Genomic DNA, 57,341 nt, shown 5'->3' on the forward strand with positions numbered 1-57,341 from the left:
CAACGGCTGGGGGCTCCCGTACACGACGACGTTTACGGGCGCGAAAATCGTACTACCGGGCCAGCGGACCGATCCGGATGAACTCATCTCCTGTATAACCGAGGAAGCAGTCACCGTCGCGGCCGCGGTTCCCACCGTCTGGATGGAGGTCGACCGCATCATCGAGGATTCCAGCGACCTCGGGCCAGACGCGCTGGACTCGCTTCAGGACGTACTCATTGGCGGGAGTTCCCCGCCGGCGTCGCTCATCCGGAAGTTCGATGAGGTCTACGACGCGCCCATCGGTCAAGGATACGGGATGACGGAGGCTTCCCCCCATCTTGCGAACACCCTGATGACGACGGAGATGCAGAAACTGCCCGAGGAGGAACAGGACCGCCTCCGGATGAAAGCGGGCATACCGGCACCGGGTGTTCAGATTCGACTCCGCGACGAGGACGGGCAGCCGGTGCCCCAGGACGGCGAGACGCCCGGCGAAGTGCAGGCGCGGGCACCGTGGCTCGCTGGCGAGTACTACCAGCGTCCGAACGCGACGAGGGAGTCGTTCACACAGGACGGGTGGTTCCAGAGCGGTGACGTCGCCACCATCGACGAGTACGGCAACCTCGATGTGGTCGACCGCCTCGACGATGTCATCAAGAGCGGCGGCGAGTGGATCTCCAGCATCGAACTGGAGAACACGATTATCGGCCACGACGATATTGAGGAAGCCACGGTCATCGGCGTCCCCCACGAGAAGTGGCAAGAGCGTCCGGTCGCGTACGTCGTCGCAGCGGACGATGTGACTGCCGACGGCCTCCGCGACTACTTGCTCGAGGAATTCCCGAAGTGGTGGCTACCGGACCACTTCGAGTTCGTCGACGAGGTACCGAAGACGACCACTGGAAAGTACAACAAGAAACGCCTCGTCGAGCGCTTCGAGGAGGAGTACGGATCGCTGCCTATCGAGGAATAACGCGGCGGAGCGCCGCGTGACGACCCTAGAACCGATATTCGGTATCGCTGTCGAGGTAATCGAAGAGGCCGGGACTGGCGCCGAACTCAAGGATATTCGTCATCACGCTTGTGCGAACGTTTAGCACCGTCTTGCCGTGGTTCTTGTAGAACTCGTGGAGCCACCGCTCACCGTGTTCGCGTGTCGGGAACAGCATGACAGACTTCCACTGGTACTCGCCGTCCGACAGGAAATACATGAGTGTGTGGTCGTCGTCGCGGATGTGCTCCATCGTTTCGCGCCATGTGTCCGCGAAGTACTCGGGGTTGAACTTGAATTCGAATAGTTCGAATAGGAAATACTCCTCGTTGGGAACGATGGCTTCCCGAAACACACTTGCCTCACGCATGTTCCGGATAGATTCGTTGACTGTGACATAGGAGACGTCAATATCGTACTCGTCGTCGAGAATATCGGCGAGATCCCGGGAGGAGACGCTGGGGTTTTTCGCAAGCTCTCGGAGAATGTAGACGTCACGGTCCTTGAATTCGTACGACGGTGTGTCGTGTGCCATACACACGTCTATCCGGGTAACAATGTTAAGATTCAGGATTCGGAGAACGACGATTGGTAGGTCTTTGGGGTCGAGCGAACCGAATTTTTATCGGTCGATTTCTTCCAGCGCCTCCGTCGCGACATCGCCCAATTCCCCTGCCTCGATATGCGAGTACCGCTCTCGCACCATCTCCTCCGAGTTGTCGAGATAGCGGGCCGCGACTGTGTATCCAAAGGCTCGAACGAGCACTTCACCCATCCCTCGTCGACCGCCGTGCGGTGCGAGATAGTCGTGTTTCGGATGGTCGATATCAATCTCCCCGTCGTCTGAGAGTCGTTGGAGAATCGACCGTGCCCCATCGGTCGTGACCGACGGCGGTTGAATATCCTCAGCAAGCGCCAGCAAGAGGTCGCGGGCGAACTCGTCACGTCGCTCGTCGATTTCTTCGGTTTGTCGGCCTCGGTCGGCCAGTTCGTCCTGAACGAGCGTCGCGAGCATCCGCTGGTCGAACGTGGGAAACACCGGCCACCGATCCGATGGTGGATCCACGAGTTTTCGGTAGCTACGGAGCGGTGTAATCACTGGATCCGGGAGACTCGCGGCGTCCCACTGTTGTTTCTTCCTGTATACGTCCATACTCCCGTCTTCCAACGAAATCTCCTCCCACCGAACCCCACGCCTGCGCGGGTCGTTCGGGTCCCGGAGCAGTTCGCCGACGCGAACGGCTGTGTACGCGATAACGAACACGAGGGCCCGGTCTCGCGCCGCCTTCACCGCCTCGTAGCGCGCTCGCTGCCTGTCGATCTGGTCAGTATCCTCTGGGAGTGTCGTGTACGCCTCGATGGCCGCGCGGGCCCGTTCGTCGACGAAGCGGGTGAGCGCGTGGCGCTGTTCGGAGGTCCAGGCCTGCTGGTCGCCGGGTTTGCGCCCGTCGTCTTCAGGGAGTGGTGCCGTCGCACTCGCCCGCTGGGCGAAGTGGGCTTCCAGGTAGCCCTCGTTGACACACCAGCCACACCACGCAGAGATATAGCGGTAATAGGTTTGTACCGTGTTCTGCTTGAGGCCGCGGTCGCCGCCGAGGTGGCGGGCGTACTCTCGAAACACGCGTTCGTCGAGGTCCTCGAAGGCCGGTTCTCGGTCACTGTCGTCCGGGACAATCCCGGTCCAGTCGTCGCGACCACGGTCACCGGCGGCCCACTCGGCGAATCGCTCGAGTTCGCGCGCCGCGTTCCGTCGGTAGTTCCCGCCGTCGCCACCGCGGCCTTTCCCCTTGTCCTGGAGGTAGCGCTCGAACGACTCGGAGAGTGAGGCCAACGGCGTCCGTTCAGTCGGTGTATTCCGGTCCATAGTGCTCTTGATGTGTCCAATATAGTCAGTCACACAGACAGACGCCGCCTTCCCGGATCTGGCTTACGGCGAACTGATGGACGGCACTGGCGAGGTCGGTCATTGCTTCCGCCTGTTCTTGGGTTGGACGCCCGCCGCCGTAATAACTCTCTGTCCGGTTCTCGCTGTAGAGATCCTTCATCGCCTCTGCAGTCTCCCGCTCAAACAGCCCGATCTGGTGGGCACGCTCGTAGCTAAACTGGTGGTCCTGAAAGTCCTGAAGCGTATCGTTCGTCATCGCGAGCGCATACGCCTCAATCGACCGTTCGATAGCGCCGAAACAGACCTCGATAACGGCCGTATAGTACCCATCCTGTGACTGGAGAGTGTCAACGACTTCAAGGAGACGACACGCTTTCGTTAGTTGTGTCTTCCAATCTTCATCGGCACTAATTCCGTCCTCAAACGCTGTCCGACCGCGTCCGACCATCTCGAAGGCATCCTGTGCGCGGTCGAGTGCTGCGAGCACAGCGGTCGGGTCCGAGCCATTACTCATCGACGGCTCCTTCCTCCAAGAGGAGGTTTTCGACGGTTTCGAAGTCATTCGTCTTGTAGACCGGAATTCCTGAAACGACGATTTCCCGGATATCCTCGGTGTACGCCGGGATTGCCTGGACGGCCTCGACATCGATATCGTAGGCATATCGGTCTCCATCGAATTCCGTGTCTTCGAGGTCACGGGCAATCGCATTCGCTTCTCGTTGGCTTTCGGCCCGCCCGGAACGGGTTAGTACCCAGAGATCGATATCACTCCGTCGGTCAGCCTCGCCCCGAGCCACACTCCCGTACAGGATGATGCCGACGACTTCGTTGATGTTCTCACTGAGCTCTGTGACCGCAGCTTTGACCGGATGGTGATACTCTGATTGGGGAATTCGGAGGATCGGATCGTCTTGGATAGACAAGCGCTGTCTATTGATCTGGACGAGTCGCTGATTGCTTTCGGGAGATTCAACGACCAGATCGTTCGCGCTGAGAACGTTTACTGCCCGTCGGACGGACTGGTGTGAGTGACCGATCTGTGTTGCGAGTTCTCGCAGTGAGAAGTCACTGAACCGGTGATTTGTTAAAAAGAGAAGGACGTCGCTCGTCGCCTTATGTTTGAATAAAGTCGGATCTGAAGGGGGTATTGAAAGAGAAATAGCTGCCCCAGACGAATTCGTACTATCCGTCTCGCGGTTCATGTGCCGTATCACGGACCGCTACTATAAAAACATTATACGTGGATCGGATCCAACGTAAATATCTACCCTGTCAGAAACGGATGTACGGAGAACAAGATGCGTCAACTCTGGGCCTCATTATGTTCGGCTTCTGGGGCTAGAAAATCCCACTCCCGGATGGCAAAACCCACAATTTCGATTCGCCGCTGGAGCTGTTCCCACTCGCGGGCGATCTCTCGGCGGCGGTCCTCTTCGGTGATATCGAGCACCTGATCAGCGATCGTTCCGCGAAGCTGGTTCGGCGATTCGACATCGAACTTGTCCTTCCATCCTCGGATTTGGGCGTTCATCTCGGTGAGCCGTTCGGTGAGATCTTCGACGGTGTGGTCGCTGTCCCGAAGGCGTATGGCCTCCTTGATCGCTTGACGACGATAATCGGGGAAGTATGTCGTGTGGGCCCCGGTGTCGTCACGGTGGAGGACGCCGTTGTCGACGAGACGTTCGAGGACGCGCTTGGTCGGTCCGTGTGACCAGCCCGCGTTCGACGCGATCCAGTTCGCCGTCCGTTGCTCCGATAGTTGCCGGGCGAACATCCGCACGCGGTCTTCGCCCATGGTCTGGCGGTCCATGAGGCTCTCGGACTCCGATTCATCTTCAGTCATTCACTATGGTTCACCCACTGTCCGATATAAATGGAGGTCATTAGTACCATATCGAGCTTGTCCTTCGCAATAGCCACGACCTCGGTTGAGGAGAGCCAAAGCAGAGTTGAACCCCGTTCTTGGCGGCACTATCCTGGGGGAAGCGGCGTCGTGAGCCGGTTGCAGCATTCGTGCTTCACCGACGGCGGCGAGGTACTTCAAAGTGGTCGTGATTACGGGCATAATCATGACCACTTCCTCTATTCGCTCCATCAGGAGAATACCGGCATCTGGAGCCTCTTACCGCCGGAATTCCGTACTACGGGAAATTATATATCGTATGTCGCTATACCAAATCTTGGGCCTGTGGAACACCCACAGTGGAACTCCTCGGATGGGCGGACGTCTCTCGTTCGTGTACAGCGATTGTTGCATCACGATCGACAATGGCGAGTATCTCACGCTCCAGTTGCTCGAGGACCGTTCCTGCGACGAACGCGATCAAGACCCCTCTGACAGTTGCGTCCGCTGACGGATTAGTCTGCAGTAGCTCGCCGCGATATCACGGCTTGGGGTCACGAGCGGTCAACAACCCCTGGGCCATGAGCCGCCGGGCGATGACGACGAGACCGTTCCCGAATCCTTCGCCGAACACTGCTTGTTCCTTCTTGCTGTCGGGCATAATCGAACTCACGAGGATCGTCGAGCGGTCGGCCAGAAGGAGCCGGCCGATCGCCGTCTCGTCTTCGGTTGCGCTCTCGCCGTGTAGCCACTCCAGGCCAGAGATGAACGTCTTGGCGTCCGGCACGGCCGTCTGGATCTGGTCTTGAAGCGACTCCGTCAACGCGCCGACGAGAAGGTCGACCCCGTCACCGATGTCGTTGAGACGGGCAACGAGATCCTCGGTCAGCAGTGACTCGTCGCCCAGTACCAGCACGACCTCTTCGGACGCTTTCTCGATGAGCTGGTCCGTCCGGTTTTCGTTCGCGTCGCGCCCGGACATCGCCCACACCTGCTGGACGGGTGTCTCCTCGTCTTCGTCAACGATTTCGACCGTGTCCAGCGCATCGTGGAGACGCTCGACGCGGGCTTCGTACTGGTCGCGCAGGGTCTCGGTCGCCTCGTCGAGCGAAACCGCCCGGAACTGCTGCGGACTCGAATGATGTATCTCGACCAGGCCTTGCGCCTCTAGCACTCGAATCGCATCGTACACCCGCGTTCGGGGAACCTCCGTCATCTCACTCAATTGCTTTGCTGTTCCCGTGTGGAGACGGGACAGGCCGACGAAGCATCGGGCCTCGTATTCTTTCAAGCCGAGTTGCTGGAGGACTTCAATCGCGTCCTCCAGACTATCATTGGTAGTCATGTGTCCCAACCTCACGAAGAGTTCTCCAGTGAGTCTCTGAATGTTCGCTCCCGGCACGGATAGGGGTTGTCACTCATTTCATGACTGCGGACTCGGACGGTGCGCGCGATGGGTGGTAATGTCGTTCAAAACCGCTTCCAGTACGAATTTCCTAAATCCATTGTGAGTCTCTCAGTGACTACGGAACGATACGGATTTCACTTTGCAGAGGCGCCCACTAACGGAGTTATTGAGATTCACTCGTTTAATCACAAAAAAGACCTATAGCACGAGACCGACCACTCTACTAGAACGAGGTCCAGTTCTGTCTCCAACTACCACACTACTGCGTGCCAACCCGGTCACTCTCCGTGGCTGGGCTCACAGCGACCCACATTCGCCAGACCGATGAGCAACAATCCAAACGAGGACCCAGAGTCCGTCGCAATCGAGCAGCTCGAACGATTCGGGTTGAGTGCCTACGCTGCGCGGACCTTTGTCGCGCTCGCTAGTCTCGGCACGGGGACAGCCAGAGACGTCAGCCAGGTCTCAGAGGTGCCGCGCACTCGGGTGTACGACGCGATCGACGAGCTACACGACCGGGGGCTCGTCGATATCCTCCAATCGTCGCCCAAGCAGTTCTGGGCGATCTCCGCCGAAACCGCGAGTCGGACGTTCGAACACGAGCTACAGCACCGCACGGAACTCCTTCAGACGGCGCTGAGGAAACTCGAACCCATCGAACAACGAGCCGAGCAGCGCGGCGTCTGGACGGTAGACGGGCAGACGACAGTCACGGAACGAGTCTTGGAGTTCTTCGCGAGTGCGGAAGAGGAAATCGTCTACATGACCGTCGAGGACCTCCTCACCGAGGACCTGATCGCGGGGTTGAGCGAGGCCGCAGAGCGGGGCGTTTCCATCCAGCTCGCCGGGGTGTCGACGGACGTACAGGAGCGAATTCAGGACGAGATTCCCGGCGCGACGATGTTCGAGTCGCTGTGGGTCTGGTCGGACACATCGGCCGGACGGCTCATGATGATCGACGGTCGGAAGACACTCGTGAGTGCGCTCGTCAACGGTGCGGACGCGAGTCCGTCCGATCCGCGTTCGGAGACCGATATCTGGGGCGAGGGCGACGAGAACAGTCTGGTCGTGGTCCTGAAAGCGATTTTCACCTGGCGACTCGAGACGGAGGAACGATCTTGACGGAATCTAGTGGGAGACGTTGACGTCAGGGATTCGGCAGCGACACTTCTTCAGGGAGCGAGTCGAGCACCGTTTCGACCTGTTCGTCGGGACGGTACCGGACGGAACCGCTTCTGTGTTCGTATTCGACGACATCGTGGTCTGCTAACTTTGGCAGGTGGACGTGGTGTAGTTGGATGGCGAGTGATTCTCGGTCCTGCGGTGGCCCGTCTTTGAAGTCAGAACCACTACGGTGGAACTGTTCGACGAGTTCGTCAACCGTCGTGGTCCCGGTAGCCTCGTGGCGCAAGTGGTGGATGATCCGGCGTCGGTGAGGATCGGCGACGAGCTGGAGACATGCGTCGAGACTGTGGGTCGTCATACTGCGTTACTCTATCCCGAGGTGCATCAACTGTAGATATTTTCACGCCTGAGGAGGTTTTGATTATGTGGGTGACGTCCGAAGCCTGCAAATCCCTGCGTCACTGGTCAATCGGTTGCTGTACTCTCTCACTACGTCACCCGGTTAATCAGAACTCATCTGATTGGTAAAATGTCCTCACTTGACACAATCGAAGCGCGTTAGTCCCGGTGTCCGCTCACCGGCGGAGTGATCACACATGGTACGAAATCCGTTCCGATCACGTCGAGAAACGCGGCGCCGAGCACGAGAAGCGGCCGATTCCGAGAAGGCGAAAACCGTCCTTTCGGAAGCCGCTGATGAAGATGTCGAACCAGATGCTGCGGCTGCAGCGGCGCTACGAGGGGCAGCAGCCGAGGAAACAGCCGAAATCGCCGAATCGACGGCTCGTCGTGCCCGCCGTCGTGGTCGAAAAACCATCACGTCCGAGGACGTTGCGCAGGCGAACGAACGACATCAGGGCCGGGAAGAACGTGGACGGCACCGATAACACTCGACTACAGAGACGTCCCTGCCAGACCCTCCCAAGCGACTGAACGATGCCAGAATGCAACAAGTGCGGTGCGTTCGTAACGTCACGATTTGCCCGCGTCTTCGGGGACAACGAGGACGACAGCTACGGTTGCCGCAGCTGTCTGCCAGTCACAGCACTGGTCGACGGAGATGCGTCACGGGATACTTCGTGACGCCGACGCGTGCGTCCGCTCCCGAGCGATGACTGACGTGCGGTACGGCAACCACCAACAGATAATGACAACGATACCCAACTCCGGTTCAGAGGCAACACTTTACGTATGCCGTGATTGTGGAGACGGCATCGAAGATCCCACCGACACGAACACCTGTCCTCACTGCGGCGGAACGCTCGTAAATAGTACTGTCCCGCACGATTAGCGGTGCAATCCGACGGAACCCTCGACACTCTTAGTCGACACCGGGAGCAAACTCCGCTCGGTGGAGATTCGTCCTGACTGGACGAACCCGACTCCCTGCTCGTCTGTCTGTACAGGGGACAAGAGAGGAGTAGGTAGCGCCACTCGGAACCGAATCTCATCACATTCGAATCAGCGAATCCGACGCCGTCGCGGTGTGGCAAACGATCGACGTCGGCGGGTGAGATGGTACCGCGGCCACGGTCATGTGAGGACCGATGGCGGAACCGATACCCTATCGGCCGACGGTCGAGTCCGCTCGCTCCTGGGCAAACAGGTCAAGGACGATCTTCGAGCCGCCGAGTATGACAGGGCCGACGAACAGGCCGATGGCCCCGAACAGAACGATTCCCCCGAAGATACCCACGACGATAGTCGCGACGTTGATCGCCCCGCTCCGGTTGATGATCGCCGGTCGAAGATAGAGGTCCGAGGCGCTGACCACCGACCCGTAGACGAAAAACAGTACCGCTGTAGTGGGACGACCGATCGCGAACAGGTACCCCGAAACCGGAAGCCAGACACCGAATGCCCCAACGAGTGGGAGCAACGTGAGAACAAATGTCGCCACGGTCAAGAACACAACCCCGGGCATGCCAACGAGCGCCAATCCGATGCCAAGTAGTACCGCCTGGACCGCTGCGACGGCGACGTTCCCGATAACTGACGCCCACATTAGGGCGTCAAGTTCCCTGAGAAGTTCTCGTTCCACACGACCAGAGAGCGGGACGATCGACTGCAACCATGTGACGAACTGTTCACCGTCTCGCAACAACGCAAAGAGTACGAAGACCGTCACGGTGAGTCCGACGAGCACCCCAGGGAGACCGCCGATGACGGTTACCGCGCCGGTTGCGAGGCGCTGCAACCCGCTCGCGATCGGCTCTTGATAGGTCGCGTACAACAGGTCGAAATCGATCACGTAGCCAATGGTTTCGAGTCGAACCTGAACGATGTCGAGACTGAGTTCCCCTGCTTGGAGGGCGGTTAGCAGCCCCAGTCCCTGCTGAATTGCAACTGTGAGGATATAGGCGATCGGGATGAAGAGGACAACTACCGAAAGCGAGATGAGGATGAGGGCGGCTCTAACTGAGCTCGTGTGACGCTCGAGCGTCCGTTGTGCGGGTGCGAGGACGTATGCGAGGACGATCGCGAGTAAGATATACTGAAGCTGTGTGAAAACGAAAAGGAGGCCGATAACCCCACTCACGACCGCCAAGATCGACAGTACAACATGGTCCGAAAACCAATTCTGAGGGTCTCTCTGTTCAGTCATATTCAGTATAGAGATTCCCCTCATCCTTGACTTGTGTGTACAGAATTGGGCCATCTGTCAGTGGTCGCCACCAGCAGCGACGAGGGGATACAGCGGTTCGAGCGAACCGTGCATACTCGAGAATCGAACCAAATCGACTGACGCTCTGCTCTACTCTCGATATGTCGGTTGTGTCTTAGTTTTGTGTTTGCTGCCCGAGGGTTACGGATATTGGTGGTGACTGGTTAGTGAACTCAGGATACACCTACAGTAGCAAACTGAAGAGGAGATAGGAGCCGACGACCGAGAGCGAGGGTGCCAGGATCCAGAGGATGACGATTCGGCGTGTGGCGGCCGGGTCGAATAAGCTCTCTGCGCTGAGCTCGTCGATGTGTTCCTCCCCGATCGGGGGAACCGCTGTGTCGCTGTCCCGTCGCCCCGTCCGCTCGCCAGCCGTACTGCTCGCCAGCTCGCCGATGGTCGGGCTCGTCGGTTCGTCATCAGACCCCGTAGACGCCGCGAGCGCACCCGTGGTGAGGCCCGCAGCCAACTCACGCTCGGTACGTCGGGTGGCGATCTCCGCGAGCGTGGCGGCGCGACTCGCTCGTCCCCAACCGAGTCCGATGATACAACAGGTCGTGCTCACCGCGAGACTCGCCGGAATACCGAGATACGAGAGGACGGTGATGATGGTCGCCCCGATGCTCGAGACGACGAGTGCGGCCAGGATGGGCAGGTCGGTGATCCCATCACTGACCGTCGCGAGCGTCCGCCGGGCGATCGTGAACCCACCGAGGCCGATGGCGGCGACGGCGAGCACGATGCCTTGCTCTATCGAGATGGACCCGTTGCCGACGAGCGGCGCGACCGCATTCGCGGCGTTCGACGCCCCTGCACTGAACCCCATGTAACACGCGATTGCAATGACCAGAAACGAGCCGACGAGGTCCCGGGGGGCTGCGTTCGTATTGAGGCGGAGGCGCGGAACGTTGCCCGAGCGATCGAGCTGGACGAGGTGCCGCTCGAAGCGCGTGAACGACATATGGGCCTCTAACTGGGGGTACAGATATCGGCCGACGATGGCACCAGTCACGAATCCGAGGAGTGGCGCAACGATCCACGCGGAGACGATCGTGAACATCAACGCCTCGTTGAGCGAGTCCGTTGCCAGACCGAGCCCGACGATTGCACCCACGGCAGTCATCGACGTCGAGGCGGGAACCCCGTAGAGATTCGAGAGCAAGAGTGCCAGACCGGTGAAGAACAGAACACCGACAGTCGCTATTGGCGAGAACTGCACCGCCGGAACGATGCCGTCGCTCATGGTGGCGATGACGTTCCGACCGACCGTCCACGCACCCAGAAACGCGAAGAGCGTGAACAGGGTTGCGGCAGTGGCCTTTCTGACGAGGCGACTCCCGACGGCCGGTCCGAACGCGACACCGGTCGACGATCCACCAATGTTAAACCCGACGAAGGCAGCCACGAGCAACCCCACGACAACCAGTGTAGATACCATATTCAAGCGATCCTTATTCCAATAGTTCGGCCCGGAGACGTAATTCCGTGTCCCTCCTGGATGGTCGATGGACGTCGATGTATTCGACCCGGCTACTGATACCGATACGGACCGGTCTCTCACTCATTGGTGGGCCCCCATCGGGAGCGGTAATGTTCGAGAAGATGGTTTGACTTGGCCATCTACATCTCTCGTCATAGCCGTAAATGTGGGATGCAGAAGAGTGACATCCCCCCGTGGTAAACGATGGGGCTTCCCGTACCGCAGTTGGGATATTTGCTGGTCTACGAAACGACCTGTTCTTGCGGGGCGAAAACCCCACTTTCTGCATCGAACAGGTGTACCGATGGCTGTGCCAAACAGCCGTTACTGCGAAGACCGGTCCCAGTGGTTCGTAGACGGTCTCGACCGCCGCTCCCGGTGGACTGGGGTGCCCCTCGGGTTCCAGGTACGCGTTCGCGTGTTCCGCGTAGTGATCACAGCCCCACGCGCACTTTTCGACCTCTGCGAGAGCTTGCGAAATCGGTTTGCCCATCTCGCGAGTCATCGTTTCGGCGTACTTGCGCTTGTTCTCGCGCAGGATCTCACCGGCAGCCGCAAGCAGTTCTTCGCGTTCCCGAACCGGCCGGAGGCGCCAGTCTTCGAACGCTGCATTCGCCCGGTCGAGCGCTTCTTCGACCTCCGACTGGGTGTGGTCCGCGTACGATTCGATCCGCTCGCCAGTCGACGGATCGACTACGTCCATGTCCGTGTGAATTAGATATGCAAGAGATGAACTCACAGGGATCCCGTTGGCGACACGACGGAGATCGCACGCTGGCGACGGACTCGGTCGTGAACGCGACCGCCATCTGTTTCGCCGTGTCCAAGTCGCCGGGTCGAGGGTTGCGTGTATCACCGAGAGCAGCGGGGGTAAGCCTACAGGATGAACGTGACAATGGCAAGAACGACGAAGATGATGACCAGCCATTTGGCGATATCCATACTGAGTCCAGCGACACCCCGAGCACCGAGCACCGCTGCGACGATCGCGAGAATCAAAAAGAGGACTGCAAGCTCGAGAAAATTACCCCCTAACTGTAACGGTACCGCCTGGATCGAGACCGCGCTATCCAGAACTCCGTATGATGCTATCATAGCATATCTACGCCTCTCGAGTATGTTAACCCCCGACATATTCATTCCCATCCTGTTTTTGAATAACCGAGTGACTCTGTCCGGGTAGACTCAATTCACCCGATTAATCAGAATACATTCTCGTTCGGAAAATCAGGGCTACTATTCTGTCGTCAGCCGTATTGGGCTGTACTGTGTCCCGAGACGACTACGAAGAGGAACTGTCTGCCGGTCGGGAGGAGATCGCATCCATACTAAGCGGTGTGGCGGAGGGAATTCGCACAGGAGCCGTTCGGTTAGGCGATAGCCCGGATGCTGTGACTGTCGATACGCCAGACGAACTCACGCTGGAAATCGAACTCGAAACCGAAGACGACGCGATGAGTCTGGAACTGGAACTGGAGTGGACCGTATCGAGTGCAGCGTCTCCTGTTTCGTCCCTCGACGTTACTCCCGAGGGTGAGGACGAGGAGGTCGGGCTTATGGGAGCCACTGATGGAGCACAATCACTGGCTCGATTTGAAGTCTACCGGGCTCGAGATGAGGAATGGCGCTGGCGACTCCGTCATCGAAACGGGAACATCATTGCGAGCAGTGGCGAGGGGTACACCCGAAAACACAATGCCCTGAAGGGCCTTCGGAGTGTGATAGCGAATTCGGCAGACGCAGCAATAAGTGAAGAGACATGATAGAGATAGTTAATATCATCCTTGATCGACTGAATACGAGGTCCGCCGACGGGGTCGCTGACGCCTGGCCACTTGGTCGAACGTTGGTCAGCGAGGATGGCGGGACGGAGGACGGAACCACCACGGACGGTTCTGACACCGTCTCACCACCGCATCTGTATGAGTGCCGATCGTGTGATCGAGTCTATGTTGCCACCGACAAACGCACGTGTTCTACGTGCGACATTGCCGTCGATCACGTCGCATAGACTGACGACACTATCCCATCAGAAATTACCCATGGAATCAGACAACTCACATCCACCGCAGGATTCCACGGAGTGGGATACCCCGGACTCTGTCCGTTCTGTGGCACGGCCTTGCGAGATGGGGGAGCCGGATTCATGGAACACATCGAGACAGCGGATACGTGTCGGGAACGGTTCGAGGCGTGGTTGGAGAACATCAGCGGCGATATGGAGGGCACGTGGACGGGATGATCCTAGATCGATCACGATCTCGTCACTACCTTCGACTAGAGGTGTCGTACGAACGTTGATTGCCCCGGCCCTACACAGAGAACCATGGCCGAATTTCCAGACGAACGACACCTCGTCCTATTCGAGTGGTAGTTTTTCACCCGGTTAATTAACACACATATTCATTCGGAAATTCGGGGATACTATCTCTCCACCAGCCGTATTCGTACGAGAGGGATGATCGAGCCCATCTATAGTTCTGCGACGTCGGAACCGAAATCTGATGATGTAGACATCGACGCAATACTCGAGCGGATCGAGGCGTGCGTTAAGGACATCAGTCTCGGATTCAAGCGATGGGACGATCCCTACGCTCGTGGACCCGGGCTCTATTTCGTCGTCGAAGGTGATTCCATGGCCGAATTCGCGGCTCCGATGGGGTCGAACCGCTGGCCGGTCGAGGACTGTGGGACTGTCTTTGCTGAGACCGACACATTTCTTGAGGCGACACAAAGAGTCGCACTTTCCCATGATGGTGCAATCGTCGTTCACAGCGACGGCACGATCGAGGAGGGAATGGTCCGGATCGATCAGCGTTCTCCAACCGAATGCCGACGAACAGACGATCTTCCCTACGCCGAGTGGATGGGGACCCGCCACATGAGTGCGCTGGAAACCTCGACCCGCGAAGAAGTGGTCGCGGCGATCACACTCAGCGAAGAAGACGGACGTGTAACCGTTTTTACTGACGGCACATTCGATGATTCCCTAGCGACGTCCCTGGTGATTGATTGACCAACGGGGGGTAAAGACACGCATGGTTGTTGAGTCGGATTTGCTACTTCCGTTTCTTGCCGGGCTAACACTCGTTTTGTCCGTTGCACATACGCTTGGAATCGTCGCTGATCGACTCGGGTTTGCACCGGTCGTTGGTGAACTCCTCACCGGGTTGGTGCTTGGCCCCTCGGTTCTCGGGTTCGTTGCTCCTGCGGTCACGGCTATCGTCGTCCCTGTGCCCGATCGACTGGCAGCCATCTCGTCGCTCGGGCTCATTCTCCTCCTCGTACTGGCTGGAACGGAAGTTGACGTTCAGACGGTGCGCCGCAATGCCCGACCGACGATAGCGCTCGCTACCGGAGCCTCCGTCGTGCCGTTCCTTCTGGGGTTCGCGCTGGGATGGGCGCTCCCCCCGAGGTTTCTCGTCACTCCCGGCCAGCGACTGCCGTTCGCACTGTTCTTGGCGACGGCGCTGAGCATCTCGGCGGTCCCCGTCGCCGTCCGTGTGCTGATCGACCTCGACGCGATGGACCGAACAGTGGGCCAACTCACCCTCACCGTCGCTGTCGTTATCGATGCAGCGGGGTGGATTGCGCTCACGATAGTTTCTGACATCGCTCGTGAGGGACAAATAGAGCCGTTTGCGGTCGGTCGAACGCTCGTCGTCCTCGGTGTATTCGTCGGAGGTGCCGTTGTTCTCGGGCCGCGAATCGTCGATACACTCTTCGATGTCACCGAATACGTTCGATCGCCGGTGTTGACCGGATTTTCGATCGTCATCGTCGTCGGGTTTGCGATGGCCGGGGGGTCGCTCGCACTTGGATTGGAAGCCGTTCTCGGCGCGTTCCTCGCAGGCGTTCTCGTGAGAAATCGACTCAACGCGGAGACCAACCGAGTATTTCAGATGGTGGCGCTCGGACTGTTCGCACCCATCTTCTTTGCGACGGCAGGGTTACGGGTTGACTTGAGCGGACTGTTCACGCTGGATACGCTTCTGGTCGCAGGCGTCACACTCGCCGTTGCAGTGCTGGGAAAGGCACTTGGCGTGATACTCGGAGCGAGATTAACCGACCTCTCCCGAGCAGAAACCGTCTGCCTTGCCATCGGGCTCAACGCTCGCGGCGCAATGGAACTCGTCGTGGCGGCCCTGGGCTTGGCAATTGGAATCCTCACGCCCACCATCTATGCCGTCATCGTGCTCGTCGCCATCGTCACGTCCGTCATGACGCCGCCACTGCTCCGGCGTGCGCTCGTGCACCTTCCATACGACGAACCCGCAGGGGCGGCGTGATATTTCAACGACAGATATCTCAGCTATGTCCGGTCGTCCCGGATGCAAACATTGAGATGCGTTCACTCACTCCAGGACTGTATGCCAGTACGGGAGCACAAGTCCCAGCACGACCACGTGGATTCGCTCCCGTTGGTCTCGAAGTCCGCGACAGTCTCGGAGGTGTCGGCGATGGATCGGCGTCGACGAGACGAGGTTCGAGCGCGGCTTCTCGACCTCGGCGCTAGATACGGGTTCGACGAGTCGGTCCCCGAGCGGGGAGCGATCGACTGGGACACCGTCTTCGAGCGAGCGACCCACTCCAATCGGAAACTGGCGCCACGAATCGGCGCCCTGCGGGATCGATTCAAGCGGGACCATCCCGCACTGGTGCGGATCGTCCTCGAGACCGATGAACCGGTCGGACACGCCGCGGGCCAGTACGTCTCGATCCGGTATGGGAGCCGAACCCGGGCGTACTCCATCGCAAGTTCGCCCAATCGTGACGAGACCGAACTGTGCGTCCGTCGGGTGCCGGACGGCCGGCTCTCGCGGCGTCTCTGTGGCGACCTCTCGGTCGGGGACGAGGTAACCATCCGGGGGCCCAACGGCCACCTTCTCCTAGAGGACGTCTCGCGCCGTGACGCGGTGTTTCTCGCAACCGGCACGGGCGTCGCGCCGATGAAGAGCATGATCGACTACACGTTCGAGGAGGAGCGCGACGAGTACCGGGGCGACGATCGGGACGTGTGGCTGTTCCTCGGTGCGGCATGGGAGGACGACCTGCCGTATCACGAGGCGTTTCTGGACCGCGCTCAGACCCACGACAACTTCCATTACGTACCCTGCCTCTCCCGGGAACCGTGGCTGTCGGATTGGGACGGCGAGACGGAATACATCCAGGACGCGCTGCTGAAATACGTCGACGAACGGTCGCTCGAAGATGCCACGTTCGGGCGTCACATGGCCGAACTGCTCGACGACCGACCCGAAACCGACATCGGCGCGCGACTGGATCCACACGCGATGGAGGTGTACGCCTGCGGGATTAACGCGATGGTGTACAGTCTGGAGACGGCAGTCCGACGGCTCGGCGTCCCACCCCGGCACGTCCACTGCGAGGGCTACGGGTAACCTTCGCTGCACAGAGGGCCGGGAGAGAGCGCCTGGCTACTGCGTCGCCTCGACGTCCGTCTCGGGAAGCGACGACCCGTCGGTCGTCCTCGGTGTTCTCTCGTACCGGATTGCTCAGTGACCGGCGGCGACGCCGAGGACCACGACGTGGTAGACGACGACGGCGATGAACACCACGTAGAGAAGCCCGGCAACGAGGAACGGGGTTGGACGCATTCGATTCGTGGATATGAACTGGGTCCGAAGCAAGACCATCGCACCACCAATAAGCGCGAGAACCGCTGACAGCGTGTTCAGGAATCCAATCGTCCCCCACGAGACACCGAGGTCCCAAGAGGTAAACAGGATACCGAGCGTGACAGGGAGCGTTCCCTGGAACACCATCGCGCCCGTGATATTCCCAATTGCGAGGGTATCTTTACCCTCACCGATCCAGATGACTGAATTGAATTTCTCGGGGAGTTCAGTGGCCAGCGGTGCTAACAGGAGGGCAATCAGCGCTGCGGGAACGTCCAGCACCTCCGTCGAGAAGAACTCAACCTCGGTCACAAACAGATGGGCACCAGCGATGATCACGAGCAGCGCACACACGGTCTGCGTGACTACCATCCACAGGGGTGGTTCGTCGATGGGGACGATGGCCGATCCGAACGCCGGGAACGGTCGCTGGCCTTCGGTTAGTAACCCCCTGAGGTGTAGCCGATCGAGTTCTTCCCCGACGATACGCTGGCCGGCTGCGAGTGTTTGCTTGACGTACACGGCATACAGGGCGACGAGCCCGAGGGCAATACCGATACGGAGCCCGCGAGATGGAACGAACGCGGCCACCACTGCGAACGTGTATCCGACGAGGAAAAACGAGAGGTCACGTCGGAGGGCTGGCACGTCGGCCTCGAATATCTGGCCGGCGTCGCGACGGCTGCCGAAATACAGCACGCTCGCGCCGACCAAGGTCATCGCGATCGTCGCAAGCATAAACGGCGCGCCAAGGATGGCCCCGACGCCGATCGCGTCGGCAGCGGCCTGATCCCCCCGACCGAGGAGGACCGAAACGATGGCAATCACGGGGATCATCGTCTCGGGTAACGCCGTCCCGACTGCGGCCAGGATGCTTCCGGTCGCGCTCTCGCTCACGCCGAGGTGATATCCGAACCACTCGACCGAATTCGTGAAGATCTCCGCGCCACCGAGGAGTAATGCAAACGCGCCGAGAAGCAGTCCGAGATTCAGCAGTGGAATCGAGAAAACTTCTACTGTTTGGAACATGGTGGTGTGTTCAATTCAAGTGTCGTTCTGTTCGTAGGCATCGAACCAGCCAGTGACGGTCTGCTCGAGCGCCCCGGTCGTACTCCCGAGGTTCAGCATCTGGTAGCCGTTCGTCGCTTTTTCGTTGACATCATCCATCCCGAATCCGAGTCCTGCGATGGGGACACCCGCATCGACGGCCTTCGATCGAACCGTCTCGACGGCTTCCTGCACCATCGGATGATCTATCTCACCGGGGTGACCGAGCGACACCGAGAGGTCGAACGGGCCGATGAAGACGAATCCCAGGTCCGGGACGGCTAGGATGTCGTCCAGGTTCTCGATGGACGCCTCGGTCTCGATGGTCACACCGACGAGGGTTTCTCTGTCTTCGGTCGCAATGTAATCGTCAGCGAGGCCCCAGCGAGACGCCCGTGGCGAGGCCAGTCCTCGATCACCGGGACCATCGTCGTAACGGAACCGTGCGGATCGAACCGCATCGCGGACTTCGTCGGCGGTTTCCACGCGGGGGAGGAACACGTTTCTCACACCGAGGTCCAGCGCTTTCCGGACGAGCGTTAGATCCGTATCGGGAAGTCGGAGAAGTACTTCCACCTCCGTCCGTTCGGCTGCGCGGAGGAGGTCTTCCAACTGACGTGCATCCGACGGGTTCGGTCCACCGTGTTCGAGATCCACCCAGACGAAATCGACGCCGAGCTCACCGTAGAACTCCACGAGCGTCGGGCTGTACGTATTGTCGAGGACGCCGAGAGCGATACCGCCGTCCTTCAGGGTTGCGGCGAGGTCGTTGGCTGGCTGTGAAGCTCTCTTTTCGTTACTCATCGCAAGCGGAGCATTCGGGGCACTCGTATAAAAACTCCAACAGTTTTCATCGCATACGCGATTGTGATTAATCGAGAGAAAGGTGGTAGTCGGACGACCGCTGAGTGGGTACGCCTCACGTCCACCGAGGGTCCGTCGTGGAATCGCGATCGGTACAACCCATCGTCGTCGTCGGATTTGTTGTCGGTGAATGCAGAGCCCTCAACGGATATGGAATACTGGTTTGACAATCCGACGCTGAGTCACCTAGCGTTCGACATCGCATCACCGACCGGCTCGGCCGTCTGATTCAGTTTCTGATGAACTCGATTGATCGTCCGGTTCGTCGGTGAGGTTGAGACCAGCCATGAGACGAGCCGTGATGAACACGTGCAGAGGCTTCTGACGTAGTTGGTCAACAGGCACTCACTCTCTGTGGCTACGACGCATTCTTCAGAACGAAACGTCGGCTTCGTCCGTGGGCCCCACCGCTGCTACGGAGGGGTTCGTGCCACGGTCATCGTAGAATTTGCGCCCGATATACTCGTCGCTCACGTTACCGATGATGGTCGTGTACAACTCGTCGGCCGAGGTATACCTCTCTTGACCGACGTGACCGAGTATCGTCGAAATCGTCTCGGTTTCCTGTGCGTCCGGGGCCTCGAGTTCGATGTCTCCAATCTGCTCGATGACCGAGCCGTGATCGATCGGAAAGCTGAATTCGTCTTCGAGGGATGCGATTACGGTAGGTATCTTCATCAGATACCCGGATACCCGTTCCCCACCAACATAAAGTGACAATAATTTACAAACCGAGTCGTTTTTTGATTAACTGAGATACAGTACTTGACACACCGTTGGCGGTGACACGTTCGCCCTTGGACCGCTCAAGCACGGTGTACCCGGTGAACGAGGGGACGTTCTCCTCGGCCTTCGTTAACACTGATACGGTTATCCGCCGAGCCACCACCCGTAGAGCCGTTCCTGCTCGTCAGTGTCGGGATGCTTCTTCGAGTCGCCGTAGGTCTTCCCCTTGAGCAGCTGGCGTTCAACTGCGTTCGCGAACCGATTGCGCCAGGTGCGTGAGAGAACCGATTCATCCGGGATGCGTTCGATACCGAACACCTCTACGAGTTCTGCGTACTGTGTCAGGCTTCGATAGCTCTGACCCGTGATTTCTCGGTAAAGGAACAGTCGAAGCATTCCATGGAACGGATATGGTGCCGGATGCCACTCGGGGTAGCCGTCCTCAAGCGTTTCGAACGGGCCCTCTAGAGCGGTGAGTGTGTTCGTGAGGACTGACCCACCGCGGAGTTGCCGGTGGAGTTTAATGCCAACACTGTACGCGTCAGTGAGACGAAGCGACCGATTTGCCATACGGTGAACTTGAGACGCTCACGCAATCTGATTTATATCCGTTTGACAGTGGCGAAGTGACAGACTATCCCGAATTCACTATCTTGTAATACGAATACTATTTCAAACCTTATATATAGGAAACGAGTTCACGGAGTCCACCGTATCCAGCCGTGTATACGCAAAGTTGACATCTGGAGTTCTGTGAAATTATTCTCAAATACACCGTCTACAGCCTCTGACGTAACGTAAGATATCCCTGAAATCCAGCACTGTATTCCGATCCTACAGAGCAGTTTTCTCTTAATACGAAGTTGGTGGTAGATTCTACACGCACCGATACGACGCAAGAGCTCCCCCCGGCGGATTGGGATAACTGATTACTTCGACATATGTCAATACTGACTCATCACAATTGGCACTGACCCACCAAGTTATTTTGCTCTCTTCTTGGTAAATCACAACGATGACTGCAAAGTTCTGAGGGAATTCCTCGATCAAGCTCTGATTTTCATCGCCAGGTTTGAGTTTGTAACGCCCATGGAAGTGGGCAGACTGAGGGAGTTCGATTGACGTCCACGCATAATTCTCACCAGGGGAATATGATCTCAGGCCTTGTCCTATTTGATAATTGCCGGTAAGCCCATCGTTTCGTCTATTGGTTAAATTCGCTGGGACTTCTACCACCGATACTTCATACGAATGAGTCACGTTGGCTGAATTATTGACGATTACTTTTACCGGATCCTCTTGTCCAGATGGTGCTGTTGTGCACCCTGCAAGCACCAGTAACAGCCCCAGACATAGAAGTGTGATTAGTCTCACGAATCGCTAATTTCGTTATTATCTATAGTTCTCACTTCTCAAAACGATAACCCTCTTAGGGAAGTGGTGGAAAAAGTGGCTCTGTTGAAATCCTATCCTTCCGACATATTATCCTGCTGAAACAGCCGGTCGATAGAGACTGCGAACTGCTCAATTTCGTCACCGGTCCATTGTCCACCGTCGGTGACGAGTCGACATTCGGGCTGAAGTGCGACATGGTTATCCCTGTCTGGAGAGAAGGTAAGGGAATGACGCCCTCTATTTCCACTACTGAGCGACAGCCGATCGGCAAGGTGATGCTCTATTGCCCTGAGTGTAGTCACGAAAGTCGCATTAATGACGACTGGCTCATCCGCGTCCTCGCTGATTCTCAGACCTACGAGTGTCCGAATTGTGGAGCAATGATACCCGCTCATATCAAAAAGAATTGACCAAGCGGAGAGGTGAATCGCTTCATAGGGAGTAGCGTAAGCCCTCTTACTTCCAAATGTGACGGAACCCTGATGTATTGAAATCAGTATTCAAGATTGAGCAGCTGAAACAGCCGTTCAGTATGACTGCTGTATTGACCGTTTAGAGTGATCCATCTACGCTATGAATGAGACAGGAGATAGTGAGTTCACGGAACTGTTTCCACCAGCGGCGTGAGCGGACGAGCGCGCCGTACTTCCGCTTGAGTGTTGAGTTGACGGTCTCAGATTGACTCCGTTGGGCGTGGAGATCAGCGTCTAAGCGTGCGTTCTATGCCTTGTGGAGCGATGTGAACTCACGGTGCTTGATCAGTGGGTAAATCTCGTGTTGACGGGCAAGCCGTCTGGTTTTCTGATCGTCGTAGCCTTTGTCACCGAGCAGGATGTCAATGGTCTCGGGGTTGCGCTTGATCAAGGACGGAGCAATCTGGCTATCGTGTTTTCGTGTCGTCGTCACGTGTAAATCGATGATTGCGTTCACCCTCGTATCGATCAATAGTGTCGCTTTGAGTTGCTGAATCCTCAGTTTCGCTCGTTTCGTGTAGTGTTTCGAGGCGTGACTCCGCTCGAGGCCTGAGGCATCGATGCTAACAATACCGTTCGTCGGCAGCTGGGTTACTGAGAGAGTGAGAAGCACGCGCCAGATAGCCATCTCTAGGCGGTCGAACATTTTGCATAAAGCACACTGGCGAGGGAGAGAGATGCGTCCGTTCGGGAAGGACTCCAGAAAGCAACCACGACTGGCCGCTCCAGCCCATCTGCTCTTCGATCTCGATCCATCCCTGGCTCAGTACGACGTACCAGAAGTGAACCAGTCCGTGCAGTACGAGGAAGACGGCTACCGCGATTTGAATCATAGGGTACAGCCTCCTCGGTACGCACCGACTTTCCCGAAACGTTCGTGTACGGCTAGACTCACATGCGGGCACCTCGCTCCGAACTGACCTGCGAAGTTGGTTGCTCCGCGAGCCGTTCCGCCCGCTCTTGTAGTCCCCGCAGCATACCGTAGGTCATCAAGAACGTGACCGGGTCGAGCACCGATCGAGCGCCGATACGAACCGCGGGGTTCGCTGGCAGACGATTCCGAGAGCGGACGAGCAGTCGCGTCGCTCGGTCGTCGAGCGGTTCGAGGACGAACGACCAGACCCACCACGCCGGCTCGTCGGGCGTTCGGAGGACCAGCGCCCACTCCGGATTGAGCTTGACCACCTCCAGCGTCGCGTCCGGGAACCGATCAGCCTGACCGAGACGGTTGGTGTCGCCCACAGCAAGGTCTTGCCACTCTGGAACGATGCAGTCGGCGCTGTGGATGTCGAGGACGACGAGGTTCTCCGCCCACTCGTAGCTGTAGAACCGGTCCCGTTCTTGACCGAGTTGGCGCAGCCACGGCCAAATGGCGTTGGACGGGACGTCGATAGTGATCGCCATCGTCGACGCTGCATCTGCGTCCGGTAGCAGGTCATCGCCGGGAAGTGACCGTTCGACCTTTGCCGCTGTTGCTCCCCAGTTCAGTCCGCTGGTTCCACCAGGTGGTCACTGTCTGCGTTCGAACCTGCTCTGGACTCACTCCGACTGGTCTCTCCTAGTTTCGGTTGGCTCAGTATCCCGGATGCGAACTGAATCACCCTCCCCTCGCTTGGTGAGTTCCCGCTGCGGGAAGGGAATCTTGATACCTTCTCGGTTGAACGCAGATTTGACGCTGTGGATGACGGCCTGGACCGACAGCCACTTTCGCTGTGGCGTCGGATTGTCTATCCAGAACCGGAGTTCGAGTACGACGGCTGAATCATCGAATCGAACCGGAAACACCTGCGGGGCTGGCTGGCTCATTATCTCGTTGAGGTCCGCGATCGCCTCCAGCGCGATCGCCCCCGCACGCTCGGGGTCCACGTCGTAATCGATCCCGATTTCGACACGCTGTCGTAGTTTCCCTTCCACACTTCGGTTGATGATCGTTCGATTTCCGACGGCTTCGTTCGGGAGGACGACGTGCTCACCGTCGAGATTACGGAGCCGGACGTGATTGACCGTGATTTCAGTAATAAAGCCTTCGTGCTCCCCGATTCTGACCCAGTGGCCGACGTCGAACGGCCGTGAGAGCATCAGGACGAACCCCGCGAGAATCGACGCGAGCGTGCTTTGGAACGCTAAGCCGAGAATAATCCCGAGGACGCCAGCACCCAACAGGAGATTGCTCAGCTGAAACCCCCAGAGTGAGAACGTTCCAAACACCGCGAGGGTGTAGAGTACGATCTGGCCGACGTAGAAGCTGACACGACGCTGGTGGGCCGATGTCACTCGGATTCTAGAGCGGGTTCCGTCCAGAAGCAATCCTTTGAGAAGCCGTGTGCCAGTGTACGCGGCGACGAAGAGGACGACCGAGAGGAGTACACGGACACCAGTATCGACACCGACCTGGACGAAGCCCGCGATTTCCAGCGCGTCAGTCGTTGCGTCCCACCTGTCCAACAGGACGAAGGCGACGACGGAAGCCAGTACAAGAAGCAGTCCCGCTCGCACGATTTCGGCGGTCTCGGTTCGAACGTAGGACTGAAGATACGTTCCAAGATACCAAATCACTCCTCCGATGACAACTGCTCCGGCGATGATCGTCAGGGCCTCGTCAAACGAAGGGCTGGACTGGAGCGGGACTTGAAGGGGTAGAATACAACACGAAGTTCCTCGCATGAGACGTTGAGAGACGAGCTACTTTGATAAAGAACGGGCGATGTCGTGTTCCGCAGGTAACTGTTAAGAATCCAACTCCGTTGAAGCACTCAGAGAACTACAGATTCCACCGAGAGCGCACCCGTTGCAGGCCCTGCGACTCGATGAAGACAGATGACTTGTCGCGCAGTACTGGTAAGGCGTTATTCTGTAACGCCACCCAGACTCGTCATGGGAGTGGCACCGGCAACAATCGCGCCGGTGGCCAGCACTGCAGCTGAAAGGATAACGAAGGGTGACGCGGACGCATAACCTGTGCCCGCTACGCTTTCACAGCGCCAGCCGCCCAACAATTTCCTTCCGAAGAGCGTACAGGGAAAACTCAGCCCACGCGATGAGTGGACTACGCCTGTCCCAGCCTATGACTCGTCTGTCACCTCGGTGAGTGCCGCGTCGAAATGTGCCTGGGTGAGGACAATATCCTCGACGGCCGTCGGTTCGTCGCCGGACTGGGAGCGAACGTGTTCGCGAACGGCGGCGGTAGCCGCGCCGCGACACAGCGCGGCCACATCCGCCCCCACGAGACCGTCCATGTCGGCAGCTAGCTGGTCCAGGTCCACGTCGTCTGCCAGCGGTCGCTTGCGGGTGTGAATCGTCAGAATCTCGCGCCGAGTCGCCTCGTCGGGTACCCCGACCGCTATCTTGCGCTCGATGCGGCCCGCTCGCGTCAGCGCATCGTCGATGAGGTCTGGCCGGTTCGTGGCGGCGACCACGACCACGTCTTCGAGTTCCTCTAACCCATCGAGTTCGGTCAACAGCTGCGAGACGACGCGTTCGCCGACCTGATTGTCCCCGCCACCGCTTCCGCGCTTGCTTGCGATGGCATCGATTTCGTCGAAGAATATCACGGTGGGCGCGTTCGAGCGCGCCTTCTCGAATATCTCCCGGACGCCTTTCTCACTCTCACCGACGTACTTATCGAACAGTTCGGGGCCCTTCACCGAAATGAAGTTCGACTGTGCCTCGTTCGCGACTGCCTTGGCGAGCAGGGTCTTGCCGGTGCCGGGCGGTCCGTGCAGCAGAATCCCCTTCGTCGACTGGAGGTCGACTTGTTTGTAGGCGTCGGGGTAGGCGAGCGGCCATTCGATGGCTTCCTGCAGTCGCTCTTTGGTCTCGGCGAGGCCACCGACATCGTCCCATGTCACGTCGGGCTTCTCGACGAACACCTCTCGGAGCGCGCTCGGGTCAATCTCCCGAAGCGCCGAACGGAAATCCCCTTCAGTGACTTCGAGCGTCTCGAGCGTTTCGGCGCTTATCTCGTCGCCTTCGAGGTCTAAGTCCGGGCGGACGCGCCGGAGTGCGTTCATCGCCGACTCCCGGACCAAGCTTTCGAGGTCCGCGCCGACGAAGCCGTGCGTGTTATCGGCGTACGTGTCGAGGTCGACGTCCTCTGCGATGGGCATCTCGCGGGTGTGAATCTGGAGAACTTCCTTCCGTCCCTGTGTGTCGGGCGCGCCGATCTCGATTTCGCGGTCGAATCGCCCGCCGCGCCGGAGGGCGTTGTCAATGGAGTCGACGCGGTTCGTCGTCCCGATGACCGTCACCTGGCCGCGCTCTTCGAGGCCGTCCATCAGCGAGAGCAGTTGGGCGACTACCCGGCGCTCTACCTCGCCCTGGGTGTCGTCGCGCTTCGGAGCGATGGAGTCGATCTCGTCGATGAAGATAATCGCGGGCTCGTTCTCGGCGGCCTCTTCGAACACCTCACGGAGCCGCTCCTCGCTCTCGCCGTGGTATTTCGACATGATCTCCGGCCCGCTGATAGTCGAGAAGTTGGCGTCTATCTCGTTGGCGACCGCCTTCGCTATCAGCGTCTTCCCAGTCCCCGGCGGGCCGTGAAGCAAGACGCCCTGGGGCGGCTCGATACCGAGCGCCTGGAACAGTTCGGGGTGTGTCATCGGCAACTCTATCATCTCCCGCACTTGGTCGAGCTCGTCGTCCAGCCCACCGACGTCTTCGTACGTGACGCCCGGTAGCTCGGCAGCCGAACTCTCGACGTCGCCCGCCGCGTCGACGGCCTCGGTAGATCGGTCGACGACCTCGACGTCGGTCGACCCCGTGACGACGACGGTTCCCTCGGGGTCGGTACCGACGACGCGTATCGGAATCCGGCGGTTCGAGCGCCCCATCGCCGCGCCGAGTCCGAGCGAGAGCGGGATGGTCTGGCCCTCCTGTACGGCCCGGTTGGCGAGCTTCTCGCGGAGATACGAGGAGAGGTTCCCTCGAATCTGGAGACCCTCGGGGAGCGCAATCGACAGCGTCGCCGCTGGTTCCACGTCGGCGGCCCCGACCGAGACGAGTCGGTCGAGGCGTGCGCCGATAGCCTTCCGCGTCTGCCCGTCGATACCGAGGACCCCACGCTGTCGCTCGTCGGTCTGTCCCGGTCGGACACGGACGACTGCAGTGCCGCCGTCGCCGTCGATGCGGACGAACTCACCGCTTTCGATGCCGAGTTCCGACATCGCCTCGCGGTCTATCGCTGCGATACCCTTGCCTGCACTCTGCCTGTCGAGCGGCTTCACAATCAATTTCATCAGTAGTCACCGTCCAGGCTGCACTCGAAAGGAATGACGCGGCTATCCACGTCGTCGAGACAGATACAGAACTGGAACTACACAGACTACTGTTCCGCGACGGAAATATCTGTGCGTCTACATTCCTGACAGGCGCCGAGCCACCAGCCGTACAGCTGCTCCCGGGCGTCCGGATTTGGATGCTTCTTCGAATGGCCGTAGATTTTGGCCTTGAGGAGTTGTCGCACGATAGCGTTGGCCGCCAGACGGGGGGCGTGTGTCGCGCCGTAACCCTACCCGTCTGCCATGAAGTAGCCTCGGTCGGTGACGAGACGGATGCAGGCCAGCACCACCGGAACACCCCGTGACTGCTCCCTGTGTTCGTGCAGTTCGACACTCGTCTTGATAATGGTCATGTCGCCGTACTTCGAGGTGACTCTCCTGTAGTCAGGTGAGCGCTCGATGACGCCCGTCTTCGTGATGATACCGACTGGCTCACCGGTCGGGTCGGCCGTGACGATGAGCGAGGATATCTCCCGCTCGAACATCGTCTCGAGGACATCAGGTTCCGTACCGGCAGATCGAGCATTCGGTCGGAATCGCCCTCGCGAACCTCAAACTCCAAGGTTGGCTCGCGTTTGAGGGTGGGATAGTTCACTCCACGGAGAGGGAGAATTGCGTCTGCTTCTCTGTGACAAATTTAAACGTATCTTTGCCCATTATCTAGACAAATAGGTCTTGAAGTGCCATAGAAAATTATCTTTTGAGTTATAAGATGTTTACTATACTCGGACATATCAATATAGAAACTAAAATGGGCAAAATGGAGACAAAATTGGCAATACAAATGTCAGATAGTACTCTATCGACCCGGGCAGCACGCTTATTATCCTGCCCTGGGAACCAAAAATTGAATGTCAGACACTGACATGGAGTACACGTACCTCGGAGACACGGGTCTGGAAGTCTCGCGCCTTTGTCTCGGCTGTATGAACTTCGGCAGCGGGAACCGACCGGGCTACGAGTGGGATTGGACGACCGACGACGAGGAAAAAAGTCTTGAGGTGATTGAGCGGGCGATTGACCTCGGGATCAACTTCTTCGACACGGCAAACATGTACTCGACAGGAGAAAGCGAGGAGATACTTGGAAAGGCACTGGAGGGACGCCGGGATGAGTTCGTCGTCGCAACCAAGGTGTACAATCAGATGGCTCAGCGCCCAAACGGGATGGGGCTATCGCGCAAGCACATTATGGAGCAGATCGACGCCAGTCTGGAGCGCCTCGGAACCGACTATGTCGACCTGTACCAAATTCATCGCTGGGACGAGCACACACCGATAGAGGAGACGCTGCGGACGCTGGACACCCTCGTCGATCAGGGTAAGGTCCGGTACGTCGGCGCGAGTTCGATGACAGGCTGGCGGTTCATGAAGGCCCTCAAAACGAGCGACGTGGAGCACTACGAGCGGTTCGTCTCGATGCAGCCCGAGTACAGCCTCGTCAACCGCCACGAGGAAGCCAACGTCCTCCCGGTCTGTGCCGATCAGGACATCGGAGTCGTCCCGTGGTCGCCTCTCGCCCGGGGCTTCCTCGCTGGGAAGTACGAACGTGATGCGACGATCGACGCCGACTCCAAGCGGTTCACCGAGGACCGGCGACCCGAGGACCGTTTCTCCGACGACGCGTGGGAGACGCTCAACCGTGTGCGAGAAATCGCGGCCGAGAAGGACGCGACGCCCGCGCAGGTCAGTCTCGCGTGGCTGCTGCACAAAGACGTGGTCGACGCCCCGATTATCGGACCGCGCAAACTCGATCACCTGGAGGACAACGTCGGGGCGCTCACCGTGTCGCTCACCGACAACGAGGTATCGCACCTCGAAGCGCCGATCGATCCGACGTGGTCGCCCGAGGACCTTTAATGGACAACGACCGGACCGAGCCGATTCGCTGGGCCGTGATCGGCTGTGGTGATGTCGTCGAGCGAAAGAGCGGCCCGGCGTTCCAGGATTCGGAACGGAGCCACGTCCGAGCGGTCGTCTCGACCGACGGCACATCGGCCGAGGCCTACGCGTCGGCGACGGGCGTCCCGATCGCCACAGACGACGCCGAGCGGGTCATCACGGACCCGGATGTCGACGCAGTGTACATCGCAACGCCACCGGACACGCACGAGGGGTACACGCGGGTCGCCGCCGAGGCGGGCAAGCCCGTGCTCGTAGAGAAACCGATGGGGCGCAGCGTGACCGAAGCGGGGACCATGATTGAGCACTGCGACCGCCACAGTGTCGAATTGTTCGTCGCGTACTACCGTCGGTTCCACCCGCACGTCGAGAAGATTCGGGAACTGCTGACTGCCGGTGCGATTGGGGAACCATGCCGGGCCGTCGTCGACTACGGCCACGCGACGCCAGCCGAACCCGGATGGCGCGAACGTCCGGCCGTCAGCGGCGGTGGGTGGTTCGTCGATGCGGCGTCCCATCGTGTGGATCTCCTCTGTTATTTGCTCGGAGCGCCGACGGAAGCGACCGGTTCAGTCCGGTATGCCAGTGGAGAGACCCCCACGGAGGAAATCGTCTCGCTGACGGTGGTGATCGATGGGACGGTCTGTACGGTGACCAGCGACTTCGTCACCGGTACGTCGTCGGACGCGTTCCGGCTCTTTGGGACCGAGGGCCACATCGTGGCCGAAACACTGGACGACGGGACGCTCGTCTACGAGACGGCTGACCACACCGGCCGCCTCGATTTCGAACCACCCGAGATCACTCACGAGGGGCTGTTGACTCACGTCGAAGGCGCCCTCCTCGACGGTGAGACGAACCGCACGTCAGGGCGCGACGCCCTTCGGACAGAAGCGATCCTCGACACCTGCGTCCGGAGCGGATACGCCGATGCTATCCCGACGACGGTTCAACACGACGGACTGGCCAACGTCGAGTGATAGGCATCAGTCGTCGATTAAGACGTTTCTCTCAGTCGTAGTGGAACTCTGTCCACGGCCCCTCGACGAAGGGGTAGTCTTCGATCACATCGAGGTCCACGTCGATCCCGAGACCCGGTTCGTCCGAGAGCGTGAGCTGCCCGTCCTTGATCGCGGGCGTGTCAGCGAGGATGTCGAACGCGAGGTCGAACGGGTACATGCCCGGGTCGGGATCGCCACTGAGTGCAGCGTCGAGGACCGGATCCCCCTCGAATACCGGGTATTCGAGCAGCGAAACCTCGGGCGCGGCGGCGACGAGGTGCGCGTTCGCCAGCAGCCCGAACCACGTCCCGAAGTTGTGGGGTACGAACTCGACCGGACGCCCACGACAGTACTCGACGGCGTCGAGACAGCCGGTGAAGCCCTCGTGGTGGCGCACATCGCCTTGGAGGAAATCGACCGCGTTCGTTCGCGCCAGATCGAGCAGTCCCTCTGGCGTCGGCTCGCTCTCTCCGCCCGCCAGGGGGGCGCCAGACGCAGCCAGATCGATGTACCCCTCGTAGTCGTCGGGTTCGACGGGTTCCTCAATCCAGTACGCGCCACGGTCTGCGGCGTGTGTGACGAGTTCAGTTACCGTCTCGAAGCCGTAGGCCTCCTCGAGTTTCCACCACGTGTGCACGTCGAGCATGATCTCCATCTCGTCGGTTGCCTCGATCAATCGCTCTACGGTCTCCCTGTCGCCAGCGGGCCCAATTCCGGGGCGGTACTTATAACCGAAAAATCCCAGTTCCTCCAGCGTCCTCGCCTGTTCGACGTACCCCGACGGCTCCATGTACATCCCCGCACTGGCGTACAGGGGCATCTCGGTGTTCGGAGAGGTGTCGAACCGCTCGGCCAAGAGTTCGTACACTGGCGCGCCGACCTCCTTCCCGCGTATGTCGTGAAGCGCCACGTCAATCGCCGAGATAGCCTCCGTCTGCAGGCGGGGCGGTAGATCCGTCTCTATGATCGCCGCGTGCGCTTCGGTGATGTCCTGGATCGAGGACCCGATCAGCGCTTCGGCGACCGTCTCGGTCATCACGTCGGCGAACGTGCCTTGGGAATCGCCCTCGAAGTACTCGCGCATCGCGGAACTGCTGGCACCGGCCGTTGCAAAGCCCCGATATCCCGCAGCAGTCTCGACAACAACGAGGACCACGTCACGTTTCAAGAGCCGCCGCGTCCCACCGTGGAACGGTCGCTCCTGGACAGGTTCTATCGGCGAGGATAGCGCGTATCCACGCACCGCTGTAACGTCCATACGGGTTCCACATCGTGGACTGACTTAAATATCTGCATCAGGTGTGTGCCCGCCGTGGCGTTCTTATTCCGGACGACACCTCTCCCTACCTCAGGGAGGTCCTGTCTCAACAACTCTTGCTTAGGTCTCAAAAACGAGTCTGTCACCGTCGACAGTCAGCGTCAACTAGGGGAGACAACAGAAGTGAGAAGCAGGTCTCAAGAGAACTTCGTGTTGACTTCGATCACGTTGGCTGCGCGCTGGACGGACTCTGAGAGTTCGTCGTGTAGGACATCGTCGGTGAACCGACTGGACGGCCCGGTGACGCTGATCGCGCCAAGGACCGTGTCGTCGTTCTTGACTGGGGCCGCGACACAGCGGAGGCCAGCGAAGTTCTCCTCGTCGTCGATGCCGTACCCGCGTTCGTGGATCATTTCGAGGTCCTCACGGAGTTCGCCCGGACTCGTGATCGTCTTGTGAGTCTTGGCCGCAAACGTCGTCGCTTCGATGACTTCGTCAATACGGTCCTCGGGGAGGAACGCCAGAATCGTCTTGCCCAGCGACGTAGAGTACATCGGCTGCTGGGTACCGACGCGTGAGGCCGTCTCGACAGCCTGAGTCCCAGTTGCCTTGTGAAGGTACATGACTTTTCCGTGCTCCTCGATGCCGAACTGGGCGATTTCGCCAGTCTCCTCGGCGAGTGTCTCGACCTCGTCGCGGATCACGTCGTAGTTCCCTACCTGCTCACGCACCTGCGTCGCCATGTCGAGCATCCGGAGGCTCAGCCGGTACTTACCGTCGTCTTGGACCAACACCTCCTGGGCTTCAAGCGTTCGGAGGTGGCTGTGGATTGTGCTCTTGGAGTGGTTCAGTTCCGTCGCAAGTTCCGTCACGCCGACTCTACCCCGCTCCTGCAGCACGTCGATGATACTGAAAGCTATCTCTACTGACCGGATCGTCCGACCGCCGCGTTCGTTCGATGGTGTTGTCATGTCACACACTGGAACTCAGCACCTAATAAGTCGTTCGGCTCTGGGGAACCACGTTGAATACGTGTTGATGCGTCAGTAGTTGAGGTAGACGGTCTTGCTGATGGTGTAGAAGTCGAGTCCGGCGTCTCCTTGCTCGCGGAAGGTTTCGGAGGATGAGGCTTTCATGCCGCCAAAGGGGACGTGATATTCGAGGCCGGTGGTTTTCTCGTTGGTCTTGACGATTCCAGCATCGGCTTCGTCGACGAATCGGTGGGCCTGGCGCAGATCGTCTGTGACCACGCTAGCGGAGAGGCCTTGTTCAACGCCGTTGACCACATCTATCCCTTCCTCGAAGTCCGACACGGGGATTACGGAGAGGACGGGCCCGAATATTTCCTCCTGAGCGATGCGCATCTCTGGCTCCACATCGGAGAAGACGGCTGGCGAGATGTAGTAGCCGTCGTCATAGACCCCGCCAGTGAGTCGTTGTCCCCCCGTTTCCAGGGTTGCACCCTCGTTTTGACCGATCTGGACGTACTCGAGTGTCCCCTCAAGTTCGTCCTCGCTAACGTGGGGAGCCACGTCCGGATCGTTGCTGCCTGGGCCGATTTCCAAGCTTTCGACGCGGTCGACGAGCGTCTCGACGAATTCTTCGTAGATCTCTTCATGAACGATCGCACGGGAGCAGGCCGTACAGGCCTGTCCAGTCACCCCGAACGCGCCGTTGGCTACGATGTCGACGGCCTCCTCGACATCGGCACTATCGGTGACCAGCGTGGGGTTCTTGCCTCCCATCTCGAGTTGGACGCGCTTCTGATCCGAGGCGGCGTTCTGATAGACGATGTCGCCGACTGTCTCGCTGCCAGTAAAAGAGATGGCATCAACGCGATCATCGGTCGCCAGCGCGTTACCGACAGTGCTACCGGGACCAGTAACAAGATTGACGACGCCGTCTGGGAAGCCAGCGTCCGACAGACAGCGGACGAACTCGTTAGCGATTACGCCCGTCTGGGTGGCCGGTTTGAGCACGACTGTGTTCCCGGCTGCTAAGGCGGGCGCGACCTTCCATGCGGGGATGGCGATGGGGTAGTTCCATGGGGTGATTGCGGCGACGACGCCCACAGGTTCAAGCCGTGTGCTCAACGTGGTATCCTGGTTCGAACTGGCCATGACCTCACCGCCGAGATCAGCAGCTTTTGAGGCGTAATAGTAGAAGATATCAATCGCGCGCTGGACCTCGCCCGCAGCCTCGGACCACGCCTTGCCCTCCTCTCGAACGAGCGTCCCCGTGAGCTCGTCCTTGCGCTGGGCAAGCAACTCTGCACTCTCGCGCAGGAGTGCGCCACGGGCGGTACCTGGTGTATCTGCCCAATCTGCCTCGGCCCCGGCCGCCGCCGAAATGGCGGCGTCGGCGTCTGCTTCGGTGGATTCCGGTATCTCGCCGACGACCTCGTCGGTGGCCGCCGGGTTGTACGATTCGGTCGTCGTACCAGTTGCTGCGGGGACCCACTCCCCATTTACGAAATTATTAAACTTCATTACGAATATACGGTACAAGTGTTTTTGGCATAATAGTTCTGTTCCTGCCCGTGCGTTCGGTCGGTGCACTTCGGCAGATGCCGAAGTCGGCACGGTATCGACACCTAGTTCGAAGTGGTTTCGTTTACCGGTTCCTTAGGGATATACGAATCAATCAGCGCTGTGCGCAGAGACGAACCTCGCACGTCGGTGTTCCGTGGTCTGGAAGCTCAGTTTGTGATTGCACTTGGGACTGGTAGCACCGATATGATGGTGGATTTCTCCTGGTTTTCGTATCCTATTTTTAGGTACCGGGACACTCTCAGCGAGGCAAGTTAGGCCGAAGGTGGCGATGTCTGGGGAAGGTATATTTATTACCGTCGCATCTTGAGTATCAGAAGCATGAAAATAAGCTCTCTCGAGACCATTCCACTGCGACACGAACTGGACGACGGGAAGTCGTTCGGTGGTACACGAGGTAAGACGGGGACCCGAACGGCGGCGCTCGTTAAACTGACGGCGAACGACGGCACGGTGGGCTGGGGCGAGGCGTTCGCGCCGCCCGAGACGGTAGCGACAATGATCGAAGAGGTGTTTGCTGACGAGATCGTCGGCCGGACGCCGTGGGACGCTGATGGGCTCGCAGACGAGGTGTACACGGGCGACCTCGGTGGCTACCACTTCGCACGTGACGGGATCACGCAGGCCGCGCTGACTGGGATCGAGGTCGCGCTGTGGGACCTCCGCGGGAAGCAGGTCGGCAAGCCGGTCCGGGATATTCTTGGAGGGGAGTCGAGAGATTCCGTCACTCCCTACGCCTCGACAATGTATATCACCGAGTGGGGAGAGGACCCCGCCGAACCGATCGCGACTGCGGCCGACGAGGGGTTCGAGGCAGCGAAAGTCAAGATCGGCCGCGGCATCGAGGACGACGTCCATCGCGTCGAGACCGCCCGAGAGGGGCTGGGACAGGACGCACACCTGATGGTCGACTACAACGGGAACTACACGCCGACACAAGCCATCGAGTCCATCCAGGCGCTCGAACCGTACGACATCACGTGGGCCGAAGAGCCCGTTCCCCCAGAGAATTACGAGGGATATCGACGGATCAGTTCGGCCATCGACGTGCCGCTCGCGGCTGGCGAAGCCCACTTCGGACGCTTCGAGTTCACGCGGCTCGTGCAGGAGGGTGTGGTTGATATCGTCCAGCCGAACCTCGGCCGCTGCGGGGGCTTCTCGGAGGCCAGATACCTCGCCCAGATGGCGACGACACGGAACGTCGTCGTCCGCCCTCACGTATGGAACAGTGGCGTGGGCGTCGCCGCAGCGCTGCAGTTCCTCGCAACCGTTCCGCGGTATCCACACGCTTCAGGTGCCTCGCCCGAGACCGTGTTGTTTGAGTTTGATCGCAGCGAAAACCCGCTCCGACACGAAATTCTTGCGGCACCATTTGATCCCACCGGTGGCAAGTTAGACGTGCCCGACACGCCCGGGCTGGGGATCGAGATAGACGAGACCGCAATTGAGCGCTACCGGATCGACTGAGTATTCTCTGCCTTCTTGTTCCCCCAATGGGAACATCCTGTTCCACGATCAGCGCTCATTTCGGCGGATATCGGTGACTTCCGAGCATATATCATAAGTACTTTTGTTATTCTATTTCGCCGCTTCTGGAGCAGGTTGTTCCCCTTTAGGGAACGAGCGGAAATCCGAACGGGCTGTGTGACCGATAATCGAGTGGCCGTCGGTGCAGTTTTCGGCTGAGCGAGGGCTGAGGCTGTCAGCGCTTGGGCGGAGCGTCCCAATCCTCACCGTCGTCCTGTGGATCGTATCCGATACGCGTTCGGGCATGCTCGATATCGAACCAGCGGCGGAAATTATCGCTGACGCCATTGAAGATGTCGAAGGTGACATTATCGTCTTGCAGGCAACACTCGACCTGGTGTGCGAAGTCCCGCCGGGACTGCCACATCGCCTTCATCCTCGCGACCTGCTTGTCGTACGCCGCACTGCCCCGCTCGATGTCGCCATTCTCGACCGCCTGCTCGGCGTCGCCGTACGGATGGTCGTACTCTGGCATGCGGACGCTACAGACCCGAAGTGCGTAGAATTGTTGGGGGTACTCGTAGTTCTCGACGTAGTAGCGCCCGAGGTCCTCTCCGAAACTCTTGGACGCGCCATAGAACGAGTCCGGGCGAACCGGGTCCCTGTGATCGAGGACGAGGCCATGCTCCGGCTCGTATAGTTCGGGGCTGTGCTCTACCTCGTACATACCCATGACGTGGTTCGTCGAGAGGAAGACGAACGATTCAACCTCTTGCTTTCTGGCGGCTTCGAGTGCGTTGTACATCCCGACGATGTTGGGCTCGAAGATGTCGCTCCACTCCCCGTCAGTGTAGGGGTAGGCGGCCATGTGGATCACGGCGTCTTGTTCCTCGGTGGCAGCCTCGACCGCGTCGGCCTCGGCAACGTCAGCGACGACGGTGTCGAGTCCGCCATATGGGTGGTCGTCTGATCGGTCCGAGCGGTTGAGGTATGTAAAGTCGTACTCGGGACGGTCGTGCAAGTGGTCGATCACGGCCGTTCCACAGCGGCCGTAAACGCCGGTCATCAAAACGTTCATCCTAACATCTAGTTATCGACCCGCCAAAAGAAGGTGTCCGTACCGACAAAGTCGGCCGCTATCGGAGTCTGTTCGATCGCAAAAGTGAGCACTCCGGTACGCTTTTGCTCGCCAAGGGCGAGCAATGAAGTGAGTGCCCATGACATATCGTATTGCAATCGCTGGAATCGGCGCTGTCGCGGACATCCACGCGGCGGCAATCTCCGACTTGGCGGACGCGACGCTTGTCGCTGGCTCCTGCCGGACGGGTGAGAAGGGCCGCACTTTCGCCAGCGAACACGACTGCGAGTGGTACGAAGACACCGAGACCATGCTCGACGAGAGCGCTCCGGACGTGCTCTTGGTCTGTACGCCCAGCGGAGCCCACCTCGAACCGACCGTTGCGGCGGCCGAGCGCGGCGTTCACATCCTCTGTGAGAAGCCTCTGGAAATCACTACCGAGCGGATCGACGCTATGCGCGACGCCGCCGACAGGGCCGGTGTCCGCCTCGGTGGCGTCTTCCAGCAACGGTACAACCCCGTCGTCCAGCAAGTCAGGGACGCCGCGAGCGAGGGTCGTTTCGGCGACCTCTCAGTGGTCTCCACATCAGTACCTTGGTGGCGCGACGACGACTACTACGGGCCCGACCGCTGGCAGGGAAGACGGATGCTCGACGGGGGCGGCGCGATGATGAATCAGTCCATCCACGGAATCGACGCGATCCAGTGGCTCGCGAGCGCGGCGATGCCCGGTCTCGACCCGGGCGTGAATCCCGTCGAGGAGGTGTTCGCTTTCACCGCTACACGGGCCCACGACACCGACCGCGTCGAGGTTGAAGACACTGCTGTCGCCGTGCTCCGGTACCGGAACGGTGCGCTTGGGCACGTGCTGGGGACCACCTCGATGTACCCGGGTTCGCTCAAACGCATCCGAATGGCTGGACGCGACGGAACAGCGGAACTACTCGAAGACGAACTCGTTACGTGGCAGTTCCGCGAGGCAGCCGACGATGACACAGCGATCCGCAACCGATTCGGCGGAGAGTCGGACGGCGGCGGCGCAGCGGACCCGATGTCTATCGAGGACGAGTTCCATCGCCGGAATATCGACAGCTTCCTCACAGCCGTTGAGCGCGACGAACCGTACATGCTGGACGCGCAAGAGGCTCGCAAGGCGGTCGAAATCGTTGAGGCGGTCTACGAGTCTGCCGAGCGCGGTCGCCCGATCGAGATCGGGGACTGAATAGTTCGAAATCGGTGACCCCTGTCCGGTCGAGGCGGTCGGCGGCGGACGGTGACCGACTCTACTGCCGGGAGACGTTCTCGATGAGACAGCGGAGGTAGCCCGATCCATAGGCTCGAGAACGGTGACGCCACTCGGTATCGCCTTCGACGTGGGGAACGTGGTCCAGCAACACTGGCCCACGGAAGCCGACCTCGTGAAGCGCCGTCATCGCCTCGTGGGGATCGAAATTCCCCTCGTCGAGGAACGTCTCGGTGAAGTCGGGTACGGTTCCGACTACGTCTCGGAAGTGGACGAAGACGATGTCGTCGCCGAAGCGCCGGATCACGCCCGGCACGTCCTCCCCCATCTCGGAGAAACAGCCCAGGCAGAGCTTCAGGCCGTGGGCGTCGCTCGGGACGGCCGACATCGCTCGCTCAAAAGCCTCGGCGTTGCGGAACAGTCGCGGGACGCCACCGATCTCTTCGTACACCGGCGGATCGGCCGGGTGCAGAGCCATCCGGACGCCCGCCTCCTCCGCGACGGGGAGGATTTCTGCGAGGAACTCCTCGTAGTTCTCCCAGCACTCTTCCTCCGAGTAGGTCCGTTCGAGTTCTCCCGGTGGCGTCTGGATCGGTTCCAAGTCGTCCTCGTTCCAGCGTGTCGCCGTCGCCCCGCCACGTATGGCCGCGTCCGTTCCGGTCCGCATGGGGACGACGCCACGGGGGTTCCACTGGTAACCGAGCGTATCGATCCCAGCGGCCCCGAGATTCTCGAGTAGCGTAACTATCGCATCGACCTGACGGTCGCGTCCCTCCCTGTCGAACATGATGTCGCCGTACATCCCGTAGTGCAGGGAGTGGATACCCGCGAATTCCAGATCGAACTTGGCGAGGTAATCCTTCAGTTCGACGAGTCTGTCGACGCTGGGAACGCTTTCGGGAGACAGTTCGAGGTGGCGTGCGCCGTCAGTGTCCATATCGTCCGGGAAGGCGTCAGCCTCGTATCCCGGAGAGAGAACGTCGACGAAGACGTCTTCGACACCGATCTGGGCCATAAACTTGAGCCGCTCGTCGTTCAACCAACGCGAACGGAAGCCGACGCTGATGTGCTCGGGGCGCTTCGAGTGGGATTGAGGCAGTGACTGAGATTCGTCCGTAACCATACCTCCCGCTTCTCGGAGTGCTCTAATGGATGTTACGGTAGCCAAAGGCCCAAACGGGGTCGAGAAGTCGGTCGAACTAGGGCGGCACTCGGGCTGTCAGACGTCAGTACGCCGCCGTGATCCGTTCGACGTGGTCGTCGTTGAGTGTCAGATCGACCGCGCCAGCACTATCGTCTAACTGTTCGGGCGTACGGGCACCGATAATGGGCGCGGTGGTCGTTGGGGTATCGCCGTGCAGCATCCACGCGAGACTTACCTGCGCGGGAGTCGCGTCTATGGCGTTGGCGACGTGACGAATCGCGTCGAGGACCGCCCACTCCCGGTCACCGAACTGATCGATCCACGACTCTAGGTCCCCGCGCGAACCACTCGGGGCTTCGTCGTCACGCTCGTACTTCCCGGTCAAGAAGCCTCCTTCCAGAGGCGAGTACGGGCAGACTGCAAGGCCGTGCTCGGCGCAGAAATCGAGATAGTGACCCACGTGGACCGGGTAGTTCGGTGTCTGACGATACGGCGCGTCGTCTCGGTAGGCGGCGTTAAATCGAGGCTGGGTCACCTCGAACCGTTCGAGCCCATTCACATCGCTCTCCCACAGTGCGGTCGCCAGCTTCCACGTTGCCATCATGCTGGCCCCGAGGTGGTTCACTTTCCCGTCCTCGACGAGTTCGGTCAGTGTCCGCAGTGTCTCCTCTATCGGAGTCTCCTCGTCCCAGCGGTGGATGTAGTACACGTCGAGGTAGTCTGTACCCAGTCGGTCGAGCGTCGCGTCAATCTGCCCACGAATGTGCTTGCGTCCGAGCCCGCTGTCGTTGGGGCCATCGTCCACCGGGAAGTACACTTTCGAGGCGATGACAAAGTCGTCGCGATCGTAGTCTTCGAGCCACTCGCCGATGTATGACTCGCTGGTCCCGGACGGATCGCCGTAGACGTTGGCAGTGTCGATAAAGTTGATACCGCGCTCCCAGCAGGCGTCGAGCAAGTCGTGGGCGGCCTCGCGATCCGTTTCAACGACCCCATCAGTCCGCTTGCCGAACCGCCACGTCCCGAAGCATAATTTCGATACCTTGGTCCCTGTCGTCCCAAGTCTGGTGTATTCCATCGCAGGCCAACTAACCGAGAGCGTGATAATAATGCTACCGACTCACAGCACCCGACATTTAATACCGCTCGTCTTCATCCATCATCAATGACAAAGACGCCGGGTCCAAGCATCACCTCACGGCCGCGCACGAACGATACCCATTGGCTGACGCTGTTAGCCTACGTCGTACTGGGGGTTGGTACGACCATCTACGCTATCTGGACAGTGCTCTCTCTCGGGAGTTCGCCCTATAGTTTTCGGAGCGGCCTGATCTTGTCCGCGGTCGCAATCTTGAGTTTCTTCGCCTACCTTGCACTGTTTCGCGATGCGATCCACCTCTCGCACGCAGAGATTGAGTGGACGCCCAACTGGCTTTGGTACTTCGCTCCAGGACTTGGTATCCCGGCAGCCGTGCGATTCGTTCTGCCTTCTATTCCCGTGTTCGAGACCAGTTCGCCGCTGCTCATCGTCTATTCCCTCGTGTTTACCACCACGGCGGTCTGCCTCGTGTATCTGTACCGTCGCTGGCGATACGTCCCCGACCTGCTTGAATACGAGCCCGATGCCGCTGGTAACTGAGGATACGATTTCAGAACGACAAACTGTCTACTAATCTGTAGGTGGCTGGCCTGAGAGTGACAATATTTATTATTTCACATGCTGGTTGGGGAATTAAAACCATAATTATATATAGTGTCTGTTCATTGTGGACAGTGGATCATGTCAAGCGACAACTACAGTAGACGTAAGTATATCGGCCTGGCGGCATCGATGGCCGCTGGTGGACTGGCAGGTTGTGGCGGCGGTTCAGACGGTGGCAGCGGTGGCAGCGACGGTAGCGATGGCGGCAGCACCACGAGCGGCGACGGTGGAGGCGGTGGCGGCAGCAGTGCGTCGCTCACGCTGTGGACGGACGCGATAGACTCGCAGGCGGCGAACACCCAGCAGTTGGTGCGCGACAACATCGACACTGACATTTCGTTCGTCGACATGCGGTACGACAGTATCAAGCAGCAGTACCTCACCGGTGCCTCAACCGGGACGCCTGACCTCGTGGAGGCGACGCCAAATCACCGCGGTGACTACGTCTCCGCGGACCTCATTGAGCCCTTGACAGACCGCGTCGAGGAACTCGACTACAGTGACGGCTACATCGGGCTCGATATGATGACCTACAAGGAAGACGTCTGGGCGCTCCCTCACATCGGGAACGGCCGTGGCTTCGTCTACCGTGAGGACATCTTCGAGAAGTACGGTTTCGATGTGCCCGATAATTGGAGCGACTTCGTCACTATCGGCGCAGAGATCTCCGCCAATGAGGACGGCATGCACGGGTTCACCCTCACCAGTCAGAAGGGCAACACCCGTGGCCTCCAAGAGTTCCTGTCGTTCCTGTTCCAGCGTGTCGACTCGGTGTTCAACCCCACCGAAGACGGGTTCGAACTCAACGCCACCGCGGAGGACTTTGGGATCGTGTTCAAGGAGTACTTCCACGATCCGTTCTTCGCTACCGAGACGCCAGCGACCAACCCCGACGCACGCGGGATCGACTCACTTGCCCACGACATCGCGTACATGAACGGCAACTACGCCGCGATATCGACCGGTCCGTGGCTCCCGGGACTCGCGGAGGGCTCCGACGACACGAACGAGCAGGCCACGAGCAACTACGAGAACAGCGTTGCAACGCACAACCCACGTGTCGAAGGCGGTGAGAAGGGCACCTACGCGGAGGTAAAGCCCCTCTTCATGAACTCCAATTCGGAGAACAAGGACGCTGCGTGGGATGCCATGTCGACCATCTCCTCACCTGAGGGGATAGGTACGTTCCTCAGCGAGGTCCCGGGGAACCTCCCGGCCCACGAAGACGTGGAGTGGAACGTCCCCGAGGATACGAACAACCCTGGTTGGTCCGGATTCCAAGACGTGTTCGCCACCGGAAAGTCCTACGGCTTCTGGAGCGTCAGCAAAGTCTCTTCAACGTGGTTCGATCTCTCCCAGCAGGTCATGTACGACCAGATTGACCCGATGGAGGCAGGACAGCAACTCTACGACGCCTGGTCCAGCGCTGCGAGCGATATCTAACTGCGTCGAAGCGCGGACGAACGCGGACCGACTGTTCTCTCCTGCTGTACTTTTTGTGCGACAACTCGTTGAGCGGCATCTATTGCGTCACACGTCTGTGTGCGAGTGACAGGAGCATCGATGTCGACGTGGATCAAGCGGCCCATCGCTCACCAGTGAAACTATCGACATCACCCGACATCCCGTGATTCTGATTCTTCGATCCGAGGAACAGAGAGCAGTCCGGTGGCAACGAGTGTGTGTTCTCCCGGGTATTGGCGACAGATGTGACGGTGCTGGACGACGCTGCACGCCATGGGATCCGAGACGCCACGGACTCATCTAACGGGGCGCACACTCTGACGAGTGAGAGTACCAACAGGTGACTTGATCTCAGCGGTCAACGAAGGGCACAAGCAATAAAGTGCGCTCAACACGGGAGAAGTGACCGTATCCACGGAAGGAGGACCAAGATGTGGTCTGCATGAGCGTCAGGGGAACGAAAACAGAGGCGTCGTGTGCGTGAGCTGAGGTGGAAGTGACGGCCGGAACAGGGGCCGAGAACTGAAACTCTAGGTGCCGTGCATGCCGCCGCTCGCAAGTCCCTTGACGATATACTTCTGGACCAGCGCGAAGAAGATGATCGACGGTATCGCGGTCAGCGTGGCGGCGACGAGCGTCGCTCCCCAGTTGATCGTGTTCGCACTCTGGAAGAGGTAGAGGCCGAACGGAAGCGTTCGGGTCCCGATCCCCTGGGAGAGAACCGATACGAACAGGAAGTCGTTCCACGACGTGACGAAGGTATAGAAGGCCGCCACGGCAATACCCGGCTTCGCCAGCGGGATGATCACGTGGTACAGCACAGAGAGGTGCGAACAGCCGTCGATCCGTGCCGCCTCGTCAAGCGCCTCCGGAATGTCGTCGAAGAACCCTTTCAGCAGCCAGAGTGCGAGTGGAAGCGCACGCACGCAGTGCGCGAGGATGATTCCCGTGTAGCTATTGACGAGGTTCAGCGTGTGCATCATGATAAAGAAGGGAATGATGATAAGCGCTGGCGGGAGCATCTTCGTCGCCATGAACGCCACTAGGAGCGACTTCCGCCCAGGATAAGAGAACCGACTCAGCGAGTATGCGCCGAGGATACTCGCTACTAGCGTCAGAGCCGTCGTGCTAAAGGAGATGATCAGCGAGTTCTGGAACAGTCTCCGGAACTGCGGATCGCTCAGCACTGTTTGGTAGTTCGAGAAGGTGATGTACTCGAGGCTCGGAATAACGATGAGTCTGTTCGCCTGAATGATCTCGCCGGACTTGATCGTCGACAGGGCGAGCCAGACCACCGGGACGAGGAACCAAACGAAGTACAGCGCGAGCGCGCCGTAGATCGCCAATGCCTCTCTGACGCTCCGGTCCTCACCGATCCAGTCGTCGAAACGACCGACGACACCTCGGTTGCGATTCTCTACGTACTGATTCGGTGTTGCCATTAGTGTACCCTCCGTGATTCGATCGTCTGTTTAATTGCTCTCATCAGTCCGTGTTCTCCACTTTGACGTAGACGACGGTGAAGATAGTCAGCAGTGCCAGCATCACTGCGCCGACGGCCGACGCGTAGCCGAGCGCGTACTCCTGGAACGCCTGTTGGTAGACATACGTGCCCAGCACTTCCGTCCGATTCACCGGGCCGCCGCCCGTGGCGATGAAGATCATCTGGAAGCTGTTGAACGCCGCAATTGTCTCGATGACGATCATGATCATCGAGATATGCGTGATGTTGGGCAACGTGATGTGTCGGAATTTCTGGATCCGGCTGGCGCCGTCAATCTCCGCAGCCTCGTAGTACTCCTTGGGAATCGACTGCATGCTTGCCATCAGCGCGATGGCGACGAATGGTGTGTCCTTCCACACCCGCAGCATCGTCACCAGCGGGAGCGCCCATTCAAGCGTCCCGAACCAACTCTTGTTGGGTCCGCCGAACATTTGTAAGATGAGATTCACCAGCCCGAAGTCGACCTGCAACATCCACGACCAGATGATGACGATGACGACAGGGGGTATCACCCAACTGACCATCGAGAGGCTCCGTAGCGCTCCGATTCCCGGCAGATTCTCTTTCAACAAGACTGCCAATCCGAGCCCGAGTAGGTACATCGAGACCACGGCACCGACAGTGAGTAATACCGTCTGTGTCAGCGCCAGACTGAACACGGGGTCCGACAGGAGCTGCTGGTAGTTCGCCAGGCCGACCCATTCGATCTGTTCAAGCTGCAGGAAGGAGCGAGAATGAAAGCTGATCCAGAGTGCACGGATCGTCGGATACACGATGATGATGAGCATCATCACCGTTGCGGGGACGATGAGGCCGACCCCGATCCAGGTCTCTTGTGTGAACCACCTCGCTTCCGTGAACAGCCGCCGCAATCGGAGTATTTTCGAGTCCTCTCCGGACAGTATAGACATCGTGCTATATGTCTACCCTCTACTACATAAAAATTCATGTTGTGTACGCGGCTGCGTTACTTGCCCTTATTCGAGATGGGGTGCCGATCGATATCAGTCAGGCCCGTCCTGGGATATAGGGGAGGTGAGCTGGAAAAAGTATAAGTACTGGTTTTCCGATTATACGAATAGTCATGGCAGATTTAGAGCTTCGAAACCTCGCTAAGGTATACCAGACTGGTTCGTCGAATCCGGTCGTCGGCGTTGAGGATCTGAATATCCACTTGGACGAGGGGAACTTTCTCGTGCTTGTCGGCCCGTCAGGCTGTGGGAAGTCGACGACGCTGCGAACGATCGCCGGACTCGAACACGTCACCAGCGGCGAGGTGCGAATCGGTGACAAGGTCGTGAACGATCTAAGCCCGAAGGACCGGGACATCGCGATGGTGTTCCAAAACTACGCGCTGTACCCGCACATGACCGCCCGGGAGAACATGAGCTTCGGGCTCAAAATGACGACGACACTATCCGACGAGGAGGTCAGCGATCGCGTCGAGAGCGTGTCCGAGATGATGGGTATCGATGACCTGCTGGGTGACAGACCCTCGGAGCTCTCGGGCGGCCAACAACAGCGCGTCGCGCTGGGTCGTGCTATCGTGCGCGAGCCCGAGGTATTCTTGCTCGACGAACCGCTGTCGAATCTGGACGCCAAACTTCGCGCCCACATGCGCACAGAGATTCAGGAACTCCAAGAGGACCTGAATATCACGACCGTCTACGTCACGCACGACCAGACCGAAGCGATGACCATGGGCGACAAGATCGCTATCCTCGACCAAGGCGAACTGCAGCAGGTCGGGACACCTCTAGAGTGTTACTATACACCCAAAAACCGGTTCGTCGCGGGCTTCATTGGTGAACCGTCGATGAACTTCTTTGACATGCGCGTGGAGAGTGACCAACTGACCAACGAACGGATCGAGTACCCTCTTTCCGGAGCACGACTCGATTCCGTCCGCGGCGAAGATCGCGTCACACTCGGGATTCGTCCGGAGGACATCGAGATTGCCGACGAACCCGGCGAGCACACCTTTACGGCGGACGTTCGTGTCGTCGAGCCCTTGGGCGACATCAACTACATGCACGTCGACCTCGACGGCAACGAGATGACGGTAAAGGTGCCGGGCGAGCACTACGCAGAGGAGAACACCGAGGTGTTGCTGTCGTTCCCCGAAGAGAAGCTCCACCTCTTTAGCGGGCCGACTGGTGAGGCCCTCTGTAACAGGTCGATCCCGACCGACAGTTCGCTTCCGATCGAAGCGACGACGGAAGCCTGAGCCGCGGTCGGCCGCTCGTTATTCGCCGCCGTTCTCGTTTGGCAGGTCGGTCGCTGGCACGATGTCGTCGACGTGCACGACGATGTTGGCTGCCTCTGTCCCGTTCGTGATCGCCGCCACTTTCGTCCCGGGAAAATCGACGATGCCGCGCTCGTACACGTCGGTGGTCCCGCCCTGAACGATGTCGACCCCGGCCGTCGAGTCCCCGTTCGCGTGTGCCGCCCGAAGTTCGGTGAGCGTGTCAAGCGGATCGAGACCAGCATTCTCGGCGAGCACGCGTGGGACGACTTCGAGTGCGTCGGCGTACGCCTCCATGACGATTTGCTGACGGTTCGCCTTCCGCGTGGCCGCCTCACGCACACGGCGGGAGATCGCTATCTCCGTCGCGCCAGCCCCCGGAACAACACGGCGTTCGGTTACCAGTTCGACGGCTGCGTCAACGGCCTCTGTCACTCGGTCTTCGAGCTTGCCAGCGACGCGTTCTGTCGACCCCTGCAACATCAGCGTCATTGCCGTCGGGTCGGAGACCGGCGGTTCGATGTAGAACCGATTTTCGTCGTCATTCTGCCGGACGCTCGCTCGACCGAGGTCGTCCTCGCTCACGCCCGCGACATCACCGGTGATTCGGATATCGAGGAGTCGCGCGAGGAACTCCAGATCGGGTTTGATCGTGAACTCCGTTGCCAGTATGCCCTCGTCCGCCAGTCGGTTCGCAATGCCGTCGTCCACCCGCTTCTGGCAGAACACCACGTCGGCACCGGACGCGACGACCCGGTCAGCCACCGTCGCTCGACTGCGCTCCTCACGGTCAACGTGTTGATCGTACTGACCAAAGGAGTCGACCGTCACCGCTGGTTCGTGCCCGCTCTCGTCGACTTCAAGGGGCTCGTCGACGAGCAGGATAGCGGCCTCCTCAAAGTCGGTCGGCATCCGCTGCCGGAGGGGCTTCTTGTCGACGGTGGCACCCGGAACGCGTTCGAAGTCGCCGATCCAGCGGCCTGGGTCGGATTCAACCGCGATTCGGTCGGCGTAGCGTCCGGGCGCCGTCGCGACGATCTCTTCGACGAGGCTCGTAATCTCCCCGGCCAGCGCGGTCTTGGTGTCACCAAAGACGATGCCGGTAAGTCGGTTGGCGACCGCTCGCTGGAGAAGGTGTTCGTCCACACTGTCCAAGTCGCGCGTCAGGTCGCCGATCGTCTCCCGTGATATCTCACTCGCTGCACGGAAGCCGTCGACGATTGAGGTCGGGTGGACCCCCTGATCAAGCAGCGTCTCGATGCCGGATAGCAGCTCTGTGGCGAAGGTGATCGCTGTCGTCGTCCCGTCTCCAGCCTCCGCCTGCTGGCTCTGACCGACAGTCGAGACGAGCCCAGCAAAGGGGTTCTCGAACGCGAGTTCGTTCACGACGGTCGAACCGTCGTCGGTGAGCGTCACCTCGCCCCTCTCCGAGACGATCATCTTGTCCATCCCGTTGGGGCCCAGCGTCGATCTGACGATCTCACCGAGTGCGCGGGCGGCAGTCGCGTTCCGCTGTTGGATGTGCTTGGACCCGGTGTACTCGGAGGCGTCCTCGCTGATCATTGTTCTGTGACTCATGTACGTCATGCGTCGGAGCTTCTACATAAATGCATTGCTCAGAACGGCGGCCCTGGTCCCACCGGTCATGGAAAGGCGGTGCCACCATGCAGCGCAATCGCCTCCATCCAAAATCTTATTTAGCCGCTATCAGATGGTGTTCGTACACATGGACAGCGAAATCGGTAACAAAACAGCTACGGCCACGTCAGCGGGAGCCGCGGACGAGGACGCCACGCAGTCGGTGAAGATCGGGTACGTCGGTGGCGGGAGTCGCGGGTGGGCCTACACGCTCATCAACGATCTCGCGCAGTGTACCGACATGAGTGGTGAGGTCGTACTGTACGATCTGGACTACGAGAGCGCCCAGCGCAATGCGGAGTTCGGAAACTGGGTGCAAGAGCGAGAGGGTGCGGTTGGCGAGTGGACCTATACGGCCGTCGAGGACCGCTCGGCGGCGCTGGAAGGTGCGGACTTCGTCATCCTCTCGACGCAGGACCCGCCAGCGGAGACGATGGCGCACGAGATCGATATCCCGTCCGAGTACGGCATCTACCAGTCGGTCGGCGACACCGTGGGACCTGGAGGCGTCGTCAGGGCGATGCGGACGATCCCAGTGTATCGGGATATCGCGCTTGCCATCGAGGAGCACTGTCCGGATGCGTGGGTGCTCAACTACACGAACCCGATGACGGTCTGCGTCCGAGCGCTGTACGAAGCGTTCCCGGACATCAACGCCATCGGGTGCTGTCACGAGGTGTTCCACACACAGGAGCACTTCGGCGAACTCGTCGCTGAGTACATGGATGAGCCTCAGCCCCCGCGGACCGAGATAGACGTGAACGTCAAGGGGATCAACCACTTCACGTGGATCGACGAGGCAACGTGGCGCGGTCACGATCTGTTCCCGCTCCTGAAGCGCCACAGTGAGGAAGTGATCAGCGACCGCTCATTCGACCCGGGGGATCTCGACGACGCTTCGTACTTCGTAGACAACGAACTAGTTGCCTACGCGCTGTTCGATCGGTTCGGTATCTTCCCGGCGGCGGGCGACCGTCACCTCGCAGAGTTCGTCCCGTGGTTCCTCTCCGTGGACGACCCCGACGAGATTCAGTCGTGGGGTATCAAACTAACGCCGAGCGAGTACCGCGTCGAGCGACAGGAAGACGCCCTGGATAAATTCTACGACCCGATGGAGGGCGACGAAGAGTTCGAGTTCTTCGACTCGGGCGAGGAAGGCGTCTCGATGATGCGTGCGCTGCTCGGCGGCGAGCGTCTCCGAACAAATGTGAACGTTCCGAACGAGGGGCAGGCCCCGGACCTTCCCGCGGGCACGGTCGTCGAGACTAACGCCCTGTTTACGCGGGGAGAGGTGACGCCGCTCGCGGCCGGAGAGCTCCCGCCACAGGTCCACAATGCGGTCTCGACGCACGTCCAGAATCAGGAGACGATCGTGGAAGCGGCTTTCGCGGGCGACGTGGACTTGGCGTTCCAGGCGTTCCTTAACGATCCGCTAGTCTCCGTGCCGATTACCGATGCCGAAGCGATGTTCCGTGACCTGATCGAAGCGGTTGAGCCGTATCTCCAGAGTCACTGGGACCTCGACGGCGCAGCAGTGTTGTCGTAGCGGATCGCTAGTAGCGAGCCATCATCCGACCGGTCCCAAACTATATTTTGTTGGCGCGGGTCCACGTAGACGAATTCGCATATGGAGACAGTACTAGTCACCGGTAGTCTCGGACGTCTCGGCCGCTGGACAGTCGATCACCTGACGGCCGACGATCGGATAGTCGTCGGCGTCGACCGGAAACATCCCGGTTCGGACGCCGATATCAGAGGAGACGTCCAGCTACGCGCCTGTGATCTCACCGACCAGGGCGCAGTCTGGGAAATCATCCGCGATGTGGGACCGGATGCGATCGTCCACCTTGGAGCGATCCCGAATCCTGAGGTCCACAGCGGAACCCACGTCTTCGAGAACAACGTTATGAGCACCTACAACGTCCTCATGGCCGCCGGGGAGGCGGGCGTCCCGATCACGTGGGCATCGAGTGAGAGCGCGTACGGCTTCCCATTCGCACGCGAGCCCTCGCTCCCGGACTACCTCCCCATTGACGAAGACCATCCACTCCGGCCTGAGGACGCGTACGGCTCCTCGAAGCTCGTCGGCGAGGACATCGCAGAGATTGTGGCCCGCCGGTACGACGTTCCGATCGCGTCGTTACGCATCTCGAATGTCCAATACCCGGGGAACTACAGCGTGCTTGACGACCAAGACGACCTTGATGCTGGCGTCGGTAATTTCTGGTCGTACGTCGACGGGCGAGACGTCGCCAGCGCCGTTGAGGCGGCTATTGATGCGGAACTCACGGGCCACGAACCATTCGTCGTCGCGGCCACCGATACGTACCTCGACAGGCCGACGACGGATGCCTTCGAGGCGTATTTCGGTGAACTCCCCGATGAGGTGGCGATCAACGGCCGCGAGTCGGCGCTCAGTTCGGCCAAGGCCCGTGACCTGCTGGACTGGGAGCCAAAACACAGGTGGCAAACAGCTGCACAGGAAGACGTTCCGACGCCGTCGATGACACAGTAATGCTCGGGGAAATCCACCGTGCAGGATACCGCGCCATCCGACAGCGAACATTCGGGAGGCGTTCGTGAGATCGTACACTGTCGAGCGGACATACGACACCGTCCCGCTGACCGGACGCGTCGACGGGACTCCGTGGTGCGATGCGTCACGGCTCGCGGTCGATCAGTTCAATTGGCACAACAGCGGCCCAAAGCCCTTGACGACCGCGCGGCTCCTCTACGACGACGAGGCGCTCTACGCCCAGTTCCAGGTAGAAGACGAACACATCACGTCAGTGGTGACGGAATTGAACGGGCCGACATTCGAGGATAGCTCGGTCGAACTGTTCGCCGATCCGCGCCCGAACACTGATTCGAATACCAGTGGGGATGAAGGCGGCGGAGGAGACGCTGATCAACGCTCGCGCTACTTCAACTTCGAAGCGAACTGTTGTGGCGTCTTCAAGCTCGCGTGGCAGGAAGAAGATTGGCAGAAGCGTGCCATCGGTCGCGATTTGATCTCCCCAGAACTCGCTGACCAGATCGACGTGGCCACTTCGGTCGACGGACCGACCAGAGAGGCTCGGCCTACGGACGACGGCTGGTGGCTCGCCGCCCGAATCCCGTTCGTGGCCCTATCTGGGCTGACTGGTGTCGATATCAATCCCGAATCCGGGACGGTATGGTGTGGAAATGTCTACCGGAGCGGCGTCGAGCGCGACGCGATGAAAGCGACATGGAACCCGATGCCGACGCCAGAGCCAGACTACCACTCGCCGGAATTTTTCGGACGGCTCCGGTTCGCATAACGGTCGCCGTCCCCTCGTTTCCAATACACCAGAGCCGTTGCCGGGCAACAGTTTCTATATACATCATGCTCGGAGGACACGAGGTGATGCCTTTGGGTCGAATACCCGGCGAAGAAATGAAAAAGGATGACCACGTCGGAGAGAAGACAGACGCGTCGGAGGGCAGCTTACGCGTCGAAGGCGTCTGACTCGGCGAGCACGTCCGAGTCAGCGAGGTCCCAGTCGGGCAGATACTCTGCTTCAGCGTCGACTAGTTCGGCGAATAGTTCGCGTGCGGTCTCGGTTTGGAGCGTTCGGACTTGGGGGTCGTTGAGGAACGCCTGGAACGCCAAGTCCACGTCGCCCGCGAAAGCCGCTTCCACGATCGTCTCGTGGTTGTTCACGTGGGGGATAATCTGGTTTCGGACCTGTCGCGGCAGCGGGCCAGCCGTGATCGGTTTGATGCTGTCGGGGGTGATGAGTGCGTTCGTCTCGACGACCGCACCTTCGGGGAGATCGGAAATCTGTCCACGGTTCGGGAGGTTCACGTGGGTCTTCGTCGACCCACCGACCGTGAGCGACCGCATCAGATCGACGGCTATCTCGCCTGAGGATTCGAGTTCGAAGTCCTCCTTGCCATCCATCCACGCCGTCACGTCGGTCGTCTGTTCGGATTCGGCGGGGTTCCAGTGCTTTGCACGGTAATCGCTCGTCGTCCGCTTGACACCCCAGCGATTGAGGTCGTCGGGCATGTCGCCCTGGATGAACCACGTGCCGTATTCGACGAGGTGACGGTCGCCCGCCGCCGGGAGGATGCCGAAGCGCTGATACAGTTCATAGGTCACCTGGTTGTTGTCGACGAACGGGTCCTCGTCGGCCATCTCGTCGGTTGAGTACTCCCGTCGCACGCCATCCTGTTCGAGATGATAGTCGAGGACATCGAACAGGTCGACGCCGCGCCAGCGTGCCTCGTCTGCCCACGTGTAGTGGTTGATCCCCTTGACGTTGAGATCGATCTCGTCCCGATCAGGACGATCAACGTCGTAGTACTCCGCGACGAGGTCAGCAAGCATGTCCTGCGCGTGGAAAACCTCATGACAAAGGCCGATGGCGTTGATGTCCGGGAAGGCCTCGTACAGCGCTCGAGTGGCGAATGTGAGTGGGTTCGTGTAGTTGAGGACCCACGCGTCCGGGCAGTGCTCTTCGATGGCGTTCCCAAACTCTCGGTACACTGGAACCGTCCGCATGGCCCGCATGATCCCACCGGGACCGATCGTGGCGGCGACGGCCCCGTATATCCCGTAGTCCCGGGGGATATCGAGATCGTGGACGAACGTCTCTGCGGGATTGAACTGCGTCGAGAGGATGACGAAGTCCGCACCTTCCAGCGCCGCCGAGCGGTCCTCGACGGCGTTGTACGTCCAATCACCGACTGCCCCGTCCTTTTCTTGCACCCAGTTTCCGAACTCTGCGTTCAGCTGGGCGCTCTCGTAATCCATGTCGAACAGCGCTACCTCGCCCGAAATCTCTGTGCAAAGCGCCAGATCACGGAACAGCTTTGGAGGCCATTCACGAGCGCCACCGCCGATATAGGTGATCTTGACGTTCTCATCGGGAAGGTTCGGCAGCGAATCCTGTTCGCTATCCGCCATGAGTGGCTCTTGTCCAGAACTCATAGCTAAACACCCGGAACGGGCACACTTATTTTTTACTGTCACGGTGATTACCGCTGACCTACCCGTGTCGCCGATGACTTTATATTGCACGTCCCACATACTTCAGATATGTCAAAGGTAGCGGCTGATATCAAGACACGTCTACGGGGTGTCGCTGTCGGCCTCCTGACCCCGTTCGACGATGACCGCTCGATCGAACATGACAAGCTTACTGAGAACGCGAAATCACTCTACGACGAAGGGATACGAACGTTTCTAGTCGCCGCCAATATCAGCGAGTATCACTCGCTCTCCCAGGACGAACGGATCGAGATCGCAACGACGGGTGTCGACGCACTTCCCGACGACGCCCTTGTCCTCGGTGGCGTCGGTGGCAGCACCGCAGACGCCACGGAACTGATCCGCGCCTACGATCAGGTTGGGGTGGACGTGATGATGATAATGCCCCCGGATCACACCTATCTCCACGAGCAGGGACTCTTGCAATACTACTCCAAACTGGGTGAGGCAACCGACCGTCCCTTGGTCCCATATGTTCGCGGATTCGATCCCTCGATCCAATATTTAGCCGATCTAACACACCTTGAAAACGTGATTGGGATCAAGTACGCGATCGAAGATCCGGTGAAGCTCGGTGCCGCCGTTGAGAAGGGTGCGGACGACGTGGTCTGGATCAACGGCCTCGCGGAACCGTACGCACTCTCCTACTGGATGGAAGGAGTGGAGGGATTCTCCGCAGGCGTCAGCAATTTCAGACCGGAAGTCGGTCTCGAACTTTTCGACGCACTCGCCGAGGAGGATTGGGAGCGCGCCCGAAAACTGCGCGATATCTGCCTCCCTTATCAACGGTTCCGCTCCGAAACAGGATCCGATAACACCCTCCCTGGTGCGAACAGCGTTGCAGCGATCAAGGCTGGCCTCGAACTGGCCGGTCTTCACGGCGGTAACGTCCGGGAACCAATCGTCCAGCTGAACGAACGGGACAAACAGCGTGCAGAAGAGCTCTATCTCCAGCTCGACGACGAGATCAGCCAGCTCATCAACTGAGTATCCGAATAATTCCCGCGTCACACCGCTCTCTATGCGGCCCACAGTTGATTCGGCAGGCGGGAACGATTGTCTCATCAAGTTCGAATACGGTACCGCAAATACTCAGTCTGGCTCCACACGGGGCCCTCTATCATCGTCACCGAAAGGGCCTTTCCGGCTATCAGGTATACAGTTGCGTTTTGGCTACCGTTGCTCCCGTTTTGATCACATCATTCTAGTTCGGGTATGGGGAACGACGTTTCTGAATGACCATCAGACTTGGAGACCCACCCGGGAGACATAAGTGGTCAATCTTCCAAATCTCATGCCAGGACCACTACTCCTGGAAATACGGTCATACTACAAAATCTCACGCATCACAGGACTCCATCTTCACCGGTTGAGTGATCATTCGGCCCGTTTCAAACCGACATTTGTTCCCCTGCTGGGAACGGTTACTTTCTCGTGGCGATCAGCGCAGCCCCCGAGATTAAGGGTGCCTGACAATCATCCACAGTATTTGTTGTGAACTGCGGTTTTCGGTCCTGAATCCCCAGGAACCATGGGAAATACCACGAGGGAGCAGCCGCAGACCCAGATATGGAGATTAGTTAAAAGGTTCAGTGTTTGTCTGTAGGGAACGCTACTTTCGGCAGTTATTGAACAGCCCACTTTGGTTATCCCTCGAGGCTGATGGTTGATTTAGTCTGTCAAACTATCGAACATTATTGTTACTTCCTTTTTATGTTGGAGACAATGCCCGGCACCCCACCATAACAACAATACTAGTGTTATTTTTATTGAACCAGGGATCAAGCGTGACATCGTCCCGCTTGCAATCTCACCGTTACTGGGGTGAACCAGTCTAGCAGTATGGGCGCCATCCGTCGCCCAGGTTTTCTTGACTTCGTACCAAACGACCGTCTCGTAGGTGATATCACTCTCTCCTCCGAGGTGTGTGCTGTTCCCGCTTGGATAGGTGAACAAGTAGAATTCCTCTTCGTCGAAGTCCGTACTAATGTACTCCCGAATTTCGTGGTCTTGGACCAAAGATGAAGTTTGCACTTCCAGACGGATCCGGCGTCCGGAAATGATACCTGAACGTTTCTCCCGACTTTGGATTCCCGTCTAATTGTGAGTACCCATCCAGACTGGTGGTGTTGATCATCTCTGTGCTCGTCCCACTGAGCTCAAGTACAAAGCCTCCCCCGTTTACCGGGGAACGGACGATACTGGAAGCAGATTCGCCTCTGTGGAACGAATAATAACCATCCAAGGTGTTGTGCTCGAATCTCTGGATAAGGCTGTCGAAGCCCACTTCCACTGTCAGAATTTTCTTTGATGACCGCATAATTGTATCAAAATTTCGTTTTGGACGAATAAATGTAGGTACAAATCCAATATAACTGTTATTGAATGTCATACATGTTGCATTTGTTTGTATGGCCTGCATTATGGTGTTATCGTAGACCGTTACAGTGTGAATCCTGTCGATTTGCCAATCAATCTCCATCTGGTACCACGTATCTGGCGACAGAGAAAATCCACTAGTCGAATCGCGAGCGCGTCCCGAGTATCGGGGTCCGACCGAAACGGGCCTCGGTTGGATGACGACGGCGAGTCCGAAATACGGGATACGACATCTTGGCCCGCTCCTTCCTGCGTAGCTATCCGATTCATCGTCTCTACCCTCTCGAAAGGCGACCGAGCCAATTTCGAACGTGCGGAATCAAATTCACCTGGTGGACGCCGTCGAGAATCGGCGGTGGGAACAGCTGCATCGAATATCATCCGTCCCACCGATACCGCTACTTCAGCGAGGTTCGACGAGACACGTATCCACAATCTCTCACACTCACAACCTCGACCAGTCTCTCTAATCGAGGAGAATAGGACGCCTGCGTAGCGAATGGTTCGGCTGCACCCAGAATGAACGCAAGACGCACCTATCCTCAACCACAGGACTATCCGACTGGAGAGCCTAGGTTATGAAATGGCAGATAATAAAGGCGGTCGAGACAAGCAAGCGCGAGACGCTGAGAGACGACAACAAGAGCGTGATGTCGCTACGGAACTGGAGCGAGGAGACGAAAAAGAGCCACCGGTTGAGGCAGCGGAACTCGGTGATTTCGAGACGGAACTCGAAGCAATGAACTTCCCGACGACAGGGACCGAGATCGTCGCAACACTTGGTGACCACACGATAGAATCGGTCAAGGGGAGCTACAGGGTCGAGGATATCGTCCCGGAGACGGACGAGGAGACGTTCGACTCACCGGCTGCCGTGCGAGTGCAAGTACAGCGACCGACAGTTGCGGCGGCGATGAAACGAGTCGTCGAATCCAGTGAGACGCTTCGAAATACGGAGTTCAGTTGGTCACAGCGCAAAGCGTACGAGATGACGTTCCAAGAACTCTCAGCGATCGACGCCGATGACGACGACGAAGGGATCACAGCCATCAGCGATTGGGTCGTCGACCAAATCCGCGAGAAAGAAACACTCCCGGCGTCCCGGGCCGTGCGTCGACAAGCGGCCAAGTTCTGTCGGGCGAACGGCTATGAGGTACGGGTCGACGAGTGGCTCGGTATCTAGAGCCACGGGCATCCGAACCGACCGCTGTCACGTGCCAAGCGTGACCGATACGCACACCTATCGAACGGCCGTTTCAGGAGGAACGGTCCCGAGCCAACAGATTTCAACGGAACCGTAAATCGTACCCACCCACGAGCGGGCAATAGCGAGCGAGCGGGGAGTCATAGTTCATCCGCTATCTGCATCGCAGTCGCCTGCGATTCGTGGAAACGCTGACCGCAGAAGCCCGATGCGGTATCCATCCCTACAAGTGCCCGCGCGCCTGTAATCGACTATGGTCGATCTGATCTCTCTCGGCGGACTGCTCCTCGCGTTCTTCCTAGTCATCATGAACGGGGTCTTCGTAGCTGCGGAGTTCGCGTTCGTCAAAGTCCGTCCAACGCAGGTGAACGCGCTCGTCGAACGCGGCAAACCGGGGGCAACGCTGGTCCAGGAGGTCATCCAGAATCTAGATGACTATCTGGCTGTCAGTCAACTCGGCATCACGCTCTCCTCGCTCGGTCTGGGCTGGATCGGTGAACCGGCTGTCGCAGCGCTCATCGACCCCGTTCTCGGCGAGTTTCTGCCTTCGGGAGTGGTCCACCTCGTCGCGTTCGCCCTGGGATTCGGGTTCATCACGTTCCTCCACGTGGTGTTCGGCGAACTCGCGCCGAAGACGTTCGCCATCCAGGAGGCCACGCGTGTCGCGCTCCTCCTGGCCCCGCCCATGAAGTTCTTCTACTACCTGTTCGTGCCCGGCATCATCGTCTTCAACGGCACGGCCAACTACTTCACCCGCCTCGCCGGCGTGTCCCCGGCGTCCGAGAGCGAGGAAACCCACACCGAATCAGAGATACGGATGATCCTCACCCGCTCGGAGGAGACGGGACACATCGACCTCGACGAAGTCGAGATGATCGAGAGCGTCTTCGAACTCGGCGATACGGTCGCCCGCGAGGTCATGGTTCCGCGTCCCGACGTGGAGACCGTGACTGCCTCGATGCCGCTCTCGGAACTCCGGTCTGTCGCCGCGACAGGGACCTACACGCGCTACCTCGTGCTCGACGAGGACGGGGATCAACCGATCGGATTCGTCCACGCCAAGGACCTCCTGCGAGCGAGCGAAGCCGAGACGGAGCAGGACAGCACGGTCACAGCGCGTGAGCTGGCGCGAGCGGTCCTCACGGTCCCGGAAACGCGTCGGATCGACGCGATACTCGCCGACTTTCAGACGCGTGGGGAAGGCCAGATGGCCGTCGTCGTCGACGAGTGGGGCGTCTTCGAAGGCATCGTCACCATCGAGGACATCCTCGAAGAGATTGTGGGCGATATCCAAGACGAATTCGACACGGGTACTCAGGAGCCGTCGATCGAGCAAAGAAGCGACGGAACGTACGTCGTCGACGGAGGGGCCCCCATCCAGGACGTGAACGACCGGCTCGACTCTCAATTCGAGAGCGACGACGTGGAGACGATCGGTGGATTGGTCTTCAGTCGCCTCGGCAGAGTTCCTGAAGTGGGCGACCAAATCGAAGAGGACGGGTACGTCCTTCAGGTCGAGGCGGTCGATGACACGCGAATCGAACGGCTCGTGATTCAGGAGGCAGAGGCGATACAGGAAACGGACGACGAGTAGCGTCCGAGCCCAGTTCGGGGCAGTAACGAAACGGTCCCAGGGCGATTCGAGAGCCGTGAACGAACCGTCACGGCGAGCGTTGATTGACATCCTCCTCCGCCTGAAGGCGGAGGAATCCCGAGCGTTGGGATATTAAGGTTTGCAGTCTCCCTGC

49 protein-coding genes and 5 pseudogenes (2 of these 54 only partly in view) are annotated in these 57,341 nt (G+C 59.1%); 22 read left to right on the plus strand and 32 right to left on the minus strand.

What is annotated here, in order from left to right; all coding sequences use genetic code 11:
• Window positions 1–955: the 3' portion of a long-chain fatty acid--CoA ligase gene (locus tag NJQ44_RS18950; RefSeq protein ID WP_254274672.1), read on the plus strand. 680 nt of this gene lie to the left of the window's left edge; the window shows 955 of its 1,635 coding nt (coding positions 681–1,635); its start codon lies beyond the left edge, outside the window; the stop codon is at window positions 953–955.
• 25 nt (window positions 956–980) lie between these two features.
• On the opposite strand, the gene NJQ44_RS18955 is transcribed toward NJQ44_RS18950, so the two are convergent.
• The 6 genes from NJQ44_RS18955 to NJQ44_RS18980 all read right to left on the minus strand — a co-directional run bounded on the left by NJQ44_RS18955 (window position 981) and on the right by NJQ44_RS18980 (window position 6,046).
• On the minus strand, window positions 981–1,508 hold the full coding sequence (locus tag NJQ44_RS18955) for a winged helix-turn-helix domain-containing protein (RefSeq protein WP_254274467.1): 528 nt from the start codon (window positions 1,506–1,508) through the stop codon (window positions 981–983).
• Between the two features lie 87 nt (window positions 1,509–1,595).
• Window positions 1,596–2,837, minus strand: coding sequence for a tyrosine-type recombinase/integrase (locus NJQ44_RS18960; RefSeq protein WP_254274468.1), 1,242 nt, complete (start codon window positions 2,835–2,837; stop codon window positions 1,596–1,598).
• Window positions 2,838–2,862: 25 nt separating this feature from the next.
• The gene (locus NJQ44_RS18965; RefSeq protein WP_254274469.1) at window positions 2,863–3,372 is read right to left on the minus strand and encodes a DUF8154 family protein; all 510 of its coding nucleotides are present in this window, start codon (window positions 3,370–3,372) and stop codon (window positions 2,863–2,865) included.
• Window positions 3,365–4,060, minus strand: coding sequence for a nucleotidyltransferase domain-containing protein (locus NJQ44_RS18970; protein ID WP_254274470.1), 696 nt, complete (start codon window positions 4,058–4,060; stop codon window positions 3,365–3,367). Before NJQ44_RS18970 ends, NJQ44_RS18965 begins: the two co-directional genes overlap by 8 nt.
• Before the next feature lie 101 nt (window positions 4,061–4,161).
• Entirely contained in the window at window positions 4,162–4,701 is a 540-nt protein-coding gene (locus NJQ44_RS18975) for a DUF7342 family protein (protein ID WP_254274471.1), read from the minus strand.
• A gap of 541 nt (window positions 4,702–5,242) precedes the next feature.
• Window positions 5,243–6,046 (minus strand): TrmB family transcriptional regulator, encoded by an 804-nt coding sequence (locus NJQ44_RS18980; RefSeq protein WP_254274472.1) that lies wholly within the window; start codon window positions 6,044–6,046, stop codon window positions 5,243–5,245.
• A 387-nt stretch (window positions 6,047–6,433) separates the two neighbouring features.
• Between NJQ44_RS18980 and NJQ44_RS18985 the strand changes: the two genes are divergently transcribed.
• Window positions 6,434–7,231: a TrmB family transcriptional regulator gene (locus NJQ44_RS18985; protein WP_254274473.1), complete on the plus strand. Its 798-nt coding sequence runs from the start codon at window positions 6,434–6,436 to the stop codon at window positions 7,229–7,231.
• 25 nt (window positions 7,232–7,256) lie between these two features.
• On the opposite strand, the gene NJQ44_RS18990 is transcribed toward NJQ44_RS18985, so the two are convergent.
• Window positions 7,257–7,592 (minus strand): DUF7344 domain-containing protein, encoded by a 336-nt coding sequence (locus NJQ44_RS18990; RefSeq protein WP_254274474.1) that lies wholly within the window; start codon window positions 7,590–7,592, stop codon window positions 7,257–7,259.
• Between the two features lie 578 nt (window positions 7,593–8,170).
• Between NJQ44_RS18990 and NJQ44_RS19600 the strand changes: the two genes are divergently transcribed.
• A complete protein-coding gene (locus NJQ44_RS19600) occupies window positions 8,171–8,317 on the plus strand; it encodes a DUF7563 family protein (RefSeq protein ID WP_431357801.1) in 147 nt (48 codons plus the stop codon).
• A gap of 481 nt (window positions 8,318–8,798) precedes the next feature.
• On the opposite strand, the gene NJQ44_RS18995 is transcribed toward NJQ44_RS19600, so the two are convergent.
• From NJQ44_RS18995 to NJQ44_RS19010, 4 genes and pseudogenes are all read right to left on the minus strand, one after another.
• On the minus strand, window positions 8,799–9,839 hold the full coding sequence (locus NJQ44_RS18995) for an AI-2E family transporter (RefSeq protein WP_254274475.1): 1,041 nt from the start codon (window positions 9,837–9,839) through the stop codon (window positions 8,799–8,801).
• A gap of 244 nt (window positions 9,840–10,083) precedes the next feature.
• Complete coding sequence (locus NJQ44_RS19000; RefSeq protein ID WP_254274476.1) at window positions 10,084–11,337, minus strand: inorganic phosphate transporter; 1,254 nt, start codon at window positions 11,335–11,337, stop codon at window positions 10,084–10,086.
• A gap of 367 nt (window positions 11,338–11,704) precedes the next feature.
• A pseudogene (locus NJQ44_RS19005) lies at window positions 11,705–12,082 on the minus strand (aldehyde dehydrogenase family protein); the annotation flags it as partial.
• 173 nt (window positions 12,083–12,255) lie between these two features.
• Window positions 12,256–12,474, minus strand: a complete 219-nt coding sequence (locus NJQ44_RS19010; RefSeq protein ID WP_254274477.1) for a DUF1328 domain-containing protein — start codon at window positions 12,472–12,474, stop codon at window positions 12,256–12,258.
• Between the two features lie 173 nt (window positions 12,475–12,647).
• Here NJQ44_RS19010 and NJQ44_RS19015 point away from each other — a divergent pair, with 173 nt between their 5' ends.
• The 5 genes from NJQ44_RS19015 (at window position 12,648) to NJQ44_RS19035 (ending at window position 16,781) form a co-directional block, all read left to right on the plus strand.
• Window positions 12,648–13,142 carry an amphi-Trp domain-containing protein gene (locus NJQ44_RS19015; protein WP_254274478.1) on the plus strand — a complete coding sequence of 165 codons (495 nt, stop codon included), beginning with the start codon at window positions 12,648–12,650 and terminating at the stop codon, window positions 13,140–13,142.
• Window positions 13,143–13,462: 320 nt separating this feature from the next.
• Window positions 13,463–13,621: a DUF7501 family protein gene (locus NJQ44_RS19605; RefSeq protein ID WP_431357802.1), complete on the plus strand. Its 159-nt coding sequence runs from the start codon at window positions 13,463–13,465 to the stop codon at window positions 13,619–13,621.
• Between the two features lie 216 nt (window positions 13,622–13,837).
• Complete coding sequence (locus NJQ44_RS19025) at window positions 13,838–14,395, plus strand: diadenylate cyclase (protein ID WP_254274479.1); 558 nt, start codon at window positions 13,838–13,840, stop codon at window positions 14,393–14,395.
• A 22-nt stretch (window positions 14,396–14,417) separates the two neighbouring features.
• Window positions 14,418–15,668, plus strand: a complete 1,251-nt coding sequence (locus tag NJQ44_RS19030) for a cation:proton antiporter (RefSeq protein WP_254274480.1) — start codon at window positions 14,418–14,420, stop codon at window positions 15,666–15,668.
• Window positions 15,669–15,749: 81 nt separating this feature from the next.
• Window positions 15,750–16,781 carry an FAD-binding oxidoreductase gene (locus NJQ44_RS19035; protein ID WP_254274481.1) on the plus strand — a complete coding sequence of 344 codons (1,032 nt, stop codon included), beginning with the start codon at window positions 15,750–15,752 and terminating at the stop codon, window positions 16,779–16,781.
• Between the two features lie 114 nt (window positions 16,782–16,895).
• Here NJQ44_RS19035 and NJQ44_RS19040 read toward each other — a convergent pair whose 3' ends face one another.
• The 4 genes and pseudogenes from NJQ44_RS19040 to NJQ44_RS19610 all read right to left on the minus strand — a co-directional run.
• Complete coding sequence (locus NJQ44_RS19040) at window positions 16,896–18,047, minus strand: sodium:calcium antiporter (protein ID WP_254274482.1); 1,152 nt, start codon at window positions 18,045–18,047, stop codon at window positions 16,896–16,898.
• A 15-nt stretch (window positions 18,048–18,062) separates the two neighbouring features.
• On the minus strand, window positions 18,063–18,869 hold the full coding sequence (locus tag NJQ44_RS19045; RefSeq protein ID WP_254274483.1) for an HpcH/HpaI aldolase family protein: 807 nt from the start codon (window positions 18,867–18,869) through the stop codon (window positions 18,063–18,065).
• Between the two features lie 432 nt (window positions 18,870–19,301).
• On the minus strand, window positions 19,302–19,607 hold the full coding sequence (locus NJQ44_RS19050) for a DUF5789 family protein (RefSeq protein WP_254274484.1): 306 nt from the start codon (window positions 19,605–19,607) through the stop codon (window positions 19,302–19,304).
• A gap of 192 nt (window positions 19,608–19,799) precedes the next feature.
• Window positions 19,800–19,910 (minus strand): annotated as a pseudogene (locus NJQ44_RS19610) (CBS domain-containing protein); the annotation flags it as partial.
• 1,415 nt (window positions 19,911–21,325) lie between these two features.
• On the opposite strand from NJQ44_RS19610, the gene NJQ44_RS19640 reads away from it, so the two are divergent.
• The gene (locus NJQ44_RS19640) at window positions 21,326–21,460 is read left to right on the plus strand and encodes a DUF8106 domain-containing protein (protein ID WP_489146194.1); all 135 of its coding nucleotides are present in this window, start codon (window positions 21,326–21,328) and stop codon (window positions 21,458–21,460) included.
• 142 nt (window positions 21,461–21,602) lie between these two features.
• Here NJQ44_RS19640 and NJQ44_RS19060 read toward each other — a convergent pair.
• From NJQ44_RS19060 to NJQ44_RS19080, 5 genes and pseudogenes are all read right to left on the minus strand, one after another.
• Window positions 21,603–22,187 (minus strand): annotated as a pseudogene (locus NJQ44_RS19060) (IS5 family transposase); the annotation flags it as partial.
• A gap of 227 nt (window positions 22,188–22,414) precedes the next feature.
• Window positions 22,415–22,927: a hypothetical protein gene (locus NJQ44_RS19065; RefSeq protein ID WP_254274486.1), complete on the minus strand. Its 513-nt coding sequence runs from the start codon at window positions 22,925–22,927 to the stop codon at window positions 22,415–22,417.
• Window positions 22,928–23,062: 135 nt separating this feature from the next.
• Window positions 23,063–24,187, minus strand: a complete 1,125-nt coding sequence (locus tag NJQ44_RS19070; protein WP_254274487.1) for a mechanosensitive ion channel family protein — start codon at window positions 24,185–24,187, stop codon at window positions 23,063–23,065.
• 398 nt (window positions 24,188–24,585) lie between these two features.
• The gene (locus NJQ44_RS19075; RefSeq protein ID WP_254274488.1) at window positions 24,586–26,757 is read right to left on the minus strand and encodes a CDC48 family AAA ATPase; all 2,172 of its coding nucleotides are present in this window, start codon (window positions 26,755–26,757) and stop codon (window positions 24,586–24,588) included.
• An 86-nt stretch (window positions 26,758–26,843) separates the two neighbouring features.
• A pseudogene (locus NJQ44_RS19080) lies at window positions 26,844–27,355 on the minus strand (CBS domain-containing protein); the annotation flags it as partial.
• A 310-nt stretch (window positions 27,356–27,665) separates the two neighbouring features.
• On the opposite strand from NJQ44_RS19080, the gene NJQ44_RS19085 reads away from it, so the two are divergent.
• Window positions 27,666–28,658 carry an aldo/keto reductase gene (locus tag NJQ44_RS19085; protein ID WP_254274673.1) on the plus strand — a complete coding sequence of 331 codons (993 nt, stop codon included), beginning with the start codon at window positions 27,666–27,668 and terminating at the stop codon, window positions 28,656–28,658.
• Complete coding sequence (locus NJQ44_RS19090) at window positions 28,658–29,680, plus strand: Gfo/Idh/MocA family protein (RefSeq protein WP_254274489.1); 1,023 nt, start codon at window positions 28,658–28,660, stop codon at window positions 29,678–29,680. The genes NJQ44_RS19085 and NJQ44_RS19090 overlap by 1 nt, the downstream gene beginning before the upstream one ends.
• 31 nt (window positions 29,681–29,711) lie before the next feature.
• Here the strand turns inward: NJQ44_RS19090 and NJQ44_RS19095 are convergent, their stop codons facing one another.
• The 3 genes from NJQ44_RS19095 to xacF form a co-directional block, all read right to left on the minus strand.
• On the minus strand, window positions 29,712–30,959 hold the full coding sequence (locus tag NJQ44_RS19095) for a mandelate racemase/muconate lactonizing enzyme family protein (RefSeq protein ID WP_254274490.1): 1,248 nt from the start codon (window positions 30,957–30,959) through the stop codon (window positions 29,712–29,714).
• A 197-nt stretch (window positions 30,960–31,156) separates the two neighbouring features.
• A complete protein-coding gene (locus NJQ44_RS19100; RefSeq protein WP_254274491.1) occupies window positions 31,157–31,930 on the minus strand; it encodes an IclR family transcriptional regulator in 774 nt (257 codons plus the stop codon).
• 72 nt (window positions 31,931–32,002) lie between these two features.
• Entirely contained in the window at window positions 32,003–33,448 is a 1,446-nt protein-coding gene (gene xacF / locus NJQ44_RS19105; protein ID WP_254274492.1) for a 2,5-dioxovalerate dehydrogenase, read from the minus strand.
• A 381-nt stretch (window positions 33,449–33,829) separates the two neighbouring features.
• Here xacF and NJQ44_RS19110 point away from each other — a divergent pair, with 381 nt between their 5' ends.
• Window positions 33,830–34,975 carry a mandelate racemase/muconate lactonizing enzyme family protein gene (locus NJQ44_RS19110; protein ID WP_254274493.1) on the plus strand — a complete coding sequence of 382 codons (1,146 nt, stop codon included), beginning with the start codon at window positions 33,830–33,832 and terminating at the stop codon, window positions 34,973–34,975.
• A gap of 235 nt (window positions 34,976–35,210) precedes the next feature.
• On the opposite strand, the gene NJQ44_RS19115 is transcribed toward NJQ44_RS19110, so the two are convergent.
• Window positions 35,211–36,053: an NAD-dependent epimerase/dehydratase family protein gene (locus NJQ44_RS19115; RefSeq protein ID WP_254274494.1), complete on the minus strand. Its 843-nt coding sequence runs from the start codon at window positions 36,051–36,053 to the stop codon at window positions 35,211–35,213.
• Between the two features lie 139 nt (window positions 36,054–36,192).
• Between NJQ44_RS19115 and NJQ44_RS19120 the strand changes: the two genes are divergently transcribed.
• On the plus strand, window positions 36,193–37,275 hold the full coding sequence (locus NJQ44_RS19120; RefSeq protein ID WP_254274495.1) for a Gfo/Idh/MocA family protein: 1,083 nt from the start codon (window positions 36,193–36,195) through the stop codon (window positions 37,273–37,275).
• A gap of 61 nt (window positions 37,276–37,336) precedes the next feature.
• Here the strand turns inward: NJQ44_RS19120 and NJQ44_RS19125 are convergent, their stop codons facing one another.
• Window positions 37,337–38,419, minus strand: coding sequence for a mannonate dehydratase (locus NJQ44_RS19125; protein WP_254274496.1), 1,083 nt, complete (start codon window positions 38,417–38,419; stop codon window positions 37,337–37,339).
• A 103-nt stretch (window positions 38,420–38,522) separates the two neighbouring features.
• Window positions 38,523–39,518: an aldo/keto reductase gene (locus NJQ44_RS19130; RefSeq protein ID WP_254274497.1), complete on the minus strand. Its 996-nt coding sequence runs from the start codon at window positions 39,516–39,518 to the stop codon at window positions 38,523–38,525.
• An 87-nt stretch (window positions 39,519–39,605) separates the two neighbouring features.
• On the opposite strand from NJQ44_RS19130, the gene NJQ44_RS19135 reads away from it, so the two are divergent.
• Together NJQ44_RS19135 and NJQ44_RS19140 are read left to right on the plus strand one after the other, a co-directional pair.
• Window positions 39,606–40,079, plus strand: coding sequence for a hypothetical protein (locus NJQ44_RS19135; protein ID WP_254274498.1), 474 nt, complete (start codon window positions 39,606–39,608; stop codon window positions 40,077–40,079).
• A gap of 141 nt (window positions 40,080–40,220) precedes the next feature.
• Window positions 40,221–41,585 carry an extracellular solute-binding protein gene (locus NJQ44_RS19140; RefSeq protein ID WP_254274499.1) on the plus strand — a complete coding sequence of 455 codons (1,365 nt, stop codon included), beginning with the start codon at window positions 40,221–40,223 and terminating at the stop codon, window positions 41,583–41,585.
• A 551-nt stretch (window positions 41,586–42,136) separates the two neighbouring features.
• Here the strand turns inward: NJQ44_RS19140 and NJQ44_RS19145 are convergent.
• Window positions 42,137–43,048, minus strand: coding sequence for a carbohydrate ABC transporter permease (locus tag NJQ44_RS19145; protein WP_254274500.1), 912 nt, complete (start codon window positions 43,046–43,048; stop codon window positions 42,137–42,139).
• Window positions 43,049–43,091: 43 nt separating this feature from the next.
• Window positions 43,092–44,021 (minus strand): carbohydrate ABC transporter permease, encoded by a 930-nt coding sequence (locus NJQ44_RS19150; protein WP_254274501.1) that lies wholly within the window; start codon window positions 44,019–44,021, stop codon window positions 43,092–43,094.
• Window positions 44,022–44,194: 173 nt separating this feature from the next.
• On the opposite strand from NJQ44_RS19150, the gene NJQ44_RS19155 reads away from it, so the two are divergent.
• Window positions 44,195–45,337 (plus strand): ABC transporter ATP-binding protein, encoded by a 1,143-nt coding sequence (locus NJQ44_RS19155; protein ID WP_254274502.1) that lies wholly within the window; start codon window positions 44,195–44,197, stop codon window positions 45,335–45,337.
• 18 nt (window positions 45,338–45,355) lie between these two features.
• Here the strand turns inward: NJQ44_RS19155 and NJQ44_RS19160 are convergent, their stop codons facing one another.
• Window positions 45,356–46,918 (minus strand): TCP-1/cpn60 chaperonin family protein, encoded by a 1,563-nt coding sequence (locus tag NJQ44_RS19160; protein ID WP_254274503.1) that lies wholly within the window; start codon window positions 46,916–46,918, stop codon window positions 45,356–45,358.
• 163 nt (window positions 46,919–47,081) lie between these two features.
• On the opposite strand from NJQ44_RS19160, the gene NJQ44_RS19165 reads away from it, so the two are divergent.
• The 3 genes from NJQ44_RS19165 to NJQ44_RS19175 all read left to right on the plus strand — a co-directional run bounded on the left by NJQ44_RS19165 (window position 47,082) and on the right by NJQ44_RS19175 (window position 50,295).
• Entirely contained in the window at window positions 47,082–48,539 is a 1,458-nt protein-coding gene (locus NJQ44_RS19165; RefSeq protein WP_489146252.1) for a family 4 glycosyl hydrolase, read from the plus strand.
• A gap of 81 nt (window positions 48,540–48,620) precedes the next feature.
• Window positions 48,621–49,508, plus strand: a complete 888-nt coding sequence (locus NJQ44_RS19170) for an NAD-dependent epimerase/dehydratase family protein (protein ID WP_254274505.1) — start codon at window positions 48,621–48,623, stop codon at window positions 49,506–49,508.
• Window positions 49,509–49,572: 64 nt separating this feature from the next.
• On the plus strand, window positions 49,573–50,295 hold the full coding sequence (locus tag NJQ44_RS19175; RefSeq protein ID WP_254274506.1) for a carbohydrate-binding family 9-like protein: 723 nt from the start codon (window positions 49,573–49,575) through the stop codon (window positions 50,293–50,295).
• Window positions 50,296–50,462: 167 nt separating this feature from the next.
• On the opposite strand, the gene NJQ44_RS19180 is transcribed toward NJQ44_RS19175, so the two are convergent.
• The gene (locus tag NJQ44_RS19180; protein WP_254274674.1) at window positions 50,463–51,926 is read right to left on the minus strand and encodes a family 4 glycosyl hydrolase; all 1,464 of its coding nucleotides are present in this window, start codon (window positions 51,924–51,926) and stop codon (window positions 50,463–50,465) included.
• 132 nt (window positions 51,927–52,058) lie between these two features.
• Here NJQ44_RS19180 and NJQ44_RS19185 point away from each other — a divergent pair, with 132 nt between their 5' ends.
• Window positions 52,059–52,997 (plus strand): dihydrodipicolinate synthase family protein, encoded by a 939-nt coding sequence (locus NJQ44_RS19185; protein ID WP_254274507.1) that lies wholly within the window; start codon window positions 52,059–52,061, stop codon window positions 52,995–52,997.
• Between the two features lie 997 nt (window positions 52,998–53,994).
• Here NJQ44_RS19185 and NJQ44_RS19190 read toward each other — a convergent pair.
• Window positions 53,995–54,492, minus strand: a complete 498-nt coding sequence (locus NJQ44_RS19190) for a hypothetical protein (protein ID WP_254274508.1) — start codon at window positions 54,490–54,492, stop codon at window positions 53,995–53,997.
• Between the two features lie 480 nt (window positions 54,493–54,972).
• Between NJQ44_RS19190 and NJQ44_RS19195 the strand changes: the two genes are divergently transcribed.
• Together NJQ44_RS19195 and NJQ44_RS19200 are read left to right on the plus strand one after the other, a co-directional pair.
• Window positions 54,973–55,572: a DUF5789 family protein gene (locus tag NJQ44_RS19195; protein WP_254274509.1), complete on the plus strand. Its 600-nt coding sequence runs from the start codon at window positions 54,973–54,975 to the stop codon at window positions 55,570–55,572.
• Between the two features lie 274 nt (window positions 55,573–55,846).
• On the plus strand, window positions 55,847–57,187 hold the full coding sequence (locus NJQ44_RS19200; RefSeq protein WP_254274510.1) for a hemolysin family protein: 1,341 nt from the start codon (window positions 55,847–55,849) through the stop codon (window positions 57,185–57,187).
• 132 nt (window positions 57,188–57,319) lie between these two features.
• Here the strand turns inward: NJQ44_RS19200 and NJQ44_RS19205 are convergent.
• Window positions 57,320–57,341: pseudogene (locus NJQ44_RS19205) on the minus strand (RNA-guided endonuclease InsQ/TnpB family protein) (it continues 1,235 nt past the right edge of the window).

This window comes from Haloarcula marina (assembly GCF_024218775.1).
GTDB lineage: Archaea > Halobacteriota > Halobacteria > Halobacteriales > Haloarculaceae > Haloarcula > Haloarcula marina.

What these genes read in the sequence shown, in the direction of transcription:
- NJQ44_RS19190 (WP_254274508.1), bottom strand. Translation starts at nt 54,492, where the DNA reads ATGGAGATTGATTGGCAAATCGACAGGATTCACACTGTAACGGTCTAC.
- NJQ44_RS19165 (WP_489146252.1), top strand. Translation starts at nt 47,082, where the DNA reads ATGGACAGCGAAATCGGTAACAAAACAGCTACGGCCACGTCAGCGGGA.
- NJQ44_RS19180 (WP_254274674.1), bottom strand. Translation starts at nt 51,926, where the DNA reads ATGGCGGATAGCGAACAGGATTCGCTGCCGAACCTTCCCGATGAGAAC.
- NJQ44_RS19095 (WP_254274490.1), bottom strand. Translation starts at nt 30,959, where the DNA reads ATGGACGTTACAGCGGTGCGTGGATACGCGCTATCCTCGCCGATAGAA.
- NJQ44_RS19045 (WP_254274483.1), bottom strand. Translation starts at nt 18,869, where the DNA reads ATGAGTAACGAAAAGAGAGCTTCACAGCCAGCCAACGACCTCGCCGCA.
- NJQ44_RS19185 (WP_254274507.1), top strand. Translation starts at nt 52,059, where the DNA reads ATGTCAAAGGTAGCGGCTGATATCAAGACACGTCTACGGGGTGTCGCT.
- NJQ44_RS18990 (WP_254274474.1), bottom strand. Translation starts at nt 7,592, where the DNA reads ATGACGACCCACAGTCTCGACGCATGTCTCCAGCTCGTCGCCGATCCT.
- NJQ44_RS19195 (WP_254274509.1), top strand. Translation starts at nt 54,973, where the DNA reads ATGGCAGATAATAAAGGCGGTCGAGACAAGCAAGCGCGAGACGCTGAG.
- NJQ44_RS19085 (WP_254274673.1), top strand. Translation starts at nt 27,666, where the DNA reads ATGGAGTACACGTACCTCGGAGACACGGGTCTGGAAGTCTCGCGCCTT.
- NJQ44_RS18980 (WP_254274472.1), bottom strand. Translation starts at nt 6,046, where the DNA reads ATGACTACCAATGATAGTCTGGAGGACGCGATTGAAGTCCTCCAGCAA.
- NJQ44_RS18995 (WP_254274475.1), bottom strand. Translation starts at nt 9,839, where the DNA reads ATGACTGAACAGAGAGACCCTCAGAATTGGTTTTCGGACCATGTTGTA.
- NJQ44_RS19150 (WP_254274501.1), bottom strand. Translation starts at nt 44,021, where the DNA reads ATGTCTATACTGTCCGGAGAGGACTCGAAAATACTCCGATTGCGGCGG.
- NJQ44_RS19135 (WP_254274498.1), top strand. Translation starts at nt 39,606, where the DNA reads ATGACAAAGACGCCGGGTCCAAGCATCACCTCACGGCCGCGCACGAAC.
- NJQ44_RS19130 (WP_254274497.1), bottom strand. Translation starts at nt 39,518, where the DNA reads ATGGAATACACCAGACTTGGGACGACAGGGACCAAGGTATCGAAATTA.
- NJQ44_RS19200 (WP_254274510.1), top strand. Translation starts at nt 55,847, where the DNA reads ATGGTCGATCTGATCTCTCTCGGCGGACTGCTCCTCGCGTTCTTCCTA.
- NJQ44_RS19120 (WP_254274495.1), top strand. Translation starts at nt 36,193, where the DNA reads ATGACATATCGTATTGCAATCGCTGGAATCGGCGCTGTCGCGGACATC.
- NJQ44_RS19110 (WP_254274493.1), top strand. Translation starts at nt 33,830, where the DNA reads ATGAAAATAAGCTCTCTCGAGACCATTCCACTGCGACACGAACTGGAC.
- NJQ44_RS19025 (WP_254274479.1), top strand. Translation starts at nt 13,838, where the DNA reads ATGATCGAGCCCATCTATAGTTCTGCGACGTCGGAACCGAAATCTGAT.
- NJQ44_RS19035 (WP_254274481.1), top strand. Translation starts at nt 15,750, where the DNA reads ATGCCAGTACGGGAGCACAAGTCCCAGCACGACCACGTGGATTCGCTC.
- xacF (WP_254274492.1), bottom strand. Translation starts at nt 33,448, where the DNA reads ATGAAGTTTAATAATTTCGTAAATGGGGAGTGGGTCCCCGCAGCAACT.
- NJQ44_RS19125 (WP_254274496.1), bottom strand. Translation starts at nt 38,419, where the DNA reads ATGGTTACGGACGAATCTCAGTCACTGCCTCAATCCCACTCGAAGCGC.
- NJQ44_RS19640 (WP_489146194.1), top strand. Translation starts at nt 21,326, where the DNA reads ATGCTCTATTGCCCTGAGTGTAGTCACGAAAGTCGCATTAATGACGAC.
- NJQ44_RS19115 (WP_254274494.1), bottom strand. Translation starts at nt 36,053, where the DNA reads ATGAACGTTTTGATGACCGGCGTTTACGGCCGCTGTGGAACGGCCGTG.
- NJQ44_RS19040 (WP_254274482.1), bottom strand. Translation starts at nt 18,047, where the DNA reads ATGTTCCAAACAGTAGAAGTTTTCTCGATTCCACTGCTGAATCTCGGA.
- NJQ44_RS19155 (WP_254274502.1), top strand. Translation starts at nt 44,195, where the DNA reads ATGGCAGATTTAGAGCTTCGAAACCTCGCTAAGGTATACCAGACTGGT.
- NJQ44_RS19075 (WP_254274488.1), bottom strand. Translation starts at nt 26,757, where the DNA reads ATGAAATTGATTGTGAAGCCGCTCGACAGGCAGAGTGCAGGCAAGGGT.
- NJQ44_RS19100 (WP_254274491.1), bottom strand. Translation starts at nt 31,930, where the DNA reads ATGACAACACCATCGAACGAACGCGGCGGTCGGACGATCCGGTCAGTA.
- NJQ44_RS19070 (WP_254274487.1), bottom strand. Translation starts at nt 24,187, where the DNA reads ATGCGAGGAACTTCGTGTTGTATTCTACCCCTTCAAGTCCCGCTCCAG.
- NJQ44_RS18970 (WP_254274470.1), bottom strand. Translation starts at nt 4,060, where the DNA reads ATGAACCGCGAGACGGATAGTACGAATTCGTCTGGGGCAGCTATTTCT.
- NJQ44_RS19160 (WP_254274503.1), bottom strand. Translation starts at nt 46,918, where the DNA reads ATGATCAGCGAGGACGCCTCCGAGTACACCGGGTCCAAGCACATCCAA.
- NJQ44_RS18960 (WP_254274468.1), bottom strand. Translation starts at nt 2,837, where the DNA reads ATGGACCGGAATACACCGACTGAACGGACGCCGTTGGCCTCACTCTCC.
- NJQ44_RS18955 (WP_254274467.1), bottom strand. Translation starts at nt 1,508, where the DNA reads ATGGCACACGACACACCGTCGTACGAATTCAAGGACCGTGACGTCTAC.
- NJQ44_RS19145 (WP_254274500.1), bottom strand. Translation starts at nt 43,048, where the DNA reads ATGGCAACACCGAATCAGTACGTAGAGAATCGCAACCGAGGTGTCGTC.
- NJQ44_RS19030 (WP_254274480.1), top strand. Translation starts at nt 14,418, where the DNA reads ATGGTTGTTGAGTCGGATTTGCTACTTCCGTTTCTTGCCGGGCTAACA.
- NJQ44_RS18965 (WP_254274469.1), bottom strand. Translation starts at nt 3,372, where the DNA reads ATGAGTAATGGCTCGGACCCGACCGCTGTGCTCGCAGCACTCGACCGC.
- NJQ44_RS19050 (WP_254274484.1), bottom strand. Translation starts at nt 19,607, where the DNA reads ATGAAGATACCTACCGTAATCGCATCCCTCGAAGACGAATTCAGCTTT.
- NJQ44_RS19000 (WP_254274476.1), bottom strand. Translation starts at nt 11,337, where the DNA reads ATGGTATCTACACTGGTTGTCGTGGGGTTGCTCGTGGCTGCCTTCGTC.
- NJQ44_RS18985 (WP_254274473.1), top strand. Translation starts at nt 6,434, where the DNA reads ATGAGCAACAATCCAAACGAGGACCCAGAGTCCGTCGCAATCGAGCAG.
- NJQ44_RS18975 (WP_254274471.1), bottom strand. Translation starts at nt 4,701, where the DNA reads ATGACTGAAGATGAATCGGAGTCCGAGAGCCTCATGGACCGCCAGACC.
- NJQ44_RS19090 (WP_254274489.1), top strand. Translation starts at nt 28,658, where the DNA reads ATGGACAACGACCGGACCGAGCCGATTCGCTGGGCCGTGATCGGCTGT.
- NJQ44_RS19140 (WP_254274499.1), top strand. Translation starts at nt 40,221, where the DNA reads ATGTCAAGCGACAACTACAGTAGACGTAAGTATATCGGCCTGGCGGCA.
- NJQ44_RS19010 (WP_254274477.1), bottom strand. Translation starts at nt 12,474, where the DNA reads ATGATAGCATCATACGGAGTTCTGGATAGCGCGGTCTCGATCCAGGCG.
- NJQ44_RS19600 (WP_431357801.1), top strand. Translation starts at nt 8,171, where the DNA reads ATGCCAGAATGCAACAAGTGCGGTGCGTTCGTAACGTCACGATTTGCC.
- NJQ44_RS19170 (WP_254274505.1), top strand. Translation starts at nt 48,621, where the DNA reads ATGGAGACAGTACTAGTCACCGGTAGTCTCGGACGTCTCGGCCGCTGG.
- NJQ44_RS19065 (WP_254274486.1), bottom strand. Translation starts at nt 22,927, where the DNA reads ATGGCGATCACTATCGACGTCCCGTCCAACGCCATTTGGCCGTGGCTG.